The 42,822-nt window shown below is 70.0% G+C and carries 41 protein-coding genes (1 of these 41 cut by a window edge); 26 read left to right on the top strand and 15 right to left on the bottom strand.

Annotated features, from left to right (window positions below; genetic code table 11):
• The 3 genes in view from pstC to pstB are tightly spaced (at most 28 nt apart) and all read left to right on the top strand, a layout consistent with a single transcriptional unit that may run on beyond the window.
• On the top strand, nucleotides 1-60 hold the 3' end of the coding sequence (pstC, locus tag ACFV8T_RS35465) for a phosphate ABC transporter permease subunit PstC (protein ID WP_385335613.1). Its footprint begins 936 nt before the window's first position; only the last 60 of its 996 coding nucleotides appear in the window; its start codon lies beyond the left edge, outside the window; its stop codon occupies nucleotides 58-60.
• A complete protein-coding gene (pstA, locus tag ACFV8T_RS35470; protein WP_385335615.1) occupies nucleotides 57-1,142 on the top strand; it encodes a phosphate ABC transporter permease PstA in 1,086 nt (361 codons plus the stop codon). Before pstC ends, pstA begins: the two co-directional genes overlap by 4 nt.
• A 28-nt stretch (nucleotides 1,143-1,170) precedes the next feature.
• Complete coding sequence (pstB, locus tag ACFV8T_RS35475) at nucleotides 1,171-1,947, top strand: phosphate ABC transporter ATP-binding protein PstB (RefSeq protein WP_385335617.1); 777 nt, start codon at nucleotides 1,171-1,173, stop codon at nucleotides 1,945-1,947.
• A 170-nt stretch (nucleotides 1,948-2,117) separates the two neighbouring features.
• Here pstB and ACFV8T_RS35480 read toward each other — a convergent pair whose 3' ends face one another.
• Nucleotides 2,118-3,116, bottom strand: a complete 999-nt coding sequence (locus tag ACFV8T_RS35480) for an anion permease (protein ID WP_383217046.1) — start codon at nucleotides 3,114-3,116, stop codon at nucleotides 2,118-2,120.
• 5 nt (nucleotides 3,117-3,121) lie between these two features.
• Nucleotides 3,122-3,742: a DUF47 domain-containing protein gene (locus tag ACFV8T_RS35485; RefSeq protein WP_266416320.1), complete on the bottom strand. Its 621-nt coding sequence runs from the start codon at nucleotides 3,740-3,742 to the stop codon at nucleotides 3,122-3,124.
• A gap of 200 nt (nucleotides 3,743-3,942) precedes the next feature.
• Here ACFV8T_RS35485 and ACFV8T_RS35490 point away from each other — a divergent pair, with 200 nt between their 5' ends.
• Nucleotides 3,943-4,293 (top strand): metal-sensitive transcriptional regulator, encoded by a 351-nt coding sequence (locus tag ACFV8T_RS35490; protein WP_329814405.1) that lies wholly within the window; start codon nucleotides 3,943-3,945, stop codon nucleotides 4,291-4,293.
• A gap of 31 nt (nucleotides 4,294-4,324) precedes the next feature.
• Here ACFV8T_RS35490 and ACFV8T_RS35495 read toward each other — a convergent pair whose 3' ends face one another.
• Together ACFV8T_RS35495 and ACFV8T_RS35500 are read right to left on the bottom strand one after the other, a co-directional pair.
• Entirely contained in the window at nucleotides 4,325-4,519 is a 195-nt protein-coding gene (locus tag ACFV8T_RS35495; protein ID WP_385335620.1) for a hypothetical protein, read from the bottom strand.
• Nucleotides 4,520-4,651: 132 nt separating this feature from the next.
• A complete protein-coding gene (locus ACFV8T_RS35500) occupies nucleotides 4,652-5,563 on the bottom strand; it encodes a hypothetical protein (RefSeq protein ID WP_385335621.1) in 912 nt (303 codons plus the stop codon).
• 133 nt (nucleotides 5,564-5,696) lie between these two features.
• Between ACFV8T_RS35500 and ACFV8T_RS35505 the strand changes: the two genes are divergently transcribed.
• On the top strand, nucleotides 5,697-5,885 hold the full coding sequence (locus ACFV8T_RS35505; protein ID WP_385335623.1) for a hypothetical protein: 189 nt from the start codon (nucleotides 5,697-5,699) through the stop codon (nucleotides 5,883-5,885).
• 106 nt (nucleotides 5,886-5,991) lie between these two features.
• A complete protein-coding gene (locus tag ACFV8T_RS35510) occupies nucleotides 5,992-7,647 on the top strand; it encodes an FAD-binding oxidoreductase (RefSeq protein WP_385335625.1) in 1,656 nt (551 codons plus the stop codon).
• Nucleotides 7,648-7,749: 102 nt separating this feature from the next.
• Here ACFV8T_RS35510 and ACFV8T_RS35515 read toward each other — a convergent pair whose 3' ends face one another.
• From ACFV8T_RS35515 to ACFV8T_RS35550, 8 genes are all read right to left on the bottom strand, one after another.
• Nucleotides 7,750-8,481, bottom strand: a complete 732-nt coding sequence (locus ACFV8T_RS35515; protein ID WP_385335627.1) for a phosphatase PAP2 family protein — start codon at nucleotides 8,479-8,481, stop codon at nucleotides 7,750-7,752.
• Between the two features lie 284 nt (nucleotides 8,482-8,765).
• A complete protein-coding gene (locus tag ACFV8T_RS35520; protein ID WP_385335681.1) occupies nucleotides 8,766-9,728 on the bottom strand; it encodes an NlpC/P60 family protein in 963 nt (320 codons plus the stop codon).
• A 258-nt stretch (nucleotides 9,729-9,986) separates the two neighbouring features.
• Entirely contained in the window at nucleotides 9,987-10,583 is a 597-nt protein-coding gene (locus tag ACFV8T_RS35525) for a hypothetical protein (RefSeq protein ID WP_266416332.1), read from the bottom strand.
• Nucleotides 10,580-12,904 carry an alpha/beta hydrolase gene (locus ACFV8T_RS35530; RefSeq protein ID WP_385335683.1) on the bottom strand — a complete coding sequence of 775 codons (2,325 nt, stop codon included), beginning with the start codon at nucleotides 12,902-12,904 and terminating at the stop codon, nucleotides 10,580-10,582. The genes ACFV8T_RS35525 and ACFV8T_RS35530 overlap by 4 nt, the downstream gene beginning before the upstream one ends.
• A 270-nt stretch (nucleotides 12,905-13,174) precedes the next feature.
• Nucleotides 13,175-13,669, bottom strand: coding sequence for a hypothetical protein (locus ACFV8T_RS35535; RefSeq protein WP_385335629.1), 495 nt, complete (start codon nucleotides 13,667-13,669; stop codon nucleotides 13,175-13,177).
• Between the two features lie 89 nt (nucleotides 13,670-13,758).
• The gene (locus ACFV8T_RS35540) at nucleotides 13,759-15,603 is read right to left on the bottom strand and encodes an alpha/beta hydrolase (RefSeq protein ID WP_385335631.1); all 1,845 of its coding nucleotides are present in this window, start codon (nucleotides 15,601-15,603) and stop codon (nucleotides 13,759-13,761) included.
• On the bottom strand, nucleotides 15,600-15,977 hold the full coding sequence (locus tag ACFV8T_RS35545) for a hypothetical protein (RefSeq protein WP_385335633.1): 378 nt from the start codon (nucleotides 15,975-15,977) through the stop codon (nucleotides 15,600-15,602). Before ACFV8T_RS35545 ends, ACFV8T_RS35540 begins: the two co-directional genes overlap by 4 nt.
• 149 nt (nucleotides 15,978-16,126) lie before the next feature.
• A complete protein-coding gene (locus ACFV8T_RS35550; protein ID WP_385335635.1) occupies nucleotides 16,127-16,567 on the bottom strand; it encodes a hypothetical protein in 441 nt (146 codons plus the stop codon).
• A 761-nt stretch (nucleotides 16,568-17,328) separates the two neighbouring features.
• Here ACFV8T_RS35550 and ACFV8T_RS35555 point away from each other — a divergent pair.
• From ACFV8T_RS35555 to ACFV8T_RS35590, 8 genes are all read left to right on the top strand, one after another.
• Nucleotides 17,329-18,087, top strand: coding sequence for a DUF4232 domain-containing protein (locus ACFV8T_RS35555; RefSeq protein ID WP_385335637.1), 759 nt, complete (start codon nucleotides 17,329-17,331; stop codon nucleotides 18,085-18,087).
• Between the two features lie 517 nt (nucleotides 18,088-18,604).
• Nucleotides 18,605-19,453 carry a serine/threonine protein kinase gene (locus ACFV8T_RS35560; protein WP_385335639.1) on the top strand — a complete coding sequence of 283 codons (849 nt, stop codon included), beginning with the start codon at nucleotides 18,605-18,607 and terminating at the stop codon, nucleotides 19,451-19,453.
• On the top strand, nucleotides 19,422-20,807 hold the full coding sequence (locus ACFV8T_RS35565; protein WP_385335641.1) for a serine/threonine-protein kinase: 1,386 nt from the start codon (nucleotides 19,422-19,424) through the stop codon (nucleotides 20,805-20,807). The genes ACFV8T_RS35560 and ACFV8T_RS35565 overlap by 32 nt, the downstream gene beginning before the upstream one ends.
• Nucleotides 20,808-20,920: 113 nt before the next feature.
• A complete protein-coding gene (locus ACFV8T_RS35570; RefSeq protein ID WP_385335643.1) occupies nucleotides 20,921-21,064 on the top strand; it encodes a hypothetical protein in 144 nt (47 codons plus the stop codon).
• Nucleotides 21,065-21,152: 88 nt separating this feature from the next.
• Nucleotides 21,153-22,145 carry an LGFP repeat-containing protein gene (locus ACFV8T_RS35575; protein ID WP_385335685.1) on the top strand — a complete coding sequence of 331 codons (993 nt, stop codon included), beginning with the start codon at nucleotides 21,153-21,155 and terminating at the stop codon, nucleotides 22,143-22,145.
• A 13-nt stretch (nucleotides 22,146-22,158) separates the two neighbouring features.
• Nucleotides 22,159-23,166 carry a hypothetical protein gene (locus ACFV8T_RS35580; protein WP_385335645.1) on the top strand — a complete coding sequence of 336 codons (1,008 nt, stop codon included), beginning with the start codon at nucleotides 22,159-22,161 and terminating at the stop codon, nucleotides 23,164-23,166.
• Nucleotides 23,167-23,206: 40 nt separating this feature from the next.
• Nucleotides 23,207-24,196 (top strand): alpha/beta hydrolase, encoded by a 990-nt coding sequence (locus tag ACFV8T_RS35585; protein ID WP_385335647.1) that lies wholly within the window; start codon nucleotides 23,207-23,209, stop codon nucleotides 24,194-24,196.
• A gap of 154 nt (nucleotides 24,197-24,350) precedes the next feature.
• Nucleotides 24,351-25,583, top strand: coding sequence for a DUF4185 domain-containing protein (locus ACFV8T_RS35590; protein WP_385335649.1), 1,233 nt, complete (start codon nucleotides 24,351-24,353; stop codon nucleotides 25,581-25,583).
• Nucleotides 25,584-26,433: 850 nt separating this feature from the next.
• On the opposite strand, the gene ACFV8T_RS35595 is transcribed toward ACFV8T_RS35590, so the two are convergent.
• Nucleotides 26,434-26,868 (bottom strand): ATP-binding protein, encoded by a 435-nt coding sequence (locus ACFV8T_RS35595; protein ID WP_385335651.1) that lies wholly within the window; start codon nucleotides 26,866-26,868, stop codon nucleotides 26,434-26,436.
• Between the two features lie 204 nt (nucleotides 26,869-27,072).
• On the opposite strand from ACFV8T_RS35595, the gene ACFV8T_RS35600 reads away from it, so the two are divergent.
• The 4 genes from ACFV8T_RS35600 (at nucleotide 27,073) to ACFV8T_RS35615 (ending at nucleotide 28,880) form a co-directional block, all read left to right on the top strand.
• Complete coding sequence (locus tag ACFV8T_RS35600; protein WP_385335653.1) at nucleotides 27,073-27,918, top strand: helix-turn-helix domain-containing protein; 846 nt, start codon at nucleotides 27,073-27,075, stop codon at nucleotides 27,916-27,918.
• Nucleotides 27,919-27,929: 11 nt separating this feature from the next.
• Entirely contained in the window at nucleotides 27,930-28,121 is a 192-nt protein-coding gene (locus ACFV8T_RS35605; protein ID WP_385335654.1) for a DUF397 domain-containing protein, read from the top strand.
• On the top strand, nucleotides 28,114-28,371 hold the full coding sequence (locus ACFV8T_RS35610; RefSeq protein ID WP_385335655.1) for a DUF397 domain-containing protein: 258 nt from the start codon (nucleotides 28,114-28,116) through the stop codon (nucleotides 28,369-28,371). Before ACFV8T_RS35605 ends, ACFV8T_RS35610 begins: the two co-directional genes overlap by 8 nt.
• Nucleotides 28,372-28,493: 122 nt before the next feature.
• The gene (locus ACFV8T_RS35615) at nucleotides 28,494-28,880 is read left to right on the top strand and encodes a hypothetical protein (RefSeq protein WP_385335657.1); all 387 of its coding nucleotides are present in this window, start codon (nucleotides 28,494-28,496) and stop codon (nucleotides 28,878-28,880) included.
• 95 nt (nucleotides 28,881-28,975) lie between these two features.
• Here the strand turns inward: ACFV8T_RS35615 and ACFV8T_RS35620 are convergent, their stop codons facing one another.
• Nucleotides 28,976-33,070, bottom strand: coding sequence for a hypothetical protein (locus tag ACFV8T_RS35620; RefSeq protein ID WP_385335659.1), 4,095 nt, complete (start codon nucleotides 33,068-33,070; stop codon nucleotides 28,976-28,978).
• A gap of 102 nt (nucleotides 33,071-33,172) precedes the next feature.
• Between ACFV8T_RS35620 and ACFV8T_RS35625 the strand changes: the two genes are divergently transcribed.
• The 8 genes from ACFV8T_RS35625 (at nucleotide 33,173) to ACFV8T_RS35660 (ending at nucleotide 42,051) form a co-directional block, all read left to right on the top strand.
• Nucleotides 33,173-33,616, top strand: a complete 444-nt coding sequence (locus ACFV8T_RS35625) for a DUF6892 domain-containing protein (RefSeq protein WP_385335661.1) — start codon at nucleotides 33,173-33,175, stop codon at nucleotides 33,614-33,616.
• A 113-nt stretch (nucleotides 33,617-33,729) separates the two neighbouring features.
• Entirely contained in the window at nucleotides 33,730-34,356 is a 627-nt protein-coding gene (locus ACFV8T_RS35630) for a DUF402 domain-containing protein (RefSeq protein ID WP_385335663.1), read from the top strand.
• A 303-nt stretch (nucleotides 34,357-34,659) separates the two neighbouring features.
• The gene (locus ACFV8T_RS35635; RefSeq protein ID WP_018101695.1) at nucleotides 34,660-34,968 is read left to right on the top strand and encodes a hypothetical protein; all 309 of its coding nucleotides are present in this window, start codon (nucleotides 34,660-34,662) and stop codon (nucleotides 34,966-34,968) included.
• A 179-nt stretch (nucleotides 34,969-35,147) separates the two neighbouring features.
• Nucleotides 35,148-36,020, top strand: a complete 873-nt coding sequence (locus tag ACFV8T_RS35640) for a hypothetical protein (RefSeq protein WP_385335665.1) — start codon at nucleotides 35,148-35,150, stop codon at nucleotides 36,018-36,020.
• Between the two features lie 43 nt (nucleotides 36,021-36,063).
• The gene (locus ACFV8T_RS35645; protein ID WP_385335667.1) at nucleotides 36,064-37,377 is read left to right on the top strand and encodes a hypothetical protein; all 1,314 of its coding nucleotides are present in this window, start codon (nucleotides 36,064-36,066) and stop codon (nucleotides 37,375-37,377) included.
• On the top strand, nucleotides 37,374-38,924 hold the full coding sequence (locus ACFV8T_RS35650; protein ID WP_385335669.1) for an SCO6880 family protein: 1,551 nt from the start codon (nucleotides 37,374-37,376) through the stop codon (nucleotides 38,922-38,924). Before ACFV8T_RS35645 ends, ACFV8T_RS35650 begins: the two co-directional genes overlap by 4 nt.
• Nucleotides 38,925-39,041: 117 nt before the next feature.
• Nucleotides 39,042-40,460: an ATP-binding protein gene (locus ACFV8T_RS35655; RefSeq protein WP_266416378.1), complete on the top strand. Its 1,419-nt coding sequence runs from the start codon at nucleotides 39,042-39,044 to the stop codon at nucleotides 40,458-40,460.
• Nucleotide 40,461: 1 nt separating this feature from the next.
• Nucleotides 40,462-42,051 (top strand): type IV secretory system conjugative DNA transfer family protein, encoded by a 1,590-nt coding sequence (locus ACFV8T_RS35660; protein ID WP_385335671.1) that lies wholly within the window; start codon nucleotides 40,462-40,464, stop codon nucleotides 42,049-42,051.
• Between the two features lie 51 nt (nucleotides 42,052-42,102).
• On the opposite strand, the gene ACFV8T_RS35665 is transcribed toward ACFV8T_RS35660, so the two are convergent.
• Nucleotides 42,103-42,663: a GNAT family N-acetyltransferase gene (locus ACFV8T_RS35665; protein ID WP_385335673.1), complete on the bottom strand. Its 561-nt coding sequence runs from the start codon at nucleotides 42,661-42,663 to the stop codon at nucleotides 42,103-42,105.
• Nucleotides 42,664-42,822 lie beyond the last annotated feature (159 nt).

Raw genomic sequence — 42,822 nt, forward strand, 5'->3', positions numbered from 1 at the left:
AACGGCGCGGCCCGGCTGATCATCGCCCGCCGCAAGGAATACTCGGGGGCCAACGCATGAGCCAGGCAGCCAACACCGGCATACAGGAGCGCCCCGCCCCGACGGCGTCCGCCCGCCCGACCAGCCTGAGCAGCCGGGCACTCCCCCGCTGGGCCCCGTTCGCCTTCGCAGCCGCCGCAATCGTGCTGGGCGTGGGCACCGGCATGGCGGCGGGCTGGCAGAGCCGCACCCAGTGGGGGCTGTTCTCCGCCCTCCTCTTCGTCGTCATCTCGTACGTCACGACCTCGGTCGTCGAGAACCGGCGCCAGGCCAAGGACCGGCTCGCCACCAGCGTCGTCTGGGTCTGCTTCCTGCTGGCCGTCGTGCCGCTCGCCTCGCTGCTGTGGACGACGATCAGCCGCGGCGCGGAGCGCCTGGACGGGTACTTCCTGACCCACTCGATGGCCGGCGTGCTCGGCACCGAGGCGACCGGCGGTGTCTACCACGCACTGATCGGAACGCTGGAGCAGGTCGGCATCGCCACCGTGATCTCCGCCCCGATCGGCATGCTGACCGCCGTCTACCTGGTGGAGTACGGCAAGGGCGCCCTGGCCAAGGCCGTGACCTTCTTCGTCGACGTCATGACGGGCATCCCGTCCATCGTCGCGGGTCTCTTCATCCTGTCGATCATGCTGATGACGAAGACCCAGCCGTCCGGTCTGATGGGTGCGCTGGCGCTCACGATCCTGATGATCCCGGTCGTGGTCCGCTCCACCGAGGAGATGCTCAAGCTCGTCCCGAACGAGCTCCGCGAGGCATCGCTGGCCCTCGGCGTCCCGAAGTGGCGCACGATCCTGAAGGTGGTCCTGCCGACCGCGATCGGCGGCATCACCACCGGTGTGATGCTCGCAATCGCCCGGATCGCCGGTGAGACCGCGCCGATCATGCTGCTGGTCTTCGGCAGCCAGCTGATCAACACCAACCCGTTCCAGGGCGCACAGTCCTCGCTCCCCTTGTACATCTGGGAGCAGTACAGGGTCGGCACCGACCAGTCGTACGACCGTGCCTGGGCCGCCGCGCTGGTCCTGATCGCCTTCGTCATGATCCTCAACCTGGTGGCCCGCGGCATCGCCCGCTGGAAGGCCCCGAAGACCGGCCGCTGACCGCGGCACGAAAGAAGCAGTGATTCAGATGGCCAAGCGCATCGACGTCAGCGGCCTGTCCGCCTACTACGGCTCCCACCTCGCCATCGAGGACATCTCGATGACCGTGGAGCCCCGCTCCGTGACCGCCTTCATCGGCCCGTCCGGCTGCGGCAAGTCCACCTTCCTGCGCACCCTGAACCGCATGCACGAGGTCACCCCCGGTGGCCGCGTCGAGGGCAAGGTGCTGCTGGACGACGAGAACCTGTACGGGGCGAACGTCGACCCGGTCACCGTGCGCCGCACGGTCGGCATGGTCTTCCAGCGCCCGAACCCGTTCCCGACCATGTCGATCTTCGACAACGTCGCCGCGGGCCTCAGGCTGAACGGCTCGTACAAGAAGAGCCAGCTGCCCGACATCGTCGAGAAGTCCCTGCGCGGCGCCAACCTCTGGAACGAGGTCAAGGACCGGCTGAACAAGCCCGGCTCCGGTCTCTCCGGTGGTCAGCAGCAGCGCCTGTGCATCGCCCGCGCAATCGCGGTCGAGCCGGAGGTGCTGCTGATGGACGAGCCGTGCTCCGCCCTGGACCCGATCTCCACCCTCGCCATCGAGGACCTGATCGGCGAGCTGAAGGAGCGCTTCACGATCGTCATCGTGACGCACAACATGCAGCAGGCGGCCCGTGTCTCGGACCGCACGGCGTTCTTCAACCTCGCGGCGGTCGGCAAGCCTGGCAAGCTCGTGGAGATCGACGAGACGGAACGCATCTTCTCCAACCCGTCCGTCCAGGCCACCGAGGACTACATCTCGGGCCGCTTCGGATAGCACCGGCCCCGGGCCTGTCCGACCCCGATCCGCCGGACGGGCCCTCGCCCCCAAGACGGCCTTGAGGTGCTGCATGGCGGTGCCACCGCAAGGCGAAGGGGCCGCCCCCGCTCCCCGCAGAGGGAGTGGGGGCGGCCCCGTTTCCGTACCGCCGTGATCATGGCCGGCCGTCAGCCGAAGAGCAGAACCACGACTCCGTAGCTCGCGGCGGCGACCAGTCCCGCGGCCGGCATCGTGATGAACCAGCCGAGGATGATGTTCTTGGCGACACCCCACCGCACGGCGTTCACCCGCTTCGTGGCGCCCACACCCATGATCGCCGAGGTGATCACATGCGTCGTGGAGATCGGCGCGTGGAACAGGAACGCCGAGCCGAACATGATCGACGCGCCCGTCGTCTCCGCCGCGAACCCCTGCGGCGGGTCCAGCTCGATGATCTTCCGGCCGAGCGTCCGCATGATGCGCCAGCCACCCGCGTACGTACCCAGCGAGAGCATCAGGGCGCAGACCAGCTTCACCCAGACCGGGATCGGGTCGCTCGGGCTCTCGACGTCGGCGATGACCAGCGCCATCACCACGATGCCCATCGTCTTCTGCGCGTCCTGCAGACCGTGGCCGAGCGCCATGCCCGCGGCCGAGACCGTCTGCGCTATCCGGAAGCCGCGCTTGGCCTTGTGCGGGTTGGACTTCCGGAACATCCACATGATCGCGACCATCACCAGATAGCCGACGACCAGGCCGATGACCGGCGAGACGAACATCGGGATGACGACCTTGTCGAGCACCCCGTCCCAGTGCACCATCGTCCCGCCGGCGAGCGCCGCGCCGACCATGCCGCCGAACAAGGCGTGCGAGGACGAGGAGGGCAGCCCGAAGTACCAGGTGACGAGGTTCCAGATGATCGCGCCGACGAGCGCGGCGAAGAGGATGCCCATCCCCTTGTGGCCCTCGGGCGTCGCGATCAGACCCTCACTGACGGTCTTGGCGACACCGCTGCCCAGGAACGCACCCGCGAGATTCATCACCGCGGCCATCGCCAGCGCCGCGCGGGGCGTGAGTGCGCGGGTGGAGACGGAGGTGGCGATGGCGTTCGCCGAGTCGTGGAAGCCGTTCGTATACGTGAAGCCGAGCGCGACACCGATGGTCACGATCAGCGCAAAGGTGTCCACGTGGTTCAGGACTCCTTGACCGCGATGGTCTCCACCGTGTTGGCGACGTGCTCGAACGCGTCGGCAGCCTCTTCCAGCACGTCCACGATCTGCTTGAGCTTCAGCACCTCTATGGCGTCGTACTTGCCGTTGAAGAGATGGGCGAGCAGTTTGCGGTGGATCTGGTCGGCCTGGTTCTCCAGACGGTTGACCTCGATCCAGTACTCGGTGAGATTGTCCATGGTCCGCAGCCCCGGCATCGCCTCGGCGGTCAGCTCGGCCGCCCGTGCCAGCACCTCGACCTGCTGGGCGACGCCCTTGGGGAGTTCTTCGACCTGATAGAGCACGACCAGGTCGACGGCCTCCTCCATGAAGTCCATGATGTCGTCGAGCGACGACGCGAGGTTGTAAATGTCCTCGCGGTCGAACGGCGTAATGAAAGAGGAGTTCAGCTGGTGGAAGATCGCGTGGGTGGCATCGTCCCCCGCGTGCTCCGCTGCCCGCATGCGCTCCGCGATCTCGACTCGGGAGGCAGAGTCCGCCCCGAGCAGTTCCATCAGGAGTTTCGAGCCCGTGACGATGTTGTCCGCGGATGCGGAGAACATGTCGTAGAAGCTCGTCTCCCTGGGGGTCAGACGAAAGCGCACGTGGGGTCCTCGGGGTGCTTTGGATTCGGTCAGGCTGATGCTAGGCGCATCATCCGGCCACGGCTAACCGGCGTTCTTCAGTGTCGCGCATCAGGCACAGTGATCAGCACGGGCCCCCGGTCACGTTTCAGCTGAATTCGTTAAGATATACCCACCAGGGGTATATAGACGGCAGGGTAAAGGGAAAACGGGAGGAAGTAATGACCACCACCGAGACCGCCGGGACCACCGCCGAGACGGAATCCACCGTCACCGATCACGACCGCGGCATACACGGTTATCACCATCAGAAGGCCGAACACCTCAAGCGGCTGCGCCGGATCGAGGGCCAGATCCGCGGTCTCCAGCGCATGGTCGACGAGGACGTCTACTGCATCGACATACTGACCCAGGTATCGGCGTCCACGAAGGCGCTCCAGTCCTTCGCCCTCCAGCTGCTGGAGGAGCACCTGCGGCACTGCGTCGCGGACGCGGCGGTCAAGGGCGGCGAGGAGATCGACGCCAAGGTCGAGGAGGCCACGAAGGCCATCGCCCGGCTGCTCCGCACCTGATGACGGGGGTCCTCGGGCCCGCGGGCCGCGCTCACCCCCGGTGGTCGCCCTGCCGGGGGACGGTGGTCCGCTCGGTGATCACCCGGACATCGAGCACCTCGTCGATACGGTCCGCACTGAGCCGTTCCCCGATCGCGGCCGACGCGGCGATCATCAGCTCACCGCAGAGCTCGATCTCGGCGAGGGCCACATGGTCGGATACGGTCCGCGTGCTGAGCGTCACCACGTCACTCACCTCTCACTGCCGTCGCCGGCTTCCTAGCGTAGGGAGCGCACCACGGGCCGCGCATGGCACGGACGGACCATTTCGTCACCGCCGGCATGCCTATGCCTCCGCCCGTACCCGTCCGCCCCTCGGCTATCGCTGTCGGATCTGCCCCGTATAGATGTCGCGGCCCTCCGGAAGCCGTACGGAGACCGGCACCCCGAAGCCGAACAGCAAGGTGGTCGACACCACCTCCACCGCCGGCCCCTCGTTGGCGAAGCTGAACCGGTGGCGCACCTTGCGCAGCCGCCCCTGCTCGTCGAGGTACGCGTCGAACGGCACCGTGTCCGTGCTGAACCCTTTCGCTGCCGCCGCCAGCGCCCCGCCCGATCCCGGCGCGGCCTCGCGAGCGGCCAGCCCGATGTCCGCCGTCCCCCGGTAGTGCCGCACGGGGACCCCGGCGAGCACGGTCTTCCCCACATACGTCACCTGCCGCGCCCCGCGCAGCAGTTCGGCGGCGGCCATCGGATCGGTCACCCCGCCGGTGACGAGATTGCCGTCCTCCAGGGTCGTCGTGTCGACCCTGACCCATTTGTCCGCGGGCACTCCGGCGCCGCGGTTCATCATGTAGAGCGCGCCGGGGGCCAGCAGTTCGGTGATGGGACGGTGCTCGTCCTCACCGGCCGCGTCCTTGGGCAGCACAACCATGAACCGGCCCTTCCGGCTGCGGAAGTCGTACGTGCCCCGGCCCCTGATGGTCACCCGCGTCCCGCCCGCCGCGGTCTCCATCGACGTACGCACCTCGGCGGTCCCGGCGGTGTCCCCGGGAGCGGGGGCGGCCCCGGCCACCGCCACCGTTCCGGTCCCGCTCACCGTCCCCGCCAGCACCGCGGCCGCGCGGTGGACCACGTCGAGGGCGTCGGCCCCGCCCCGCTCGTCGGCCACGGCCCGGTCACCGCCGCCACCGCTGCCCGAACATCCGGCGGTCGCCGCCATCACGCCCACCACGGCAAGGGCGCAGACAGCGCGCGCCCCGCCTCCGGACCTGTGCTGCCGCACCACCATCGCCTGCCAACCCCCAACGCCGTAACGCCTGCCCGAGAGGCCCATCCGTTCCGGATAACGACGCCCCGTGTCCCCCGTCACGCCGCCCCCGTCGGCCACACCGCCGGGTGGCCGTGCCCAGTACCGTGGACGGGTGTATGACCAACGCCCCGACGAGGTCCCGCCGACCGCCCCCGCCCCCGGGTCCGCCGGGCACGAACCCACGACCGTGGAACGCGGCTCCTTCTGCACCGCACGCTGCGCCTGTGGGTGGTTCGGACCGGCCCGCCGCTCCAGAGACCGGGCGCGTACGGACGCCGCGGAGCACCGCGCGGCACCCTGACTCCTCCCCCGGTACGTCCGCCGCCCCCGACTTCTCCGGCTGATCCCCCCGCACCCGGCCTCCGCCCCCACCGTCCGGCCCTTGAGCGCCAAGACTCGGAGATCCGATGAACCTGCCACCCCCGCCCGCCCGGCGCACCCTGCTCACCGCGGGCGCCGCGGCAGTGCTCACCGGCGTCACCACCACCGCCTGCAGCGGCACTTCAGGCACTTCCGGCACCTCGGGAAGCACGGGGGGCACAGGGGGCACAGGGGGCACGGCGGGCACGGCGGGCACCGGAAGCATGGGAAGCGCTCCCGCCTCACCGGCGTCATCGGCCCCGCCGAAGCCCTCCCCCGCCGGACCGGCGGACTGGTCGGCCCTGGCCAAGAGCCTCGACGGCAGCGTCGTACGGCCCCAGGACGCCTCCTATCCGACCGCCCATCAGCTCTACAACACCCGCTTCGACGGCCTGAAACCCGCAGCGGTCGCCTACGTCCGGCACGAGGCGGACATCCGCGAATGCCTGTCCTTCGCCCGCCGCACGGCCACCCCGGTGTCCATCCGCAGCGGCGGACACTCGTACGCGGGCTGGTCGAGCGGGAACGGCCGCCTGGTCCTTGACGTCTCGTCACTGTCCCGCGTCGGGGCGAACGGCACGATCGGCGCGGGCGCCAAACTCATCGACGTCTACCAGGGCCTCGCCCGCAGCGGCCTGACGATCCCCGGCGGCTCCTGCCCCACCGTCGGCATCTCCGGCCTCACCCTCGGCGGCGGCCACGGCGTCGCCTCCCGCGCGTACGGCCTGACCTGCGACAGCCTGACCGCGGCGACCATCGTCACGGCCGACGGCAAGACCCTCACCGTCGACGCCAAGCGCCACCCGGACCTCTTCTGGGCGCTGCGCGGTGCGGGCAACGGCAACTTCGGCGTGGTCACCGAGCTGACGTTCCGCACCCGCCCGGCCCCGCAGACCGTCACCGCGTACATGTCGTGGCCGTGGTCACGCGCCCGGTCCGTCGTCTCGGCCTGGCAGGAGTGGGGCCCGTCCCAGCCCGACGAGATCTGGTCCTCCGCGCACCTCGCCGCCGGCCCCGGGGGCGGCAACCCGACCGTTTCGGTCGCCGCGTTCAGCCTGGGTACGTACGGCGACCTGCAGAACGCCGTCGACCGCCTCGCCGACCGGATCGGCGCCCCGGCCTCCTCCGTCTCGCTGCGCCGCCGCAGCTACCAGGAGTCGATGCTCGTGTACGCGGGCTGCTCGGGCATCACCGACGCGCAGTGCCATCTGCCGGGGACGACGCCCGGCCGCACCACCCAGGGCACGCTCCAGCGCGAGACGTACGCCGCGGCGTCCGACTTCTACGACCGCTCCCTGTCCCCGGCGGGCGTGCAGGCCCTGCTCGACCGGACCGAAGCCTTCACCCGGATCCCGGTGACGCGGGGCGGCGGTGGCGGCTCCATCGCACTCACGGCGCTCGGCGGGGCGATCAACCGGGTCTCCCCGCAGTCGACGGCCTTCGTCCACCGCGGCTCTCGCGTGCTCGCCCAGTACATCGGTTCCTGGAACCCCGGCACGGCGGGCGGCGCCCAACAGGACTGGCTGAAAAACACTCATGCGGCGATGCGCCGGCACGCTTCCGGAGCGGCGTACCAGAACTACACCGACCCGACGCTGACCGACTGGCGCCGGGCCTACTACGGCTCGGCGGCCGACCGCCTCACCGATCTGAAGAAGCAGTACGACCCGGAGCGCCTCTTCGCCTTCCCGCAGTCGCTCTGACGGACGGTCGCGGGGCGGGGCCGAGCCGCGATCGGGGGGCGCGGGTGCCGTGCGATCGGGGGAGCGGGCCGCAAGCACCGCCCCGCACCCGCGCGGCCGGTCCTACGCGGCCAGGTCCTTCTCGCCGTCGCCGCCGCCCGTGCCCGGACGCGGCTCGGGGATTCCGAACGCCCCGGCCCGGCTCCCGGCCGCGGTCACCGGCTCCGGTCGGCGCGACCGTACGAGCCGGCCGAACCGCTCCGAACGCGAGACGGCCGCCGTCAACGGGGTCAGCAGCATCATCGCCAGCGGGGCGAGCAGCAGGGCGATCGCCGTGCCGAGCGCGAATCCGCCGATGACGTCGGTCGGGTAGTGGACACCCATGTAGATCCGGCAGAAACCCTCCACGAGGGCGAGGGTGATCGCGGCGATGCCGAACTTCCGGTTGGCCACGAAGATCCCGACGGCCAGTGCCATCGCCATCGTGGCGTGGTCGCTCACGAAGGAGAAGTCGTTCTTGCCCGCCACCAGGACGTCCAGCCCCTGGTGGTCCTTGAACGGGCGGGGCCGGTGCACGAATCCGCGGATCGGGATGTTGATCAGGAGCGCGATCCCGGCGGCGAGCGGTGCCCAGACGAGCCCGGAGACCGCCGTCACCGAGTCGTCGGCCGTGCCGTGCCGGCGCACGCTCCACCAGCACCACAGGACCACCAGGACCATGCCGAGCATGATTCCGTACTCACCGACGAACTCCATGACCCGGTCGAACCAGGTGGGAGCGGACTTCGCGAGTCCGTTGATGTCGTAGAGCAGGCTGACGTCGGGGTTCGACCCATCCAGTGCGAGTCCAGCCATCTGCTGCGGCCCCTTGCCTTGTCTGCTGCCGCGGGCACACCGGTGTGCACCGCTTTGACGAACCCCCGTGTCGGTTCGATCACTGCGTGGATCACTGCTGCTCAAGTCGGTGCCGCGCCGCATGGTCGATGCGCCGTCGTTCCGGTCCACCCAGGGAACGACGTCCCGTGTGTGTGCGTTCCGCTCTCCACCGAATGATCACCATGACGTTATCGAAGAGTGACTCATCGTCGCAGCTCAGGGCCCAGGCTTCACGGAGAGTTCCGGCCACCGCCGCCACCGCGTCATGCCGTCGGCAGGGCCGTCGGAAGAGCCGCCGCCCCGTCCTTGGTCACGCGCGTCGCGCCGAAGTAGTCGGGCGCGTCGATCTTGTCGAACCGGATCACGGCCCCGGTGTACGGAGCGTTGATCATGTACCCGCCGCCGACGTAGATCCCCACGTGATGGATGGCCCGCGAGTTGCCCAGGTCGTTCGAGAAGAACACCAGGTCGCCGGGGAGCAGCTCGTCCCGGGAGGGGTGCGGCCCGGCGTTGTACTGATCGTTCGCCACCCGGGGCAGCTCGATGTCCACGGTCCGGTACGCGGCCTGGGTCAGCCCCGAGCAGTCGAACCGCCCGTTCTGCTCGGGCGTGCCGTTGCCGCCCCAGAGATACGGCGTACCGAGCTTCTTCTGTGCGAAGTAGATCGCCCCGGCCGCCTGCTCCGAGGGCTGTACGCGGCCGACGGGCCTGGCGAAGCTCTTCTCCAGGGAGCGGATGATGGTGACGTAGTTCTGCGTCTCCGAAATGTTCGGAACCCCACCGGACCGGATCACCCGGTACGCGCCGGCGTTGTACGCGGCCAGCATGTTGTCCGTCTGATCCCCCGGCACCTTCTTCACGTAGCCGGCCAGTTCGCAGTCGTAGGAGGCGGCGGACGGAATCGCGTCGGCCGGATCCCATACGTCCCGGTCGCCGTCCTTGTCCCCGTCGATCCCGTGTCCGGCCCAGGTGCCCGGGATGAACTGGGCGATGCCCTGTGCGGCGGCGGGACTCTCGGCCCGGGGGTTCCAGCCGCTCTCCTGGTACAGCTGGGCGGCCAGCAGGGCCGGGTTGATGGCGGGGCAGAGGTTGCCCCACTTCTGCACCAGCGGCTGGTACTTCGCCGGCACGGCCCCCTTGGCCAGCGCAACGGCACCGCCGCCGGACCCGGCGAGTCCGGCCGCGGCGGAGTACGTACCGACGACGAGCAGCGCCACGAAGCACATGGCCATGCCGACACCGATGCCACCGACCACCCAGAATTTCCGCACCCCTCAACCATCCCCCATCGAGGACGCGTTCATGGCCGTTTTCGACGGTGTGTACGAGTCATGCGAGTCATCGGGGGTCACCGACCAGTCATTCCGGCGCACGGGATCACCGGTCCGGCGCACCGGACACCCGGCCCGGCGCACGGGGTGCACCGGCCGGATCGGCCGGTGCACCAAGTGTCCGTCAGGGTGCTGCGGCGGACCGAGTGTCCGTCAGGATGCTCCGGCGGACCAGTGGTCGGAGCGCACATTGGGGCTCGGGAGCGGGTAGACGCCCTTGTAGGCCGGCCCGTTCGGCTTGGACTCGGAGTCGGCGACCTTCGACTCCTTCACGCAGGGGCTGTCCGCCTCGAAGAAGGCCTGCCCCTTGGCGCGAACGCTCACGCTGATGCCGAATCCGTCCTTCGTCACCGCGTAGACCGCCGGGAACTCCGTGTCGTTGTTCTTCGCCTTGATGCGGTAGTCGCTCGTGCGCCAGAACTTCTCGACCTGGTCCAGGAAGCTCTGCCTGCGGTCCGCGGACACGATGGTCATGACGGTGCGCCTGCGCGTCACATCACAACTGCCCTTGGTCGTCGGGCCGTGGGCCCACTGCACCTCGGGGTCGATCTCCTTCAGCACGGCGTCGAGCATGCTGTCGGCCCGGTCGGCAGCCTCCTGCATGTCCATGCTGCTCCCCTTGGTGCCCGTGGTGCTCTTGGTGGCCGTGGTGCTCGTGTTCGCACCCGACTGCGCATTCTCGCTGCCGCAGGCGGACAACGTGAAGCCGACAGCCAGAGCCACCGCAATGATCTGGAACCTTCGACTCATCGCTGTTCCTCCATCTTGAGCCGGTCGGAGTGTCCCGACACGATAAGAGCGATGCTGTCGGCGGACATGGCGTCCCGTACCGGATTGAAGTAGTTCGAGTGTGCATCGAAGCTCAGACCGTCACCGCTGACCAGTGGCTGGCCGGGGGCCACCGGGAACCGCGTGGCGCCGAAGGCCTTGCTCGCCGGGTCCTTGCCGAACCAGAGGTCGTCGTCGCCCGGGTCGGCCAGGTCGCCTGCGGCGTACGCACCGGCCGGACCGCCCAGGACCATTCCGATCGCCCCCACGACGACCTGCGTCTTGGAGGGGAGCTTGGTCACCGGGTCGTTGGCCGCGGCGCCGACGAAGACGTGTCCGGCGCCGACTCCGAGGTCCACGGCACGGTCCACGCCCACTCCGGGGCTGCCGACCAGGATGATGTCGTCCACCCCCGGAATCCCGCCGAGGTGCTTGGCCGCGGCGCCGACGGTGCGGGAACCGTAGGAGTGCCCGATGGCCGTGATGTGCGGGTCCTTGTTATGGTTGGTGGCCGAGATGCCGCTCATGAAGTCGTTGTACGCCACGCCGCCCTTCTCCGCCCGGCCGGTGCCCGCGACCGCCAGGCTCGACAGCCCGTCCGGCGTCTGCGGCGCGTCGTATCCGAGCCAGACGATCGCCGCGCTGGAAGGGTCGTAGCCCTGGGCGCCGATCGCCGTGTCACGGGCGCGCTTGAGGTCGTTCTTCGCGAATTCCTCGTCGAGGGATGTGTTCAGTCCCGGCACGTAGGCCGACACGTTCTTCGAGGTGTCGGGGTTCCCGTACGAGACGATCGCCCGGCCGTTGCCCTCGTCGCTGATGCCGATGAGGTACATCGGGGGCTGACTGCCCTCCTTCAGCTGCCGGTCGATCTCCCGCAGCCCGGCCAGCTTCTCCTTCGACGCCTTGTCGCTCTGGCCCTCCAGCTTCGAGATCAGATCCGGCAGGTTCCGGCGGTTGGCCGTGTCCCGGTCCGCCACCGGAATCCCGTCCAGGCCGCCGATCTGGTCCGGGGAGAGCTCCAGGTACCGATCGCGCTGCTGCTGCGTCAGCCCGTTCCACCAGGCCTCGCGGCCGGCCGGGCTGGAGCCGCGCGGGATGCGGTCGTTGAGGTACTGCCGCTCACCGTCCCGTACCGCCGACTCGACGCGCGTACCGGACCCGGGCAGCCCGGTGAGCGCGCCGCCCCCGCCGGAACCCTTGGCCACGTCCCAGGCAGCGGCCACGTACTGGCCCTTGTCCCACTTGCCGCCGGCCTTGTTCGCGACCTGTGCGTACTGGTCGACGACGCCCTTGGCGGTGTCGCCGGGGTGCGCGATCGTGTCGATGGCCCCGGTGACGTCGCCCAGCAGCCCGTCGTCGCCCACGATGCCGGTGAAGAAGTTGCCGTCCGAGCCGCCCTTGGTGCCCGGGACCGGGGTTTGTCTACCCGCGTTGACCCCTGTAGAAGAACCGCCGGTTCCATCCGAACCACCGGCCCCACTGGTCCCATCGGAACCGCCGGCACCACCGGCACCACCGGCACCACCCGCGGCTCCGGCCCCACCGGCCCCGCTGCCGCCGGAGCCACTGCCACCGGAGCCGCTGCCGCGGGTCGAGTCCGACCCGCCGGAGCCCGTCCCACCGGTCACGGTCGCGCCTTCGGACCCGGCACCGGAACTGGTGCCGTCACCGCTGCCGTTCCCGTTCCCGTTGCCGTTCCCGTTGCTCCCGCCGCCGGCGACGGCACCGGGGGGCGGGCAGGCACTGCCGGTCAGCTGGCAGATGGCGTTCCGGAGCTGGCCGGACACCTGCCCGCCGATCCCCGTGGCCACGAGCCCGCCGATGAGGGCCACGACCACGAGGATCATGCCCAGGTACTCCATCGCGGTCTGACCGTTGTCGCGACGCGACTTGATCAACCGCACGATGCTGAACGGCCGGTGCTCGACGCGCTCTTCGGGGGCGAGCCGGAACCATGCGCGCGACCGGGGCCGGCACAGCAGGACGAGGACGACGACGGGCATCACCAGCTGCGTCACGCCCCGGCCGTTGTCCGCGTCGTTCAGCGTCGCCAGCGCACCGAGCGTGAGCCAGGCGTGCACGGCCAGGAGCCCGCGCCAGACCCAGACGCCACCACTGCGCAGGTACAGCGACAGCCCGAACCCGATGATGCCGGGCAGCGCCGCGTACAGCACCATGCCCAGCAGCCGACCGTCCACCGCATCGACGGACGAGGCCACGAGCAGTACGTCGAACGTCCCCACGACCGTGAGGACGAAGAGCAATCGGACGAGAATCAGTACCGCCTGCAAGGGGCGTGACAATGGCTGCCTGCCCGGAGGGACCTCGGCGGTGCTCACGTCAGCACCACCCGGTACCGCTAGTTCTCGTATGCCAGACACGGCGAGTCTCCCCAGCTTTGTGAGTGGGCGCAGCGACAGTTCCCCCCGGTATCCGTATGCGACCACAACAACGCAGGGCCCGGCATGGGCCCCAGGGCCCAATGCCGGACTCAATGTTCGGGCACCCGCCCAGCCCTCCCCTTTCCCCCACCGACCGTGCCGTTACGGGCTATTGGGGGCGATGACGGGCCGTCAGAGAGCTCCGGCGGACCAGAAGTCCGAGTGGACGTTGGGGGCGGGCACAAGATCCCCCGTGAACGTCCGGCCGTTGGCCTGGGTCTGCGGGGGACGGACCTGCGCCATGAGGAAGCAGGGAGTGGTCACGCTGACGTGGAATCGCCCCTTGTAGCCCACGGACAGGCTCATTCGAAATCCCGCAGGGCTTCGCGCATAGATCGCAGGCATGGCTTTGTCGCGGTCCACGCTGGTAATGGTGTACCCGCTCTTCTTCCAAGCTCGCTCGATCACCCCGAGCAAGCTTCCTCGCCTAGCCTCAGAAACAATGGTCATCACCGCAGCACGACGCGTTACCGCCCCTGTCTCCCGACCGCTGATGGTGTACGAATCACACCCGCTCTCCGACGACACGTCGTGAACCCAATCCAATGTTGGCTGCACCGACGAAAGCGTATCCAGAACAATTGCGTCCGCCTTCTCGGCAGCAGCCTGCAAGCTCTCCCTGCTCATTCCGCTCCTGTCATTCGCGTCCCGATCAGCTCTACATCCGGGAACCCCGCCAATCAACACCGCCGCCACAGCGCAACGGACCCACAACTTCACCGATACTCCTGGGTCGAGACTCTTCCCCCATGCCCAGCAACAACTTTCGCAACGTTGCGGGCTGATTCTTCATCTTTCTCAGGGTCGAAATAATTGGAGTGCGCATCCGCGGGGCCCCCGTCGATGAAAGGGCGGGGCCCGTCGTCGACCCTGATGCGCTGAGCACCGAATTCCGCTCGGGCAGGGTCAGTTCCGTAGTAGATCTGGCTCTCGCGGGTGCCTGCGTCTCCGAGCAGGTAGCCCATGCCGGCCCCGACGACGCCAGCCGCCACGCCGGTCTCCGGACGGCTCTGGCTGCCGAACCCTGTCTTGAATCCCTCAACCGCCCCCAGTGCCTCGACATGGTTGGGCAGCTTCGTGACGGGATCATTTTCCGCAGAGCCCACATACACGTGCCCCTTCCCCACCTTCAGATCGTCGGCAGTCTCAGCCCCCGTCCCTGGACTACCCAACAAAACGATGTCGTCCACACCTGGAATGCCACCCTCACTCTGAGCAGCGACACCTACCGTCAAGGAGCCGTAAGAGTGACCGATCGCCGTCATGTGAGGATCGGGGTTTCCATTCGTGACACTCAGGCCGTCCATGAATTGGCTGTAGGCCGGTGCCCCGATTCGAGCATCTCGATCACTCATCACAGCCAGATTTTCTTGGATCTTCTCTGCAGGAAGCTGAGGCGGATCGTAACCGAGCCATACGATCGAGGCACTTGAAGGGTCCATCCCCCTCGCCCCGATGGCTGTACTTCGAGCTCGCTCAATATCGTTGTGCGCGAAGCTCTCGTCCAGCGACGTGCCAAGCCCTGGAACGTATGCAGCCACATTGCGCGATGAGTCCGGATCTCCGAACGAGACAATTGCCCGCCCGCGACCCTCATCACTGATCCCCAGCAAGTACATGGGTGGCGCCCCAGGCTCAGGGGCGTCCCGCAGCTGCCGATCGATCTCCCGCAGCGCCGCCAGCTGTGTCTCCGACTTCGCGTCGTCCCGCCCCTCCAACTTGCCCATCAGCAGCTGGATGTTGTCCCGGTTCGCCGCATCCCGTACCAAGGCCGGAATGCCGTCCAAGTTGCCGATCTGGTCCGGGTACACCGCGAGGTACTCCTCGCGCTGTTCGTCCGTCAGGCCGGACCACCAGGCCTTGCGTTCGGCCGGTGACGCGTCGCGCGGGATCGCGTCCTTCAGGTAGCCGCGCGCCGCGTCCCGTACCGCTGCCGCGTCGCCCGCCGCGTCCTGCCATGTCGAGTCCGGAACCTTCAGGCCCTCCTCGGCCTTCAGCTTCCGCAGGATCCGGGCGTACCGCCAGTCGATCTCGGCCGCCGTCCGCACCGCCTTCGCCACCCGGTCCGCGATGTCCTGCGCCTTCGCCACGTTCGGGTTGGGGGCCACCAGGGGCGAAGGCGCATGCAGTCCGGGCGCCGCGCCCCCGACCACCGCCGTGCCGCCCGGCAGGGGCTTGCCGTCGATCAGGCCCTCGCCCGCCGCCGGGTACGTCACCGAACCGTCCGCGTGCACGGTGAGCTTCAGGTTCTCCGCGTCGTCCAGCGCCTCCCGCAATGCCCGCTGCTGGGCGCGCAGTTCATGGGCCATGCTGTTCAGCGTCGTACGGAGCAGACCGCACTCCGTGTAGACGTAACTCAGGTTCCGGCTCATCTGCCGCAGCCGCCCGACCGCCGCCCTCGCCGCCTCGCCGTGCTGCGTGTCGCGCAACCCGTTGAGCAACTGCGTCTCGATGCGGTCCCGGCCCGCGTCGGCGCGGTTGCTCGCCTTGCCCCACCCGTCGGCCGCGCCCTCCAGCTCGCCGCACTTCAGGTCCCGTAACTGGGCCCAGGTCAGGCTCATCGCGCCCCGTCCCGGCCCACCGACGCCACGGGCGCGAAGGCGGACTTCACGGTCTCGTTCGTCTCGCCCTGGGCCCGCGCGACAGCGCGAAGTTTCCCGGCCAGTGCCCGGCACTCCCCGCGCGCCGCCTCGAACCTCCGCGTCCACGACTCCCGTACGGCACCCAGTTCCGCCAGCGCGGTCAGTCCGCCGGTCCCGGCGAGAAGGCCCTCGTGCGCGGTCTCCAGTTCCGACTTCACCGGGCCGAGGTGCGTACACATCCCTTCCGCACCACCGGCTGCCCGCAGCCACACACCGTCGCTGTGCTTCAGTACGTCCCCGCCACCACCCGCCAGATCGCTCAGCCGCTGACGGCCGCCCGGCTGTCCCGTCACTGCCACTCCGCCCACCCCGTCCCCGTTCCTTGATCGCGAAGCGGCACTGTGCCAAATCCGGTGGCGGCGACACGCCACACATCCGGACGCCGGTGAGCGGAGCGGGCCCTGGTTCCCGGGCGTCCCAACGCGGGCCCCCGGAGCGCGGATCACCCGAACGGTGGACGGGCGCCGGGTCCTACCCGCGTCCGTCGCCCCCGCCGTACGTCCTCGGGTCCGCCGTGGCGAGACGGTGCAGCACCGCGGCGGCCCGGTCCTCGGGAGGGGTGCCCGTCCTCCGGGATGTGCCACATGAAGTGCTGCCAGGAGGCATGCTCCCCGTCCTCCCCGTCCTCCCCGTTCTGCCCGGTGGCCGGCTTCGCGCGGTACAGGAGGGAGACGGCAGTGAGGTCCCGGTCCCTGAAATCGGTGCCGACCCAGCCCGGTTTCGCGTCCCAGCGGGTCAGCAGATCCGGCCGGTCACACAGGCCCGCCGCGATGAGCCGTGCGGTCCTGCGGGCCGGCCACGTCCACGAGTGGTCGTTCTCGGCGCGCGTGACCTCGGCGTCGTACGCGGCGGCCTCGAAGCGGTATTCGGGGAGCTCGCGCACCGGCAGCGGGGAGGGCGGCGGGGCCGGGCGACGCCCGCCGGACCGGACGACGTGGTTCCCGCCCCTGCGGATGGTGACGTGGAGTGCGCCGCAGCAGCCCTCGGTGCAGTACGCCTCGGCAAGCTGTACCTCCCGGGGTTCGTCCGTGGCCCGCGGACGGCCGCTGCCCAGCAGGTACTCCGGGGGGGTGCGCGGGGCCCCGGCCGAAGGCCTCCGGCACCAGGGGGCGCCCCCTCGATCGGAATGCGCGTCTCGACGATGTCGAGGATCCGCCGGATCGAGCACAGTGACCTCGAACCTCAACCGGCCCGCCGATCCACCCGATCCGCCCGATCCGACCGGTCCGACCGGTCCGACCGGTCCCGCCGATCCACCCGGTCCCGTCGGCTCGGCATCGCGACGGAACGGCTGCCGTGCGGTACGCCGGGCCCATTCCACCCGCCGCCTCTCACCGGAGCCGGCGGCCTCTTCGGACCCGCCATCCAGGAGAGCCCGCCAAGCGGACCGGCTCAGCACGGACTCCAGGCCGCCCGGCAGTGCACGGCCCGAACCCGAACCCGAACGGGGATCCGAGCCGGACCCTCACCCGAGTCCGAGGGACGGGTCGGTTCTCAGGCCGATTCCGGGAACGTCAGCAGGACGTCAGTGAGGCGTCAGCGGAACGTGAGCGATCCACAGGAAGCTTTGGTTGTCAAGAGGTCAGAGAGAGCGGTTCGCCGCAGGATCCGGGCCTTGTCTCACGCTCATCCTGGGAGAATTCCATGCGTACGATCCGCACCCGCAAGCACACCGCTGCTCTCGGCGCCGTCACCGCAGTGCTCGCTCTGGCCCTCACCGCCTGCAACGGTGACGACACCGGCACGAAGTCCGCCGGCAACGCGAGCGACGCCGCCACGGTCGCCTCTTCGACGGACACCTCCAAGTCCGGCGACGCCGCGAAGACCGCGGACGGCTCGAAGACCGGTGGTACCGCGCAGAACACCGGGGCCACGAAGACGGGCACCTCGAACACGGCCACGTCCAAGGGCGGCTCCGCGGCGAGCGGCAACACCAGCGACAGCTACGCCTACAAGCACCCGTGCAAGCCCGGGGACCTGTCGGTGCGCGTGTACCCCCGCGAGGGTTCGGCCACCCAGCACGTGATCGAGATCAACAACACCGGCGCGAACTCCTGCGGTCTGAGCTACTTCCCGCGGGTCAGCCTGGGTGCCGCGAAGGCCTCGGACCACAGCCAGGACATCACGCCGGCGGTTCCCGGTGGCCTGGGCGGCGCTCCCGCGTACCCGGTCAAGCCCAAGACGGCCGCCATCGCGGTGATCGACCTCAACCCGAGCGGTGCGAACGGCGTGACCTGGATCGACGAGATGAACGTGCTCGCCGACGGCGACCACATGCCCAACGCGGACACGCAGAACTTCCCGCTCGGCCCGGACGTCAAGGTGCTCGACCCGAAGCTGGGCCTGTACCGGAGCACGGTCGCCGACGCGGTGCGCTCCATGCAGTCGGCGGGCAAGTCCTGACCCGCTGAGCCGGACCGTACGACGAACGCGGTGGGACGCACCATCTCCCCTCCCCCTTCGCCGTAGGCCCCGCACCCGACACCGTAGGGCCCGGATCACATGTGATCCGGGCCCTACGACGTTCACGGCCGCGAGGCGCTGCGCATGCAGCAGGCGGCGGCCGTCGTCATTGCGCGCCGCGGGAACTCCGGAGCGGCACGGCCGGTCTTCGGCACAGGCGCTAAATCGAGCCAGTTCACCAAAGCGGGCAAAGCCGTGCTCCGGGTCGAATACTTCCTCCGAACACCGGGTTCCGCGCGGACCGCGCCCGTCCCGGGCTCACCTCGCCGCACGAGAACCTGAAGCTGGGCGCCTGGCGCGAACCTCGACGACATCCGTTCCCGAGGGGGCCCCGCGCCGCGGTGCATGACCTGAGGACGGTCCGAAAACGACCAGAATCCGGACGGGGACCGCTACCCGGGATGGGTAACGTTCGACGGGTGGGAGAGTCGTTGCCACGGGGGGCGAGGTGAGGGCAGTGAGCGGCGTAGTTGTCCATCTGCCAGGGGTGGGCGGTGGCGTCGGAGGGGTGCCGTTCGGTGACCCGGTGACGTTACGGCTCGGCCCGGGGGAAGTGGCGCGTTTCGGACGGGGCTCGGCGACGACCCCGGTCGAACTGCGCCTCGACGACGCGGCCATCTCCCGGCTGGCCGGCGAGATCCGGGTGACCGACGACCACTGGCAGCTCAGCAACCACAGCGCGACCCAGAGCTACCTGGTGGAGAACCCGGAGGGAGCGGGAGAGTATCTGCGGGTCCCGCCCCGGCGGGCCGGCGCGCCCATCCCCTTCGAGTTCTCCCGGGTCGTGCTGCCCACCCGCCGGGGCACCACCGTCGCCTTCCAGGTGTTCGCGCCCGACCACGTCTATCTGGACCCCGACGGCATGGCGGGCGAGTGGGGCAGCCGCACCGTCATGGCGTACTCGCTGGACGAGACGGCCCTCTACTTCCTGGTCCTGGTCGCGCTCTGCGAGCCTCGGCTGCGCGACGAGTCGCCGGTCGCGGTGCCCACCACCCCGCAGATCGTCGAACGGCTCAGGAGTCACGCCGCGTGCGGCCAGTTGAAGGCCCGAGCGGTCAGCTCGCACATCGACTACCTCGCCGAGGAGAAGATGCGGATCAGCGCTCCCCCCGAACGCTCCTCCGGAGCCGGAGCCGGAGCCGGAGCCGGAGGAGCGCGCCGCAATGGCAAGCGGGAGGCCCTCGTCGGGATCGCGCTGCGGTTCGGACTCGTACGGGAGGAACATCTGGCGCTGCTTCCGCCCCGGTGCGGGCGGGGTACCGGAGGGGGAGACGGTGCGTGGCCGGGGCGACACATCGGGAAGTGACCGTACGGAGCTGCTCCCGCGCGGCTACCGGGTCGGCGGCTGGGAGGTCACCGAGCCGATCGCGTCCGGCGGCTGGGCAACGGTGTACGCGGGCCGCTCGGTCGATCCGGCGCGGGAGCCGGCCGAGGTCGCGCTCAAGTTCCTGCCGACCGCGGGGCTCGCACCGCGCCAGGCGCGCAAGGTCGCGGAGACCGCCCGGCGAGAGGTCGAGCTGGACCGCCGGGCCGGCCATCCGCGCCTGATCCACCTGCTGGACTCCGTCGTGATCAGCGATCCGGACCGGGCGTTCCTGGACGGAGCGATCGTGCTGGTGATGGAACGCGCCGAGCGCAGCCTGCGGGACCTGTTCGACGCCGGGGTCGCGGAGGCGGACGTCGCCGGGCTGTTCGCCGGGATCTGTGAGGGCCTGGCCCATCTGCACGGCAGCGGCTGGGTGCACGGCGACCTCAAGCCGGAGAACATCCTGCTGATGGCCGACGGTGCGCTCAAGCTCTCGGACTTCGGGCTCGCCACCGAACTGACCGGCACCGACGGCACCCACGGGTACGCGCCGCCGATGGGCACCCTGGACTACCTCCCGCCCGAGCGCTGGCAGGCCCCGCTCGGCGAGCACGGCGTGGAGGTGCGGCCCAGTACCGACATCTGGGCCCTGGGCATCATGGTCCACGAGGTGTTCGCGTCCGGCGCCTCGCCGTTCCCCGGCGCGACACCGGTGGCGCGCGGCGCGGCGGTACAGGAGTACGCCGACGGGCGCACGCCGCTGCGCATCGACAGTGCGGTGCCGCCGTTCTGGCGCGCCCTGGCCATCGACTGCCTGGCCCCCACCCACGCCGACCGCTCCGCGCACAGCGCCGGGAGCCTCCTGGCGCGCATCACCGCTCGGTCGCCTTCGCCGCGCCCGGTACGCCGACGACGGGGGACCCGCGCGATCCTGGTGGCCGTCGCGGTGTGCGCGGTGGCCGCGACGGTCTGGTCGCACGCCGCCGGCGACGCCGCGCCGGGCGCGAAGGGTGAACCGCTCGGTCGGCTACGGGTGTTCAACGCCGACGACGGCTGCAGGGACCGTACGGACCGGAACCCGCAGTGCAGTCTCGGCCTGGCGATCGACCCCCTTCAGCCGTACACCATCGACAACGTCGTACCGAAACGGGTGTGGCACGGCGACGTCCTCGCCGTCGAATGCCGCCTCCCCCAGGGGATACCGATCATCGACGAGTCGGACGCGAGCTCCACCGAGTGGTACCGGATCCGTCTGCCGGCCGGCGCCACCCGCTCCTCTGCCTGGCTGCCCGCCGTACGCACGACGGACCACCCCCGGGTTCCCGACTGTCCACGGCCCAAGCCTGTTCGATGAGTGTCGGCGTTCGCGCCGCGGGCTGTCACTCCGGATCGTTCCGGATGTCCTGCCCGGCGGCCCGACGACTACGTTGCGGACCGGCAGCCACCGGAAGGAAGAGGGGACAGCCCATGCACGGCACGCGCTCGCTCCTGCTCGACGGGGTCCTCGCCCTCGTCTCCCTGACAGCGCCGCCCCCGCGGTGCATCGACGACAGCTCCCCGGGCTTCCGTACCTGGCCGTGCGACGACACCTCCTACCAGAGCCGGCCCTGACCCCGACCGCCCCGCAACCCCCGTTTCCCGCAAGGCTATTCCGACTCGAAGGAGCAGTCAGGTGCGTGGCTCGACCGAACGACGCGCGATGTGGAGATCAGCGGTCCTGCTGGTCGTGGTGGCCGTGACCGGCCTCGGCAACCCGGCCTTCGCCCAGGGCGCCCGCGACGTGCCGGGCCCCCTCGGGAACACCGGCCCGGCCGCGCTGTACTGCGACATTCCGGCGGACCGGGACATCGCCGTGACCCGCAAGGTGTACGAGGTCGGGCAGCGCCGCGGCGTGTCCGACAAGGTGATGCTCGCCGGCTTCGAGACGGGCTGGGTCGAGTCCCGCATGAACAATCTGGCGTGCGGGGACCGGGATTCGCTCGGCGTGTTCCAGCAGCGGCCCTCGATGGGCTGGTGCGAACCCGCCCAGTGCCTCGACGTCGACTTCGCGGCGAACAAGTTCTTCGAGGTGGCCCAGCAGATGGAGCCCGACTGGGACACCGCGGGCGAGCTGGCCCAGGCCGTCCAGCGTTCCGGATACCCGGAGCGCTACCCCCAGGCGGAGGGCTACGCCCGGGAGCTGATGGCCGAGGCGTTCCAGCCCTACGGCACGATCGGGGCGAAGTACGCCGGCCTGGGCGGCCCCGGCGGCCCGCTCGGCCCACCGGTCCGCGCCGAGGAGGACTCCTCGCTCGGCGGACGTTTCCAGCTCTTCCGGAACGGGATCGTCCTCTGGCATCCGGATGTGGCCTACGCGATCTACGGGGACATCCTGACGAAGTTCTGGGACACGGACGCCGAACGCCGCTGGGGCTTCCCCACCACGGACGAAGCCGACGCCGCACAAGCACCCGACAAAACCCGCGGCCGCTACCAGTTCTTCGAACACGGCCTCTTCCTCTGGTCCCCACAGACCGGCGCACACACCGTCCACGGCGCCATCTACGACGCCTTCCACGCCGCCGGACACGAAAGCGCCCTCGGCTACCCCCTCACCGACGAAACAGACGAAGCAGGCGGCAAAGCCCAGAAGTTCCAGAAGGCCACCATCCACTGGAACGCCGACCGAGGCACCTGGATCACCGACAACTGACCGGGAGACGGCTATGAGATCGCTGATCCTTCGGCGTGTGATCGGGGCGGTGACACTGATCCTGGCGGCCCTCGCGGTCACGTTCACCACCGCACCCGCCGCGAGTGCGTCCGAACCGGGCGGCCCGATCGGGCGCGGCGAGGCGATGGACCGCGCGTGGTCGTGGATCGCCGAGCAGGTGCCGTACAGCCGGAGCGGCTGTCACGAGAACCAGTTCGGCTGCTACCGGCCGGACTGCTCGGGCTATGTGTCGATGGCCTGGAACCTCGGCACGTCCCTGACCACCTGGGCCCTGTGGGACGTCACCTTCGACATCCCCGCGAACGACCTCCAGCCCGGCGACGCCCTGCTGCGCGACTCGGGCGGCACGGACCACGTGGCCCTGTTCCTCCGCTGGGCGGACCCGGCCCACACACAGCCGGTGGTGCGCGAGGAGTACGACTTCGGGCACGTCGCCGAGGAGCGGGTGTGGGGCGACGGGCTCAGGGGCTTCACGCCCCGCCGCTACAACAACCTGGACGACCTGATTCCGTACGGCACCATCGCGGCGAAGTACGACAGCACGGGCGGCCCCGGCGGCCCGCTGGGCCGGCCGATCACGGGCGAACGCGACTCCTCGCTCGGCGGACGCTTCCAGCAGTTCCAGAACGGGATCATCCTCTGGCACCCCGATGAGGCCCACGCGATCTACGGGGACATCCTGACGAAGTTCTGGGACACGGACGCCGAACGCCGCTGGGGCTTCCCCACCACGGACGAAGCCGACGCCGCACAAGCACCCGACAAAACCCGCGGCCGCTACCAGTTCTTCGAACACGGCCTCTTCCTCTGGTCCCCACAGACCGGCGCACACACCGTCCACGGCGCCATCTACGACGCCTTCCACGCCGCCGGACACGAAAGCGCCCTCGGCTACCCCCTCACCGACGAAACAGACGAAGCAGGCGGCAAAGCCCAGAAGTTCCAGAAGGCCACCATCCACTGGAACGCCGACCGAGGCACCTGGATCACCGACAACTAGCCATCCCATCCCCACTGCCACTTCCGACCAGGAGGTCGTGTTGAGCGAGTACCGTCCCACCCGCAGGAACGTCCTGAAGACCGCGGGCGGCCTCTCCGCCGCACTGGCGCTCGGCGCCGGTGGCGTCCTTGCCACAGCCACGGCGGCGAGCGCGGCCGGTGACGGCTTCGGGCTGCACATCGTGGACCGCAACGAGAACGATCCCCGGATGAAGTACTACCGGTTCCAGACCGACGCGATCGGCTGGAACCCCGGCGTCAACGTCCTGCTCCCGGACGACTACGCCACCAGCGGCCGCACCTACCCGGTCCTCTACGTGTTCCACGGCGGCGGAACGGACCAGGACTTCATCACCTTCGACCGCCTGGGCATCCGCGACTGGACCGCGGGCAAGCCGGTCATCGTCGTGATGCCCGACGGCGGCCACGCGGGCTGGTACTCCAACCCGGTCAGCTCCAACACCGGCCCCCGGAACTGGGAGACCTTCCACATCGCCCAGCTGCTCCCGTGGATCGACGCGAACTTCCGGACGTACGCCGAGTACGACGGCCGCGCGGTCGCCGGCTTCTCGATGGGTGGCTTCGGCGCACTGAAGTACGCGGCGAAGTACTACGGCCACTTCGCCTCGGTGAGTGCCCATTCCGGCCCGGCCAGCCTGCGCCGCGACTTCGGCCTGGTCGCCCACTGGGCCAACGCGTCCTCCGCGGCCCTGGACCTGGGCGGCGGCACGGTCTACGGGGCGCCGCTGTGGGACGAGGCCAGGGTCACCGCCGACAACCCGGTCGAACGCATCGAGAGCTACCGCAACAAGCGGGTGTTCCTGGTCGCCGGTACGAGTCCCGACCCGGTCAACTGGTTCGACACGGTCAACGAGACCCAGGTGCTCGCCGGACAGCGGGAGTTCCGGGACCGGCTCGGCGCGGCGGGCATCCCGCACGAGTGGCACGAGGTGCCCGGCGGGCACTTCGTCCGCCCCGATCTGTTCCAGCGCGACCTCGACGGTGTCATCGCCCGACTCCGTAAGGCCTGACACGGCGCCGTGATCGCCCCGGCGCCTTGAACGAGGCGGACCCACGATGTCGGGACCGGTCAGCACACCCGGTCCCGACATCGTGGTCTCTCCTCCCCCTCCGGTTCGTACCGGGCCCCACCCCACACCCCCTCAGTCACACGGAGGAACGACCATGTCCACCCCCTCACAGCCGGAGCGCCGAGACGCCTCCCGCCGGGCGGCGCTCAAGGCAGGCATGGGCTTCGCCCTGGGTGCCGGCCTGCTGGGCGCTGCCCCCGGTGTGGCAGCCGCTCGCGACCGATCCGCCCCGACCGCCGCCGGACGACCGGCTCCGCGACTGCTCCAGACCGGCACACCGCTGTGCGAGCAGCCCGGCGACTCGGCGAGCGCCCAGGGTCTCGGCTCCGGCGACCTGGCGATCCCGTACTACCGGGAGCACGACAACACCTGGGGCTACGTGTTCGGCGACGCGTTCGGCGGAATCGCCCAGGCCGATCCCTACCTGGGGTCTCCGGTGATCCTGAACCAGGCCGGTTTCGACGCCTCCGGCCAGACCCCGATCTCGTTCTCCTGGGCGATGCCCACCGGCGGCGCCGCCGACCAGTGCTTCGACTACGCGCACTGGGCGGACAACGGGCACGGTTTCGAGATCTCCCGCATCCCCAACGACTGCATCGAGTTCGGCGGACGCACCTACATCCAGTACACGTCGGTGGCCCTGTGGGAGAACATCCCGGCCGGATACGACGGCTCACTGATGTCGGGCGTCGCGTACTCGGACGACTACGGCGTGACCTGGCAGGACTACCCGTACCACTGGCCCGGCGACACCCAGGGGACGAACCAGTCCATGTACGGGATGTGGTCGTTCGCGGGCATCGACCCCGACGGCTGGCTGTACATCTTCTCCAAGCGCTGGAACGGCACACACGCGAACACCGCCGACGGCGGCGCGATCCAGCTGTTCCGCATCCGGCCGGACGAGTTCCGTGCGGGCAACTTCGGGGCCCAGGAGAACTGGGCCTATCTGGACGGGCGTTGGCAGTGGACGACGGCGGCCGCACCGTCGATCATGCTGTCCGGGAACAAGATCGGGGAGTTCTCCGTCAAGCGGATCGGCAACACGTACTGCATGAGCTACTTCGACGTGGACGACTACTCGATCTGCACCCGCACCGCACCCCGCCCGGACGCCGTGTGGACCGCCCCCAAGCCCCAGATCGTCGGCGACGGCCTCCCGCCGCACCACTGGGGCAAGCCCCAACTCCCGTTCCTCTACGGCGGATACATCCACCCCGGCAGCGCGAGCGCCACGTCCCTGACACTGATCGCCTCGCAGTGGCAGTCGGTGAACCACGGAAAGACGCCCTACCGCGTCCTCCAGTACGACGGCATCCAGCCCTGACGCATCCGCACCGCGCAGAGGCACGGAATCGGCGTTCGATCCACCCCTCCCAGCCCCATGTGCCCGGAATGAGGAACTTCGGAGGGGTCACCGGATCGCCGATCGCGGCCCGTACGCCTCGTCCAGCCTCCGACACCGGGCCGACGCCCTGATTCCGGTCGAACGCGGCGCGGTGCAACAGCAAAACCGAAGAGCAGGCCATCGCACGGACGCGGCCCGAGCCACCCGGCCCCGAACGGCCCGACATCGAGCCGACGGGCCTCAACCAGACTTACTTGTGCGGCCATTGGCCAGTTTGGCGAATGTGCGCCGCTGCCCCCCTACACCGTCTGACCGCCGGACCGAACAACTGGTCTGCTGTTCGCAGTGCGGCATACAGCTCCGGTACGGCGAACTGGGCGCTCCGGTGTATTCGCTGCGCCCCTGCTGACCCGGGCCGGATGGCCGGCCCACGGTGCAGAGCCCGGACGTGGGGCCTGAGTCCTCGAAGCGGCGTGCCGGATCGTCGGCATCATCGGGACCGGGCGGCATGGGCGTAGCGGCCACACCCGTCCGGCAGGCACGCCGGGCGTCACCGGTCACCACGGTGGCGCCCCGAGTCATGGCCCCTCTCCGGGCCTCGGACACCGAGGGCGCCGCGGGCAGGAGCCGCGCTGGTCGGCCTTCTCCCTTGCCCTGGCGCTGATGTACGCGGAGCAGTACATGGCCGCCCGGGACGGAACGGTGACGCAGACCGCCGTACGCTGCTCCGCCTTGCGGGTCGCCCCGCCCTTGCTCACGTACGGGGCCGGGGACGGTAGGTCGTACGCCTGGTACGAGGCCTTCTCGTCAGGAACCGCCCTCCCTTCCTCTAACCCTTCGCGACACACTCCGCCCAGAGCAGCTTGCCGCCCTGCCCCGGCAGCCCGCCCCGCATCGGGTAGGCGCCCCAGGACTCCGCGTAGAGCGTGACGAGGTACAGCCCTCGCCCTCGTTCGGCCAGTTCCTCCGGCGTCTCGGTGCCCCACCGGAACGGTGCCGGGATGTGCGGATCGGTGTCCCAGACGCTCAGCCGGATGCGGCTGCGCCCGGCGTCGCGCAGGCGCAGGGAGTACGGCCCCGAGGAGTACAGGTAGGCGTTGGTGACCAGCTCGCTCGCCAACAGCTCCGCGACCTCGGTGAGTTCGCGCATGCCGTGCACGCGCAGGACGTTGCGGAGGGTGGCACGGGCGACGCCGGGGGCGCGGGGATCCTGCGGGAGTTGGAGGGTGTACGCCCAGGGCGGGGATACCGTGGCACTGACCATGGAAGTCTCCATTCACGGAGGGAAGTTGAAGGATGCACTTCGAGTTGCCCGGTGACGAGGCCGCTCCGTCGAGCGGGGTACTTCCGGGCGGGTGGCCTGAGACCCAAGGTAGCGACTCGCGGTTAACGTGTTAACCGAATCTCGACGAATCCGTAAACTGACACCCTTGTGGGTGACCAGCCGCTCAAGGAGGCGAGCAAGCCCGTGAGAACCAACCCAACGGGTCGCCAACTCCGTTTTGGCTCTGAACTGCGCAAACTCCGCGAGCACGCAGGCCTCACCGCCACCCGGGCCGGTCAACTCCTGAGCGTCAAGCAGAACCAGATCAGCAACATGGAGGCGGGGCGCATCGGCGTGAGCCCGGAGCGCGTGCGCACTCTGGCCTGCCACTACGGCTGCACCGACGAGGACATCGTCACCGCGCTCGGGAATATGACCTCCGACCGCACACGTGGATGGTGGGAGGAGTACCGAGAGATCCTTCCCGCGCCGCTCCTCGACCTGGCTGAGATCGAGCACCACGCCTACCGACTGCGGACGGCCGTGACCGTTCACATTCCCGGCCTCTTCCAGACCGCCGAGTACGCACGCGAGGTCTTCCGCCAGGACGTGCCCGAACTGTCACCTCCCGACATCGAGCACCGCATCTCGTTCCGCATCAAGCGGCAGGCCGTCCTGTTCCGGAAATCGCCGACACCGCATCAGGCCGTCATCCACGAGGCCGCGCTGCGCATGCAGTTCGGTGGCTCGGAGGTGACCCGTAAGCAGCTTCAGCATCTCCTCGACATGGGCGAACGGGATCACATCACTCTCCAGGTGATCCCCTTCTCCGCAGGGACCTTCGCCGGGTCCGGCCAATCGATCTACTACTTCCTGGGTCCGGTACCGCAGCTCGACACCGTAAATCTGGACCAGTCCCACGGCCCTGTCTTCCTCGACTCCGAGGCCCAGTTGGAGAAGTACCGCGTGCTGCTCGGCCGCATGGAAGCAACCGCGCTGGACCACGACACTTCCAGGAACTTCATCCACAACATCGTCCGCGACCTGTGAGGGAAACCGAGATGTCCTCTCCCGCATGGCAGAAGTCCTCCTACTGCGCCCAAGGCAACTCCTGCGTACACGTAACCGCGCCCGCCCCCGGCGCAGTCAGCCTCACCGAGTCCGGCGACCCCACCGGAGCGATACTCCGCACCACCCCCGCCGCCTGGTCCGCCCTCGTACGCACCATCAAGGAGAGCCGCACCCGTGACTGACACCCCCGGCATCCCCACCGACCTGACCTGGGTCCGCGCCGCCCCCGAAGGCGAAGAGGGTCCCGGCCCCTGGATCGAGATCGCCTTCGGTCCGGACGAACTCGTCCACCTCCGCGAGACCAGCGACCCCACCAACGTCGTCACGACCACCCGGACGAAATGGGTGGCCTTCACCAAAGGCGTCATGGCCGGCGAGTTCGACCACTTCGCCGAACCCGACGACGACCAGGGCTCAGCGGCACCGGCCTGACGGAGGCCCGGCGATCCGCAAGGTCGCCCAGGGCCTGCGAAAGGAGCCGGGACTCTTCGCCCCCGGCGTGACAAAAACGATCGGCTGCACCAGCCGCTGAGCCTGGAATGTGGAGTACGAGAATGGCCACGGATGAGCAGACCCACATCTCTTCGTTGCACGGCAATCTGCAAGAGCAGTACAAGCAGGACGCAGACCGGATCGAAAAGTGGTCGATGCTGTGGATGCTCGTAGCCATCGGAATGTGGGTGTGGTTCCTCTTCCTGCTCCTCGTTCCCTACGACACCGGGGGCACCTCGTGCCAAGCGCCGCTGTTCCACTCCGCTCAGGAGAACGGCGGTGCCTGCCACAGTGACGTGCGTCAGTGGCCCGTGCTTCTCGGTGTGCTCGCCCTGGCTGTCCTGCCTACCCTCGTCGCGGCAGTCACGTCCCTCTATGCGAAGCTCCTCTTCCGCATAGTCCGCGCCTCGGCGGCCAATGCGACGGACCCGTCAGCACCGCCTTCCTGACCAGGGCAACTCCTGCGTACCCGTAGCCGCCCCCACCCCCGGCACGGTCAGCCTCACCGGGACCGGCGCCGAAGGCACCGGCCGGTGCCCGGTCCTCACGCCCGAGGGGACGAACCGGCGTCCGCCCAGGCACGGGTGAACCGTTCGTGCGCGGGCAGAGGGACGGTGGGTCGGGGTGTCGGCGTGGGACGAGGGGCCTTCGCGGCGGTGAGTTCCTTGCGGACGGCACGGTGGTGGTCGAGGGTCCAGGTGTTCCAGCGGCGTACGGTGCGGTCGGCCGGGCGGTCGAAGGCGTGCAGCTGGAGGTGCAGGGCCGCCGCGTCGCGGCTGACTCCCAGGGACGCCGCCACCTCGTCCACCAGGGCCGGGACGCTGAAGAGCGGGTTGGCCTCGTACTGGCCCGGTGGGACCGGGGTGGTCGTCGAGCGGTCCGCCAGTGCGCGCAGGGCGGCGAGCAGGTCGTCGGGGGCGTCCGTGAGCCGGGCGAGCAGGGCGCGGGCGCCCTCGGCTGCCGGGTCGCCCACCGGCCGCTCGGTGAACGCCCAGGTGAGGGCGGTGACGGCGGCCCGTATCCCGTCGGCGTCCAGCGACGCTCCCTCCAGGCGCCCGGTGAGCAGGGCGGTGGCCCAGGTCCCGGGCAGGCCGTGGTCCCTGGCCAGCGCGGCGGCATGGCTGCCGTCGTCGGCGTACGGAGCGGCCGCGAGCCGTTCGGACCATTCGGCGGCCATCCGGTCCGCGGCGGTGGTCATGCCACCAGGGGCCCAGAGGTCCGCCGGGTCGGCGGGAACGGCGGACGCGAGCACGGCGTGCAGGCCGGCGAGGCCGAGACGCCCCCTCATCTCGTCGTATGCGTACACCGTGGTCCGGTCGGCCTTGTACGGCTTGGCGCGGCACAGCTTCAGGTGTGCCCCGTAGTCGTCGCTGCCGGCGAAGCCGTCGAGGACCAGGGCGGCAATCGCGCGCGGCACCCCCGTACGCCACCGGAACAGGTCCACGGCTTCCTCGGACACGGGCAGCGGACCGCGTTCGGCGAGCAGGGCGAGCAGGCGGGGGAGCCGGGTGGTGTCGTCACCCACGACGGTGCGGGTCTCGCACTCCTCGGCATCGGCGGGCGCCGGGTCGGCGGCCCGTTGGAGGAAAGGGACGAGGTCGCTGCGGACCTGGCCGGAGGCCACCGGCGCGCCGGACGCGCGAAGCTCGGCTGTCCGGGGCTCGGGGGCGCGGCCGGTGCGCCAGGTGGTGCCCCGTTCCGCGAACGGCTGGCGGCTCCACACGTCGAGCAGCGCGGTGAGTGCCTGCCGGTGCTCGTCCGGGGTGGCGGCGACGGTGGCCCGCCAGGCCACGGCGTCGGTCCGGCCGGTCAGCACCGCCCACTCGGGCGGAGGTGCGGGCAGGGCCAGCACCCGCACCTCGTCGTCGATCTCGCCGCGCAGATACCGCCCGTCGGCGGCGACCGCGGTGAGCAGGGCCGGCTGCGGCTGCGGCGGCCGTTCCTCGTACGCCCGCAGTCGGGCCAGCAGGCCGTGCAGGGCCGGGACGAGCCGGGTGTCGGGCACCGGGTCGGGCAGCTCGACGACCGGTCCGGAGCGCATGACCGCCACCCGGTGCGACAGCTCCCGGCGGCGGCGCAGCACATCGGCGGCGAGACGGACGGCATGGGCGACCCCCTGCCGGATCCGGGGATCGGTCACCCCGGGCAGTCCGTCCTCGGCGCCGGACCGCAGCAGCTCGCCGACGGCCTCGTCGGTGACCGCGCGCAGAGCGCGGGAGGAGGGCTCGTCGCGCGGGGTGAGGAAGTGCCAGAAGGCGGGCGGCGGTACAGGCCCGGCCTGCTCGCCGAAGGTGGCCCGGACGGGTCCGCAGTGGCGGCTGCCGGGGAAGCCCCGGACCTGCCAGAGCAGTGAGTTGTCCTCGGCGGCATGGCAGCGGACAGTGGTGCTGCCGACCACGACGGCGTCCTCGCCACCGGCCGGAAGGGCGAGGATGCCCCACGGGCGGCGGCCCCAGACGGTGGTGCGGTAGGACGCGGTACGGCCGTCCGTGGACTCCAGCACGAACTCGCGGGGCGAGGGGCCTGCGTACGGGGTGCGGTAGTTGACCCGGCAGCCGGTGAGGCGGCCGTCCTGGCCGAGCGGGGACGGCGGGGCGCCGGGCGGCAGTTCGGCGAGGATGCGGTGGTCGGGGAAGGGCCTGATGCCGTCCGGGAACGTGTCGGAGCGGTGGAAGTCGGGCAGCGTGCGATCGGCGGTGGGCACACCGGTGGCGGGGTCCAGGCGGGCCCATCCCCTGCCGTGGTCCTCGCTGAACACCGCGGTGCTCCAGAAGTCCCGGCCGTCGTGCATCTGGTAGTCGCGGTGGCCGATGCCGGTGGTGTCGCCGGGGCGCAGGACGTTCTCGCCGTCGAACCGGCCGCCGCCGTCCGGGGTCTGGAACTGGTAGCCGAGGCCGCCCTGGATGCTGCCGCCGTAGGGGCGCAGCCCGTAGGACTGTTCCGGCTCGAAGGTGTCGGCGGGGCTGTCGGACCAGTACGCCGTACTGGTCCCGTTCTCGTTGCCCGAGCACGTCCAGGCGACGAGGAACTGGCCGCCGACCCAGTGCACCGTGGAATGGCCGGCGCCTTCCGGCAGTTCCAAGGTGTGCTCGCCGCGCCGCCCCGCGTGGTCGACCGCGAACGCGCGGGTCTCCCCGTAGACGGTGAGCACCGGCCAGGTGCAGGTGGTGTGCACCTTCTCGTCCGGCCGGAATTCGGCGAGGGCCTCCTCCAGGGCGGTCCAGCCCAGCTCCTCCGGCAGACCGGAACGCAGGGCACGAGCCAGCGGGCCGGTGAGATCCAGTGTGTCGAGAGCCTCCTCGATGCCGTCCAGGGCGATGGCGGTGGGCCGGTCGAGAAGGCCGTGCAGCTCCTCGACGGCCTCGTCGGCGGCGGCGAGCCCGCCGCCGCGCAGCCTGTCGAGCAGCTTCTCGATCCGGCCGTGCACCTCGGCCGCGATGCCCGGATTGTGCGGCAGCCGGCTGATGGCGGAGCCTCCCTGGGACCGGAGCCCGGCGTGCACCGTGCCTTCGAGCCGGGAGCCGAACACGGGGTCGGCGGCGAGCGCCCTGAGGTCGCGCTGCGCGCCCTTGTCCCAGAACTCCAGGGAGATGGTGGGGCCGGGGTCGTGGACGGGAATCCCCTCGGCGAGGCAGACGTCGAGCAGGTCGGCGTCCAGATGCGGCCACTGGTAGCGGTCCTCGTGGAGCCGGACCGGAGTGCCGTCCTCCTTCAGCAACGGGGCGAACCGGGCCACGAGGTCGAACAGCTCGGCGGGCATGGCCTGGCGGGTCACCCCGCCACCGGCGACGGTGCGGTGGGAGTACTGGGTGGCGTACCGCCGCAGCCACTCGCCGAGGCCGCCCTCCGGGGTGATCCGGCCGGCCGCGGCGGCGTCCGCGATCCCGCAGCCGAGGAGCAGCCGCAGCCAGGCGGCCGCGTCGTTCTTCGACTCGGGGAACAGGTCGAGCAGGGCGGCGGCCCGGTCGGCGGCCGGCGGGTGAGCGGCGAGCGGGCCGAGCACCGCGTCGAGCAGCCGGTCCGGCACGGCCTTTCCGCGGGCGGACGCGAGCACCCCGCCCAGCACCCGCGCCTCCTCCTCGGCGCCGAGACCGGCCGCGCGCGCGGAATCCCGCACCCGGCGGGCCAGATCGGCGGGGAGCTCGCCCGGCGACGCCGCCCAGACGGCCAGCAGCCGCACGAACTCGCGGTGCGCATCGACCGGTTCGAACACCTCGGCCAACCAGGCCGGGGCGCCGCCGAGCTCGGTGGCGGGAAGCGCGCCGAACCGGGCGAACAGCTGAAGGTTCGCCCACCGCCAGTCGGGATCGACCGGCAGCCCGTGGGTGCGCTCCGCAGCACGCGCGTTCGCGTACGCGCGGGCGGCGGAACGGCGGTGCGTCTCCAGCATCCAGTGCCCGATGGTGTCCCAGAACCACGGCAGATGGGCGGCCGGCAGACCCCGGGCCAGGCGCCCCGCCTCGTCCACGAACCGTCCGGGCTTCTCCCAGGCCCTGTGCCGGCCACGGTCCGCCTGCGCCAGCACGTCACGGGCGCCGGCCTCGGCGCCGGGGACCCGGGCGCGCGCCCAGTCGACGTACGTCTCGGAAATGCGGTGATTGGCCGGGAGCGGAACGGGAGTTCCGGTGCTGCTGGTCATGTGTACGAGTCTGGCAGGCGGCACTGACAACGGACCGCGGGAGCCTGTGCCGGGCGAATGGGAGCCCGCGTCGGGCCGCGGGAGCTTGTGCAGGGTCCCGCCATGCCCGCCATGCCCGCCTTCCGCGACTTCAACTTCAAGCTGCTGGTCATCGAGCAGCTCATGTACCAGGACAAGACGCTCACCCCGGCCTTCTGCATCGACGAATGCCTGCGGGCCAAGGGAATCGACGACGCGCAGCTCTACGCGTTCGACAACGAACTCGACTACACGGTGCTCGACGAGCCACGCACCTACTTCGAGGCACTGGAGAGCAGCGAGGAACTGCTCGCGACCGTGGAGACCTTCCTCGTCGACGGCGGGCACCAGGTGTACTACGAGTGCTCCCCGGTCTGGGACGGCGAGGACGATCTGTTCGACGTGGGCTCGCTCGACGACCTCGACCTGCTGCCGAACCTGCGGCAGATCGTGGGCGCCCGCAACTGCGGACTGGGCGTCCCGTTCAAGGCCGAGGCCCTCGCCGCCCGCCGCATCGTCGCCGACTGAGGCACACACACGCGGGCGCCCTGCTCCGGTGACGTCCGCTCCGGTTCCGGTGACTCCGGGTCAAGTGATCGGACAACGTGTTCGGTCGGCGCGGCGCGGGCATGATCAACGGCATGAACGACGAGCCGGGCAGGATCCTCCGCTGGAACTTCTTCATCGGCGGTCACCTGAGTGCGTCGGTGCCCGTACGCCTCGTCGAGCGCACCGAAGCGGGCCAACTGGTGTGGATGGAGAGCGGCACACCGATGTGGCGTACGAAGCTTCCGCGCGGGACACATCTGCGGGACATCGCCCCGGACGACCGCCCGCCCGGCGGCTATCCGGTGGTCGCCGGCCGCTGGCCGATGGGCAACGCACTCTTCTACCAGCCGACCGGCGCCGCCCACTCGGTGCTCTGGCTCTTCGGGCGTGGACGGAAGTTCCGTGGCTGGTACGTAAATCTGGAGCGCCGGATCCATCACGGTGACGACATCGACATCACCGATCATGAACTCGACATCAACGTGGCGCCGGACCGGACCTGGAAGTGGAAGGACGAGACGTCCTTCGCCGAGAAAACCGGCCACCCCGTCTACTGGACAGCCGACGAGGCGTCCGCGATCCGGGACGAGGGTGCCTCGGTTGCCCGGCTCGCCGAGGCCGGAACGTTTCCCTTCGACGGCACCTGGTGCGATTTCCGGCCGCCGCCCACCTGGACCACGCCGCCCCGGCCGCCCGTTCCCCGCCATCCACTGCTCTGACCACTGCCTGCTCCGACCAGGCCCGGCACGCTGACCAGGGCATGCCCAATATTCTCGGCCAGGGTGGCGGGATGGCAATCATTGCCCGGGGTCACACCCCGTGATACACAGAGTAACCATACATATTCGGTCACCCACCATCTCGATCCGCAGGTCAGGACAGCCGGACCGGCCAAATGTGCGAGATCCGGGTAAAGAGAGCTGTCAAGCCGTCGTACGAGAGCAGTTTCATCAGCGAAGATAGAGAGCGACCCGTGCCGTGTGGCAGGGGCAATGAACTACCCAACAGGGGCGGTGACTTACATGATCCTGGCAGCTGAAAAGGGCGACATCACCACCATCATCGGCGGAATCGCCCCGAACTGGGGGCCGTTCGGGACCTTGGGCAACGAGGCCCGCGTAATGATCGAGGTCGTGATGGCCATCGCCATCCTGCTCTGCCTCGGCATCGCGGTCTGGGGTGCGGCGAAGCAGCGGATCGGCGCGACGGCACTGCGCGACACGTTCAGCGCGGAGCAGGGCAAGGGGCTGATCGTTGCCGGTTTGACCGGTGTGTTCATCATCGGATCCCTTGGAACCTTGTTCACCATCGTCTACGGAATGGCCGTCTGACCGGCTGTCATTCCACGCCAGGGGCAGTCCCGCCCACCCCCACACCATCCATCCGTCGTGCCCACCGGCAGAGGTTGCGTCTCCCTGATGTCGAGTCACCACACCGCGTCCGCGCGGAAACCCGCACGGCTACCGTCGTACTACCCGGTTCAGGCAACGGTTGAGGGGGCGTACGCGGCATGAGCCTCGGCGACGACAACGGCTACGGCAACGACTCAGGCCGTACGGACGATGGATACAGCACCATCGGCGGCACCCGCCAGACCCGCACCCGCCTCCCCGACGGCGAGGGCGGCGACAGCTACGGCACCCCCCGCCGGCCCGCCCGCAAATCCCGCTCCCTGGTCACGGTGGTCGGCGTGGTCGTCCTCCTGATCGCGGCTATCGCGTTCGCGAACATGGGCGGAGGCGGCGGGAAAGGCAACGACGGCGGCTCGGGGAACAGTGGGAGCAAGCCGAACTCTTCGTCCACGGCGGCTACGGGGACGAAGCCCGTGACGGGGAAGAACGGGTCGATCCCGTCGGGGTTCGCCCATGACGAGCAGGGGGCGCAGAGCGCGGCGGCGAACTACTCCGTGGCGCTCGGCTCGGCCGACATGTTCGACAAGGCCAAACGAGACAGCATCCTCAATGCGGTCATTGCGCCCTCGGCCGTCGGTGGGTTTCGCACCACACTTGACCAGGCTTACTCCACGGGTCTCTTCAAAAACCTGGGCCTCAACGAGGATGGCTCAACCCCTGCTGGCTTCACTTTCATCTCGCGAACCACCCCTATCGGCACCAAGGTCACAAAGAGCTCCGCTACCCGGGCCACCGTGGAGGTCTGGTGCTCCGGACTGATCGGGTTGGCGGGCGAAGGTTCCACGAAGCCCGTAACCGACGGCTGGTTCACCATCACCATGGAGTTGGAGTGGGTCAACGGCGACTGGAAGGCCGTAACTCATTCACAGGAAGACGGGCCCGCTCCCGTAGGGGGCGACACGAGGGCGTCCAGTGCCGACGAGATCGCTGGCGCGGTCGATGGGTTTGGAGGGTTCACCTATGCCCGGTAGTCCGCGACGTCACGTGAGGTCTGTCGCAGCTTTGCTGGCGGCGATGCAGGTCTCCGCCATTCTCCTCGCCACACGAGTTGCCGCTGCTCCGACGCCAAGCCCCAGCCCGAGCAAGAGCAACAACGCCTGCGATCTCATTCACGGCCCCGCCAAGGACTACTGCGAAAGCGGCGACGCCGGCGCCCCCAAAACAAACGCCCCCTCCACCCTCGACAACTCCCTCGACCCCCTCTCCTCCCTCGCCCGCGGCTGCGCCGACGCCGCCGCGTGGATCGTCGGCAAGCTCAGCGAGGCCGTGAAGGGCACCGCCAACGTCGACTTCACGAACACCAAGTTCCTCCAGCAGTACGCGATCGTCTTCGCCGCCTCCACCGTCCTGACGCTCGTCCTGTGGCTGCTCGCCGTGGCCAAGCGGGCGATCCGTGGGGTGCCGCTGACCACCGCGATCTCCGAAGCCATCGGGTTCCTCTGGCTGACGGTCCTCGCCTCCGCGTTCACTCCGCTGATCCTCTACACGGTCGTCTCCGCGACCGACGGAGTCACCGACGTCATCGCCACGTCCTCGGGCGGGCAGACCGATGTCTTCTTCGGGTCGTTCGCCGAAGCCCTCAAGAAGGGCTCCGACATCGGCGGCGGACCGATCATGCTGATCGTCGTCTCCCTCGTGTCGATCCTCGCCGCGGGCATCCTCTGGCTGGAGCTCGTCATCCGGGCCGCCCTGCTCTACGTCGGCGCCCTGCTCGGCACCGTCGTCTACGCGGGGCTCGTCGACAAGAACATGTGGGGTCACGTCCGGCGCTGGGCAGGCATCATGATCGCGGTGATCATGGTGAAGCCCGTCATCGCCATCGTGCTCGGGCTGGCCGGTGCGCTCTCCCAGAACGACGGGCCGAACGCGATCTCCGCCGTCGTGTCCGGTCTCGCCATCATCCTGCTGGCGATCTTCGCCTCCGCCATGATCTACCGGTTCGTCCCCGGCTTCGGCGACGAGATCCAGGGCGCCCGCACCAACCGCAAGCAGGCCACCGACGGCTCCCAGGCCGCCGCGATGATCAGCTCCCCCGCCGCTCTGGTCTCCCAGGGCATCAAGACTCACAGCAGCCGCAGCGGGCAGAACAGCGGCGACAGCGGCAGCGGCGGAGGCCGGCCCGCCAACGCGATCAGCGGCGGTGTCGCCGCGCACAGCTCCCGCAACTCCGGCGGGGGCGGAGTCGGCGGCGGATCTGTCCCCTCCGCCGCACCTCCGCCGCGCAGCGGATCGGGGCCGACCTCCGGCACCCCGCACGGCAGCCGCTCCCACCGAGGTAGCGGATCAGGCAGTTCAGGTAACAACAGCACGGGAGGTGGAGGGCGTTGACGACTCAGTCCCACACGATCGCGCCCCGCCGTACGTATCTCATCGGCCGGGCCCGGCCGAACGCGATCGTCGGCAAGAACCGCGAGACCGGCGAGATCGCCCTGATCATCGTCGGCGCGTTCCTCGGCATGATGAGCGGGCTGATCGTCCCGATCCTGTCCCTGCGGATCGTGCTGCTCACGGGTTTCCCCCTGCTCGCCCTGGCGATCGTGTACCTCCCGTACAAGCACCGCACCTTCTACAAATGGTTTGAGATCAACCGCAGCTACAAACGCTCCCTGCGCCGCGGTACGACCTATCGTTCCGCCGCCATGGAGGCGGGAGTCGGCGCCGACGGGCGCGAGGTCGAGATCGGACCGCCCCCCGGCATCGGCCGGATCAACTGGCTCGCCGCCCCCTTCGGCCCGGACGAGATCGCCGTGCTCCTGCACGCCGACCGCCGCACCGTCACCGCCGCGATCGAGATCGAGGGCCCCGGCGTCGGGCTGCGCGACAGCGAGGACCAGGAAGCGCTCGTCGACCGCTTCGGCACGCTGCTGAAGCATGTCGCCAACGGTGACGGCTTCGTGACCCGCATTCAGATGCTCGCCCGCACACTGCCGGCCGACCCCGACGCGCACGCCAAGGACGTCGCCCAGCGCGGCGACAAGGCGTCCCCGGGCTGGCTGCAGGAGTCGTACGACCAGCTCCAGTCCATGGTCTCCACCTCCAGCGAACAGCACCGCGCCTACCTCGTGGCCTGCATGCACTTCACCCGCGAGCTGGCCGCCGAGGCCAACGCCATGGCCCGCGCCGCCCGCCCCCAGGCCGGTCGCAGGCTCGACCGGGACGCGGGCCTCGCCGTCGTCATGGCGCGTGAGCTCACCGATATCTGCGCCCGCCTCGCCGAGGCCGACATCCGGGTCCGCCAGCCGCTCGGCCAGAGCCGGCTCGCCTCCCTCGTGCACTCGATGTACGACCCCGACCACCCCATCGACCACATCCAGGCCATGACCAAGCGCAACGCCTGGCCGGCCGAACTGGACGCGGTCGAGCCGACGTTCCTCCAGGCCAAGACCCGTGAGTCGGTCACCCGCGCACCCTGGTGCCACTCCACGGCCTGGGTGAAGGAGTGGCCGATGACCCCCGTCGGCGTCAACTTCCTGGCCCCGCTCCTCGTCCACACGCCCGATGTGATCCGTACGGTCGCGGTCTGCATGGACCTCGAACCCACCGAGGTCGCCATCGAGCGGATGCTCACCGAGAAGACGAACGACGAGGCGGAGGCCAGCCGTCAGGCCAAGATGAACCGCACCGTCGACCCGCGCGACATCGCCGCACACGGCCGGCTCGACCAACGGGGTGAAGATCTCGCGAGCGGCGCGGCCGGGGTGAACCTGGTGGGGTACATCACCGTGTCGTCGCGCTCCCCGGAGGCCCTCGCCCGGGACAAGCGGACGATCCGGGCCTCGGCCGGCAAGTCGTATCTCAAGCTGGAGTGGTGCGACCGCGAGCACCACCGCGCCTTCGTGAACACCCTGCCGTTCGCCACCGGCATCCGCCGCTAGCCCCACAGCGCAGCTCAGCACCTCACCGCACCACCCCAGACCGCACCACACCGCTCAGCACCACACCGCAGAGCAACCGCGAGAACCGAGAGAACCGAAAGGGAGGTCGGTCACGCCATGCGAGATCCGCTGTCCGCGCTGTCGGACGCCTTCACCGCCTTCCTCTTCGGGAAGGTGGAGACGACCAGACTGCCCGTCCGCACATCGACGGGACAGGCCCAGGCCGTCTATCTGCCCACCGCGGCCCCCGGCCTCGGCGACTCCGGCGTGATCATCGGCCGCGAGGTCTACTCCGGCAAGGGCTACATCTACGACCCCTTCCAGCTGTACGGACAGCAGCTGCCGGCCCCGCACTGGCTGGTGCTCGGCGAGTCCGGCAACGGCAAGTCCGCGCTGGAGAAGACATACGTGCTCCGCCAGCTCCGCTTCCGCGACCGCCAGGTCGTCGTCCTGGACGCCCAGGGCGAGGACGGCGTCGGCGAGTGGAACCTCATCGCCCAGGAGCTCGGCCTCACCCCGATCCGCCTCGACCCGACCGCTGCCCTCAACGGCGGCATCCGGCTCAACCCGCTCGACCCCTCGATCACCACCACCGGCCAGCTCGCCCTGCTCCGTACGATCATCGAGGTCGCGATGGGGCACGGCCTGGACGAGCGGTCCGGCTTCGCCCTGAAGGTCGCCCACGCGTACGTCAACGAGACGATCACCGACCGGCAGCCGGTCCTGACCGACATCGTCGACCAGCTCCGCCACCCGGAGCCCGAGTCCGCCGAGGCGATGAACGTCGACATAGACGACGTACGGGCCTGGGGCCTGGACGTCGCCCTCGTCCTGGACCGGCTGGTCGACGGTGACCTGCGCGGCATGTTCGACGGACCGACCAGCGTCGGCATCGACCTCGACGCCCCGCTGATCGTCTTCGACCTCTCGCACATCGACCGGAACTCGATCGCGATGCCGATCCTGATGGCGATCGTCGGCGTCTGGCTGGAGCACACCTGGATCAGGCCCGACCGCAAGAAGCGCATCTTCCTGGTGGAAGAGGCCTGGCACATCATCAACTCGCCCTTCGTGGCGCAGCTCTTCCAGCGTCTGCTGAAGTTCGGGCGCAGGCTCGGCCTGTCGTTCGTGGCCGTCGTCCACCACCTCAGCGATGTCGTCGACGGAGCGGCGGCCCGCGAGGCCGCGGCGATCCTCAAGATGGCGTCGACCCGCACGATCTACGCCCAGAAGGCCGACGAGGCCAGAGCGACGGGCCGCGTGCTCGGCCTGCCCCGATGGGCGGTCGAGATCATCCCGACCCTCACCCCCGGCATCGCCGTCTGGGACGTCAACGGCAACGTCCAGGTGGTCAAACACCTGATCACCGAGGCGGAACGCCCCCTGGTCTTCACCGACCGCGCGATGACCGAGTCCTCCGCCACCGAGCTCCTCCCCGAGGACGTACGCGCCGCGGACCTGGAGGCGGAGCAGCGCGCGGCACGGATCGAACACCAGCAACGACTGAACGAGTCGTCCGAGTCAACGGTGGCATGACATGGCGGGGCGCGCTGAGGAACGTACTGGCGGCAACGGCGGCATCCCGGACGGCCTGCTGATAGGCCTGCTGGCGTTCTTGCTCGGGCTGACGCTGCTGGCGTGGACGGCCACCGGTCTGTCCGGACTGTTCGCGCACGGCGCCTGGCCGGACGGGGTCACGCTCCCCGAGACACCCCTGGCGATGCGCCGGCTCGTCACCGCACCGGACGACCTCCCGGCCGCCTGGCCGAACACCCCGGCAGGCGAGTTCTCCGGGTACGGGCTCTTCTGGGGCCTGTTCATCGGCGAGCTGATGGTGCTGCTGGTGCTGACCGTCTTCGTGCTGGGCGTGGTGGCCCGCTGGCGGGCGGTACGGGCGCGACAGCGGAGCGACCGGTACGCGGACGTGGGCGGAGACAAGGGCGATTCCGTGGGGTCCCCGCACCAGCAGGAACCCCACCACCAGCCACAGGCCCCTGCCCCTGCCCCTGCCCCTGCCCCTGCCCCGACCCACCCCCCTGTCCCCGTGGCCCCCACCACCCCCACGGAACACGCGCCGGCCGAGACCACCCTTCTCGCCCAAGCCCAAACCCAAGCCGCAGTCGACCCCGAAGCCAGCCCCGAAACCGGCCTCGAAACCCAAGCCCCCGCCCCCGTCCTCTCCCCGCCGCCCTCCCCCCGCACCTCCCTCGTCGTCTACGCACCGGCCGCGACGCGCCGTCCCACCGTCGTCCAGGCCATCCTCGAAGCCGCCGGCCCCGCGCTCGTCGTCACCTCCGACCCCACCGTCTGGGCCGAGACGAAGGACGCCCGCGCCAAGCTCGGCCCGGTTCTCGTCTACGACCCGGGCCACCTCTGCGACACCCCGGCCCGTCTGCACTGGTCCCCCACCGCGGGCTGCGAACAGCCCGACACCGCCGCCGCCCGCTCCACCGCGCTCCTGGCCCCGGTCCGACCGCAGGCCCGTATCGACGCGGCGACCGCCGACACCGCGGAAACGCTCCTGCAGTGCTGGCTGCACGCCGCCGCCATCGACGGCCGACCCTTCCGCCAGGTCCACCGCTGGGCACTGGGCGGCAGCGCCCACGAACCGGTGCGCCTGCTCCGTACCCACCCCAAGGCTGCCTCCGGACTCGCCGGCCTGCTGGAGTCGGCGCTGACCGCCCACCCCGAACGCCGTGAAATGGCACAGGCATTGACGGTTCGGGCGTTCGGCGCACTCTCGTCGGTCCACATCCGGGAGGCATGCACGCCGAACCGGGCCGATTCGCTCGCGCTGGAATCTTTCACGGCCGAGGGGGGCACCCTCTATGTGGTGGGTGAACCGATCGAGGACCCCCGCTCAGGGCCAGGAGCAATGCCCCTGCTCACGGCACTCGCCTCACACGTGGTCGAGCACGGCCGCCGCATGGCCGCACGGTCATCCGACGGCCGGCTCGACCCACCAATGACGCTGGTGCTCGACGACGTCGCCGCGGTGGCCCCCCTCCCCCGGCTCCCGGAGCTGCTGGCGACCGGCCAGGCCATGGGGCTGCCGGCCCTGGCCCTCCTCCGTTCCCAGGAACAGGCCCGCGCCCGCTGGACCCAAGAGCTCACCGCCTCAGGCTGAGGGAGAACGAGGGCCGGCCAGGGAAGCGCCAACGGTCACGGACCGAACCGCCTACACCACCCGCTCCACCGCGTACTCGAGCTCCCGCGCGGACGGATCGCCAGGCACAGGCACCGATCGCCCGGTCGCCGCGAATCCGATCCGGCGGTAGAACGCCGCCGCCCGCGCGTTGTCCTCGTGCACATACAGCCGCACCCGCTCGATCCGCGGCTCCGTCCGCGACCAGGCCCAGTCCGTCCCGGCCCGGAGAAGTTCCTCGGCCAGGCCCGTGCCTCGCGCCCCGGGCCGTACAAACACACCGACCAGATGCGCCTGGTGGACATCGACCGCCTCGCCGAACCGCACCTCCGCGTCCGGCCGCTCGATCAGTACGGTGACACCACCGTCCCACCGCCCGTCCGGCGCGACGGCGACGAACTGCCGCACGTCACCGCTCCCGGCCGCGGACGCCCCGAGCGCCCGGTCCTGCCAGAACTCGTCGGAATGGGCCGCGCCCTGCTCATACGTCTCCAGAAACGCCATGGACGCGGCCGGATCCCGCAGAGCGGCCAGCCGCAACTCCTTGACCAGGGGCCATTCGTCGGCGCGCACGGATCGAATCACATGTTCCATCCGCCGATCCTGCCCCCGCCGCCCGACCTGCGCAAACACCATTTCCCGCACCGCGTGACGCCGTAGCCGGCCGTAAACGCAGAAAAGCCCCGTGCCACAAGGGCACGGGGCTTTCCCGTAAAAGGAGTTCGGCGGCGTCCTACTCTCCCACAGGGTCCC

The sequence above is a fragment of the Streptomyces sp. NPDC059832 genome (genome assembly GCF_042731715.1).
Classification (GTDB): Bacteria; Actinomycetota; Actinomycetes; order Streptomycetales; family Streptomycetaceae; genus Streptomyces.

What these genes read in the sequence shown, in the direction of transcription:
- ACFV8T_RS35525 (WP_266416332.1), bottom strand. Translation starts at nt 10,583, where the DNA reads ATGAGTCGAAGGTTCCAGATCATTGCGGTGGCTCTGGCTGTCGGCTTC.
- ACFV8T_RS35535 (WP_385335629.1), bottom strand. Translation starts at nt 13,669, where the DNA reads ATGAGCAGGGAGAGCTTGCAGGCTGCTGCCGAGAAGGCGGACGCAATT.
- pstA (WP_385335615.1), top strand. Translation starts at nt 57, where the DNA reads ATGAGCCAGGCAGCCAACACCGGCATACAGGAGCGCCCCGCCCCGACG.
- ACFV8T_RS35665 (WP_385335673.1), bottom strand. Translation starts at nt 42,663, where the DNA reads ATGGAACATGTGATTCGATCCGTGCGCGCCGACGAATGGCCCCTGGTC.
- ACFV8T_RS35540 (WP_385335631.1), bottom strand. Translation starts at nt 15,603, where the DNA reads ATGAGCCTGACCTGGGCCCAGTTACGGGACCTGAAGTGCGGCGAGCTG.
- ACFV8T_RS35515 (WP_385335627.1), bottom strand. Translation starts at nt 8,481, where the DNA reads ATGGCTGGACTCGCACTGGATGGGTCGAACCCCGACGTCAGCCTGCTC.
- ACFV8T_RS35590 (WP_385335649.1), top strand. Translation starts at nt 24,351, where the DNA reads ATGTCCACCCCCTCACAGCCGGAGCGCCGAGACGCCTCCCGCCGGGCG.
- ACFV8T_RS35625 (WP_385335661.1), top strand. Translation starts at nt 33,173, where the DNA reads ATGCCCGCCATGCCCGCCTTCCGCGACTTCAACTTCAAGCTGCTGGTC.
- ACFV8T_RS35520 (WP_385335681.1), bottom strand. Translation starts at nt 9,728, where the DNA reads ATGTGCTTCGTGGCGCTGCTCGTCGTCGGTACGTACTCCGCCGCGGCC.
- ACFV8T_RS35630 (WP_385335663.1), top strand. Translation starts at nt 33,730, where the DNA reads ATGAACGACGAGCCGGGCAGGATCCTCCGCTGGAACTTCTTCATCGGC.
- ACFV8T_RS35615 (WP_385335657.1), top strand. Translation starts at nt 28,494, where the DNA reads ATGGCCACGGATGAGCAGACCCACATCTCTTCGTTGCACGGCAATCTG.
- ACFV8T_RS35490 (WP_329814405.1), top strand. Translation starts at nt 3,943, where the DNA reads ATGACCACCACCGAGACCGCCGGGACCACCGCCGAGACGGAATCCACC.
- ACFV8T_RS35655 (WP_266416378.1), top strand. Translation starts at nt 39,042, where the DNA reads ATGCGAGATCCGCTGTCCGCGCTGTCGGACGCCTTCACCGCCTTCCTC.
- ACFV8T_RS35645 (WP_385335667.1), top strand. Translation starts at nt 36,064, where the DNA reads ATGCAGGTCTCCGCCATTCTCCTCGCCACACGAGTTGCCGCTGCTCCG.
- ACFV8T_RS35570 (WP_385335643.1), top strand. Translation starts at nt 20,921, where the DNA reads ATGCACGGCACGCGCTCGCTCCTGCTCGACGGGGTCCTCGCCCTCGTC.
- ACFV8T_RS35605 (WP_385335654.1), top strand. Translation starts at nt 27,930, where the DNA reads ATGTCCTCTCCCGCATGGCAGAAGTCCTCCTACTGCGCCCAAGGCAAC.
- pstB (WP_385335617.1), top strand. Translation starts at nt 1,171, where the DNA reads ATGGCCAAGCGCATCGACGTCAGCGGCCTGTCCGCCTACTACGGCTCC.
- ACFV8T_RS35620 (WP_385335659.1), bottom strand. Translation starts at nt 33,070, where the DNA reads ATGACCAGCAGCACCGGAACTCCCGTTCCGCTCCCGGCCAATCACCGC.
- ACFV8T_RS35640 (WP_385335665.1), top strand. Translation starts at nt 35,148, where the DNA reads ATGAGCCTCGGCGACGACAACGGCTACGGCAACGACTCAGGCCGTACG.
- ACFV8T_RS35635 (WP_018101695.1), top strand. Translation starts at nt 34,660, where the DNA reads ATGATCCTGGCAGCTGAAAAGGGCGACATCACCACCATCATCGGCGGA.
- ACFV8T_RS35510 (WP_385335625.1), top strand. Translation starts at nt 5,992, where the DNA reads ATGAACCTGCCACCCCCGCCCGCCCGGCGCACCCTGCTCACCGCGGGC.
- ACFV8T_RS35500 (WP_385335621.1), bottom strand. Translation starts at nt 5,563, where the DNA reads ATGGTGGTGCGGCAGCACAGGTCCGGAGGCGGGGCGCGCGCTGTCTGC.
- ACFV8T_RS35660 (WP_385335671.1), top strand. Translation starts at nt 40,462, where the DNA reads ATGGCGGGGCGCGCTGAGGAACGTACTGGCGGCAACGGCGGCATCCCG.
- ACFV8T_RS35555 (WP_385335637.1), top strand. Translation starts at nt 17,329, where the DNA reads ATGCGTACGATCCGCACCCGCAAGCACACCGCTGCTCTCGGCGCCGTC.
- ACFV8T_RS35580 (WP_385335645.1), top strand. Translation starts at nt 22,159, where the DNA reads ATGAGATCGCTGATCCTTCGGCGTGTGATCGGGGCGGTGACACTGATC.
- ACFV8T_RS35575 (WP_385335685.1), top strand. Translation starts at nt 21,153, where the DNA reads ATGTGGAGATCAGCGGTCCTGCTGGTCGTGGTGGCCGTGACCGGCCTC.
- ACFV8T_RS35595 (WP_385335651.1), bottom strand. Translation starts at nt 26,868, where the DNA reads ATGGTCAGTGCCACGGTATCCCCGCCCTGGGCGTACACCCTCCAACTC.